Origin of the sequence: Pleomorphomonas sp. JP5 (assembly GCF_023721815.1) — a bacterium.
Lineage (GTDB): Bacteria > Pseudomonadota > Alphaproteobacteria > Rhizobiales > Pleomorphomonadaceae > Pleomorphomonas.
This window is the reverse complement of record NZ_JAMDLI010000007.1, coordinates 598,250-655,508: the sequence shown is the minus strand read 5'-3', so window position 1 is coordinate 655,508 and position 57,259 is coordinate 598,250. Positions and strand designations below refer to the sequence as shown.

General features: G+C 64.3%; 51 protein-coding genes (2 of these 51 cut by a window edge). 41 read left to right on the top strand and 10 right to left on the bottom strand.

The genetic code is table 11. From position 1 onward, the window contains the following. From infC to pheT, 5 genes are all read left to right on the top strand, one after another. On the top strand, positions 1–220 hold the 3' portion of the coding sequence (infC, locus tag M4J40_RS10040; RefSeq protein ID WP_251754267.1) for a translation initiation factor IF-3. It extends 317 nt beyond the left edge of the window; 220 of the gene's 537 nt are visible here — the last part of the coding sequence; its start codon lies off the left edge, out of view; the stop codon is at positions 218–220. A 351-nt stretch (positions 221–571) separates the two neighbouring features. After that, complete coding sequence (rpmI, locus tag M4J40_RS10035) at positions 572–772, top strand: 50S ribosomal protein L35 (protein WP_026789928.1); 201 nt, start codon at positions 572–574, stop codon at positions 770–772. Between the two features lie 43 nt (positions 773–815). Beyond that, positions 816–1,178 carry a 50S ribosomal protein L20 gene (gene rplT, locus M4J40_RS10030; RefSeq protein ID WP_100080005.1) on the top strand — a complete coding sequence of 121 codons (363 nt, stop codon included), beginning with the start codon at positions 816–818 and terminating at the stop codon, positions 1,176–1,178. A gap of 150 nt (positions 1,179–1,328) precedes the next feature. Next, on the top strand, positions 1,329–2,411 hold the full coding sequence (pheS, locus tag M4J40_RS10025) for a phenylalanine--tRNA ligase subunit alpha (RefSeq protein WP_251753942.1): 1,083 nt from the start codon (positions 1,329–1,331) through the stop codon (positions 2,409–2,411). A gap of 81 nt (positions 2,412–2,492) precedes the next feature. Next, on the top strand, positions 2,493–4,907 hold the full coding sequence (pheT, locus tag M4J40_RS10020) for a phenylalanine--tRNA ligase subunit beta (protein WP_251753941.1): 2,415 nt from the start codon (positions 2,493–2,495) through the stop codon (positions 4,905–4,907). 52 nt (positions 4,908–4,959) lie between these two features. Here the strand turns inward: pheT and mepA are convergent, their stop codons facing one another. Further along, on the bottom strand, positions 4,960–5,811 hold the full coding sequence (mepA, locus tag M4J40_RS10015; protein WP_251753940.1) for a penicillin-insensitive murein endopeptidase: 852 nt from the start codon (positions 5,809–5,811) through the stop codon (positions 4,960–4,962). A gap of 115 nt (positions 5,812–5,926) precedes the next feature. Next, on the bottom strand, positions 5,927–7,801 hold the full coding sequence (locus tag M4J40_RS10010; RefSeq protein ID WP_251753939.1) for a hypothetical protein: 1,875 nt from the start codon (positions 7,799–7,801) through the stop codon (positions 5,927–5,929). A gap of 131 nt (positions 7,802–7,932) precedes the next feature. On the opposite strand from M4J40_RS10010, the gene M4J40_RS10005 reads away from it, so the two are divergent. After that, entirely contained in the window at positions 7,933–8,997 is a 1,065-nt protein-coding gene (locus M4J40_RS10005) for a glycosyltransferase (RefSeq protein WP_251753938.1), read from the top strand. A 1-nt stretch (position 8,998) separates the two neighbouring features. Continuing rightward, positions 8,999–9,400 carry a GtrA family protein gene (locus M4J40_RS10000; RefSeq protein WP_251753936.1) on the top strand — a complete coding sequence of 134 codons (402 nt, stop codon included), beginning with the start codon at positions 8,999–9,001 and terminating at the stop codon, positions 9,398–9,400. On the opposite strand, the gene M4J40_RS09995 is transcribed toward M4J40_RS10000, so the two are convergent. Together M4J40_RS09995 and M4J40_RS09990 are read right to left on the bottom strand one after the other, a co-directional pair. Next, positions 9,388–10,263 (bottom strand): GNAT family N-acetyltransferase, encoded by an 876-nt coding sequence (locus M4J40_RS09995; protein WP_405030733.1) that lies wholly within the window; start codon positions 10,261–10,263, stop codon positions 9,388–9,390. The two genes, M4J40_RS10000 and M4J40_RS09995, sit on opposite strands and share 13 nt — an antisense overlap. Positions 10,264–10,383: 120 nt before the next feature. Continuing rightward, positions 10,384–11,490, bottom strand: coding sequence for a phosphatase PAP2 family protein (locus tag M4J40_RS09990; RefSeq protein ID WP_251753935.1), 1,107 nt, complete (start codon positions 11,488–11,490; stop codon positions 10,384–10,386). A 263-nt stretch (positions 11,491–11,753) separates the two neighbouring features. On the opposite strand from M4J40_RS09990, the gene dnaK reads away from it, so the two are divergent. From dnaK to M4J40_RS09975, 3 genes are all read left to right on the top strand, one after another. Then, the gene (dnaK, locus tag M4J40_RS09985) at positions 11,754–13,649 is read left to right on the top strand and encodes a molecular chaperone DnaK (RefSeq protein WP_251753934.1); all 1,896 of its coding nucleotides are present in this window, start codon (positions 11,754–11,756) and stop codon (positions 13,647–13,649) included. 109 nt (positions 13,650–13,758) lie between these two features. Further along, positions 13,759–14,889: a molecular chaperone DnaJ gene (dnaJ, locus tag M4J40_RS09980; RefSeq protein ID WP_251753933.1), complete on the top strand. Its 1,131-nt coding sequence runs from the start codon at positions 13,759–13,761 to the stop codon at positions 14,887–14,889. Between the two features lie 76 nt (positions 14,890–14,965). Then, positions 14,966–15,592: a class I SAM-dependent methyltransferase gene (locus tag M4J40_RS09975; RefSeq protein ID WP_251753931.1), complete on the top strand. Its 627-nt coding sequence runs from the start codon at positions 14,966–14,968 to the stop codon at positions 15,590–15,592. 12 nt (positions 15,593–15,604) lie between these two features. On the opposite strand, the gene M4J40_RS09970 is transcribed toward M4J40_RS09975, so the two are convergent. Next, positions 15,605–16,132, bottom strand: coding sequence for a MarR family transcriptional regulator (locus M4J40_RS09970; protein ID WP_251753930.1), 528 nt, complete (start codon positions 16,130–16,132; stop codon positions 15,605–15,607). Between the two features lie 244 nt (positions 16,133–16,376). Between M4J40_RS09970 and lepA the strand changes: the two genes are divergently transcribed. Further along, positions 16,377–18,182, top strand: a complete 1,806-nt coding sequence (gene lepA / locus M4J40_RS09965) for a translation elongation factor 4 (protein WP_251753929.1) — start codon at positions 16,377–16,379, stop codon at positions 18,180–18,182. Between the two features lie 272 nt (positions 18,183–18,454). Here the strand turns inward: lepA and grpE are convergent, their stop codons facing one another. Continuing rightward, a complete protein-coding gene (gene grpE, locus M4J40_RS09960; RefSeq protein WP_251753928.1) occupies positions 18,455–19,078 on the bottom strand; it encodes a nucleotide exchange factor GrpE in 624 nt (207 codons plus the stop codon). 220 nt (positions 19,079–19,298) lie between these two features. Here grpE and M4J40_RS09955 point away from each other — a divergent pair, with 220 nt between their 5' ends. After that, complete coding sequence (locus tag M4J40_RS09955; RefSeq protein WP_251753927.1) at positions 19,299–19,709, top strand: GFA family protein; 411 nt, start codon at positions 19,299–19,301, stop codon at positions 19,707–19,709. 11 nt (positions 19,710–19,720) lie between these two features. On the opposite strand, the gene hrcA is transcribed toward M4J40_RS09955, so the two are convergent. After that, a complete protein-coding gene (gene hrcA, locus M4J40_RS09950) occupies positions 19,721–20,785 on the bottom strand; it encodes a heat-inducible transcriptional repressor HrcA (RefSeq protein WP_251754265.1) in 1,065 nt (354 codons plus the stop codon). A gap of 150 nt (positions 20,786–20,935) precedes the next feature. On the opposite strand from hrcA, the gene tsaB reads away from it, so the two are divergent. The 4 genes from tsaB to M4J40_RS09930 are packed head-to-tail and all read left to right on the top strand — an operon-like array spanning position 20,936 to position 23,393. Next, positions 20,936–21,622, top strand: coding sequence for a tRNA (adenosine(37)-N6)-threonylcarbamoyltransferase complex dimerization subunit type 1 TsaB (gene tsaB / locus M4J40_RS09945; protein WP_251753926.1), 687 nt, complete (start codon positions 20,936–20,938; stop codon positions 21,620–21,622). Next, a complete protein-coding gene (gene rimI / locus M4J40_RS09940) occupies positions 21,619–22,113 on the top strand; it encodes a ribosomal protein S18-alanine N-acetyltransferase (protein WP_251753925.1) in 495 nt (164 codons plus the stop codon). Before tsaB ends, rimI begins: the two co-directional genes overlap by 4 nt. A 48-nt stretch (positions 22,114–22,161) precedes the next feature. Further along, positions 22,162–22,608 carry a Fur family transcriptional regulator gene (locus tag M4J40_RS09935; RefSeq protein ID WP_251753924.1) on the top strand — a complete coding sequence of 149 codons (447 nt, stop codon included), beginning with the start codon at positions 22,162–22,164 and terminating at the stop codon, positions 22,606–22,608. Beyond that, the gene (locus M4J40_RS09930; RefSeq protein ID WP_251753923.1) at positions 22,605–23,393 is read left to right on the top strand and encodes a 1-acyl-sn-glycerol-3-phosphate acyltransferase; all 789 of its coding nucleotides are present in this window, start codon (positions 22,605–22,607) and stop codon (positions 23,391–23,393) included. Before M4J40_RS09935 ends, M4J40_RS09930 begins: the two co-directional genes overlap by 4 nt. Positions 23,394–23,411: 18 nt before the next feature. Here M4J40_RS09930 and M4J40_RS09925 read toward each other — a convergent pair whose 3' ends face one another. Continuing rightward, positions 23,412–24,458, bottom strand: coding sequence for a MaoC family dehydratase (locus M4J40_RS09925; protein ID WP_251753922.1), 1,047 nt, complete (start codon positions 24,456–24,458; stop codon positions 23,412–23,414). 262 nt (positions 24,459–24,720) lie between these two features. Between M4J40_RS09925 and polA the strand changes: the two genes are divergently transcribed. From polA to M4J40_RS09910, 3 genes are read left to right on the top strand one after another with little or no spacing between them, the layout of a single operon-like run. Then, on the top strand, positions 24,721–27,717 hold the full coding sequence (polA, locus tag M4J40_RS09920) for a DNA polymerase I (protein ID WP_251753921.1): 2,997 nt from the start codon (positions 24,721–24,723) through the stop codon (positions 27,715–27,717). Next, a complete protein-coding gene (cobO, locus tag M4J40_RS09915; protein ID WP_251753920.1) occupies positions 27,717–28,322 on the top strand; it encodes a cob(I)yrinic acid a,c-diamide adenosyltransferase in 606 nt (201 codons plus the stop codon). Before polA ends, cobO begins: the two co-directional genes overlap by 1 nt. Beyond that, positions 28,322–29,791 carry a cobyric acid synthase gene (locus M4J40_RS09910; protein WP_251753919.1) on the top strand — a complete coding sequence of 490 codons (1,470 nt, stop codon included), beginning with the start codon at positions 28,322–28,324 and terminating at the stop codon, positions 29,789–29,791. The genes cobO and M4J40_RS09910 overlap by 1 nt, the downstream gene beginning before the upstream one ends. On the opposite strand, the gene cbiB is transcribed toward M4J40_RS09910, so the two are convergent. After that, positions 29,772–30,764 carry an adenosylcobinamide-phosphate synthase CbiB gene (gene cbiB / locus M4J40_RS09905; RefSeq protein WP_251753918.1) on the bottom strand — a complete coding sequence of 331 codons (993 nt, stop codon included), beginning with the start codon at positions 30,762–30,764 and terminating at the stop codon, positions 29,772–29,774. The genes M4J40_RS09910 and cbiB overlap by 20 nt on opposite strands. A 550-nt stretch (positions 30,765–31,314) precedes the next feature. Between cbiB and M4J40_RS09900 the strand changes: the two genes are divergently transcribed. The 8 genes from M4J40_RS09900 (at position 31,315) to M4J40_RS09865 (ending at position 40,237) form a co-directional block, all read left to right on the top strand. Further along, on the top strand, positions 31,315–31,638 hold the full coding sequence (locus M4J40_RS09900) for an STAS domain-containing protein (RefSeq protein ID WP_251753917.1): 324 nt from the start codon (positions 31,315–31,317) through the stop codon (positions 31,636–31,638). Beyond that, on the top strand, positions 31,613–31,981 hold the full coding sequence (locus M4J40_RS09895; protein WP_251753916.1) for a response regulator: 369 nt from the start codon (positions 31,613–31,615) through the stop codon (positions 31,979–31,981). The genes M4J40_RS09900 and M4J40_RS09895 overlap by 26 nt, the downstream gene beginning before the upstream one ends. A 17-nt stretch (positions 31,982–31,998) precedes the next feature. Further along, positions 31,999–34,092, top strand: a complete 2,094-nt coding sequence (locus tag M4J40_RS09890; protein WP_251753915.1) for a chemotaxis protein CheA — start codon at positions 31,999–32,001, stop codon at positions 34,090–34,092. A gap of 18 nt (positions 34,093–34,110) precedes the next feature. Further along, complete coding sequence (locus M4J40_RS09885) at positions 34,111–34,611, top strand: chemotaxis protein CheW (protein WP_251753914.1); 501 nt, start codon at positions 34,111–34,113, stop codon at positions 34,609–34,611. 24 nt (positions 34,612–34,635) lie between these two features. After that, a complete protein-coding gene (locus tag M4J40_RS09880; RefSeq protein ID WP_251753913.1) occupies positions 34,636–37,599 on the top strand; it encodes a methyl-accepting chemotaxis protein in 2,964 nt (987 codons plus the stop codon). A 55-nt stretch (positions 37,600–37,654) separates the two neighbouring features. Next, positions 37,655–38,506, top strand: a complete 852-nt coding sequence (locus tag M4J40_RS09875; protein WP_251753912.1) for a protein-glutamate O-methyltransferase CheR — start codon at positions 37,655–37,657, stop codon at positions 38,504–38,506. 102 nt (positions 38,507–38,608) lie between these two features. Then, positions 38,609–39,154 carry a chemoreceptor glutamine deamidase CheD gene (locus M4J40_RS09870; protein WP_251753911.1) on the top strand — a complete coding sequence of 182 codons (546 nt, stop codon included), beginning with the start codon at positions 38,609–38,611 and terminating at the stop codon, positions 39,152–39,154. A gap of 9 nt (positions 39,155–39,163) precedes the next feature. Further along, the gene (locus tag M4J40_RS09865; protein ID WP_251753910.1) at positions 39,164–40,237 is read left to right on the top strand and encodes a chemotaxis response regulator protein-glutamate methylesterase; all 1,074 of its coding nucleotides are present in this window, start codon (positions 39,164–39,166) and stop codon (positions 40,235–40,237) included. Between the two features lie 18 nt (positions 40,238–40,255). Here M4J40_RS09865 and M4J40_RS09860 read toward each other — a convergent pair whose 3' ends face one another. Next, the gene (locus M4J40_RS09860; protein WP_251753909.1) at positions 40,256–40,789 is read right to left on the bottom strand and encodes a gamma carbonic anhydrase family protein; all 534 of its coding nucleotides are present in this window, start codon (positions 40,787–40,789) and stop codon (positions 40,256–40,258) included. Between the two features lie 185 nt (positions 40,790–40,974). On the opposite strand from M4J40_RS09860, the gene miaB reads away from it, so the two are divergent. From miaB to M4J40_RS09790, 14 genes are all read left to right on the top strand, one after another. Then, positions 40,975–42,453, top strand: a complete 1,479-nt coding sequence (gene miaB, locus M4J40_RS09855) for a tRNA (N6-isopentenyl adenosine(37)-C2)-methylthiotransferase MiaB (RefSeq protein ID WP_257235157.1) — start codon at positions 40,975–40,977, stop codon at positions 42,451–42,453. A gap of 61 nt (positions 42,454–42,514) precedes the next feature. Further along, complete coding sequence (locus tag M4J40_RS09850) at positions 42,515–43,528, top strand: PhoH family protein (RefSeq protein WP_251753908.1); 1,014 nt, start codon at positions 42,515–42,517, stop codon at positions 43,526–43,528. Then, positions 43,525–44,025 (top strand): rRNA maturation RNase YbeY, encoded by a 501-nt coding sequence (gene ybeY / locus M4J40_RS09845; RefSeq protein WP_251753907.1) that lies wholly within the window; start codon positions 43,525–43,527, stop codon positions 44,023–44,025. The genes M4J40_RS09850 and ybeY overlap by 4 nt, the downstream gene beginning before the upstream one ends. 105 nt (positions 44,026–44,130) lie before the next feature. Beyond that, positions 44,131–45,123 carry a hemolysin family protein gene (locus M4J40_RS09840; RefSeq protein ID WP_251753906.1) on the top strand — a complete coding sequence of 331 codons (993 nt, stop codon included), beginning with the start codon at positions 44,131–44,133 and terminating at the stop codon, positions 45,121–45,123. A gap of 174 nt (positions 45,124–45,297) precedes the next feature. Then, complete coding sequence (gene lnt / locus M4J40_RS09835) at positions 45,298–46,926, top strand: apolipoprotein N-acyltransferase (RefSeq protein ID WP_251753905.1); 1,629 nt, start codon at positions 45,298–45,300, stop codon at positions 46,924–46,926. A 146-nt stretch (positions 46,927–47,072) separates the two neighbouring features. Continuing rightward, positions 47,073–47,486: a helix-turn-helix domain-containing protein gene (locus M4J40_RS09830; RefSeq protein WP_251754263.1), complete on the top strand. Its 414-nt coding sequence runs from the start codon at positions 47,073–47,075 to the stop codon at positions 47,484–47,486. A gap of 293 nt (positions 47,487–47,779) precedes the next feature. Beyond that, on the top strand, positions 47,780–48,955 hold the full coding sequence (metK, locus tag M4J40_RS09825; protein ID WP_251753904.1) for a methionine adenosyltransferase: 1,176 nt from the start codon (positions 47,780–47,782) through the stop codon (positions 48,953–48,955). Positions 48,956–49,054: 99 nt separating this feature from the next. Further along, positions 49,055–49,786: a tRNA (guanosine(46)-N7)-methyltransferase TrmB gene (gene trmB, locus M4J40_RS09820; RefSeq protein ID WP_251754262.1), complete on the top strand. Its 732-nt coding sequence runs from the start codon at positions 49,055–49,057 to the stop codon at positions 49,784–49,786. 167 nt (positions 49,787–49,953) lie between these two features. Continuing rightward, the gene (locus tag M4J40_RS09815; RefSeq protein WP_251753903.1) at positions 49,954–51,081 is read left to right on the top strand and encodes an ISAs1 family transposase; all 1,128 of its coding nucleotides are present in this window, start codon (positions 49,954–49,956) and stop codon (positions 51,079–51,081) included. Positions 51,082–51,243: 162 nt separating this feature from the next. Then, positions 51,244–51,837 (top strand): ribosome maturation factor RimP, encoded by a 594-nt coding sequence (gene rimP / locus M4J40_RS09810; RefSeq protein ID WP_251753902.1) that lies wholly within the window; start codon positions 51,244–51,246, stop codon positions 51,835–51,837. A 90-nt stretch (positions 51,838–51,927) separates the two neighbouring features. Next, positions 51,928–53,526, top strand: a complete 1,599-nt coding sequence (gene nusA / locus M4J40_RS09805) for a transcription termination factor NusA (RefSeq protein ID WP_251753901.1) — start codon at positions 51,928–51,930, stop codon at positions 53,524–53,526. A 48-nt stretch (positions 53,527–53,574) separates the two neighbouring features. Then, the gene (locus tag M4J40_RS09800) at positions 53,575–54,273 is read left to right on the top strand and encodes an RNA-binding protein (protein ID WP_251753900.1); all 699 of its coding nucleotides are present in this window, start codon (positions 53,575–53,577) and stop codon (positions 54,271–54,273) included. Between the two features lie 73 nt (positions 54,274–54,346). Next, positions 54,347–57,016 carry a translation initiation factor IF-2 gene (gene infB / locus M4J40_RS09795; RefSeq protein WP_251753899.1) on the top strand — a complete coding sequence of 890 codons (2,670 nt, stop codon included), beginning with the start codon at positions 54,347–54,349 and terminating at the stop codon, positions 57,014–57,016. A 53-nt stretch (positions 57,017–57,069) separates the two neighbouring features. Further along, a protein-coding gene (locus tag M4J40_RS09790; RefSeq protein WP_251753898.1) for a hypothetical protein crosses the window boundary here: on the top strand, positions 57,070–57,259 show its 5' end (the start). The gene runs 338 nt beyond the window's last position; 190 of the gene's 528 nt are visible here — the first part of the coding sequence; the start codon lies at positions 57,070–57,072; its stop codon lies off the right edge, out of view.

The window sequence follows — 57,259 nt, the reverse complement described above, 5'->3', positions numbered from 1 at the left end:
GAACGACTATACCGTGAAGATGAAGAGCATGCTGCGCTTCTTCGAAGAGGGCGACAAGGTCAAGGTGACGTTGCGTTTCCGTGGCCGTGAAATGGCCCACCAGGACCTCGGCTTCAAGCTGCTTCAGCAGGTCAAGGAAGAGACCGTAAGCGTTGCCAAGGTCGAGAGCGAGCCGCGCCTCGAAGGCCGCCAGATGGTCATGCTGCTCGCCCCGCGCTAAGAGCGACATCCCTTTTGAAAAGCCCCGGCCGGTCATCCGTGCCGGGGCTTTTAGTTTTAAGTCACTCCAAGGGGCCGGCGGCGCGAGTTTCCCCGCGCCGCCTATACTGCGTAAAAGGCGAATCCGCCTTGCATCGGGCAGGCTTTTGGTCTAGAAGCCCAGCCACTTCAGGTCGCCCGGCGTGGAGACGGCTATGCTGTGTCCAAGGGCATGCCGTGGCGACCGTGGAAGCTCAACCCTGGACAGACCGTCTTGGCCGCTGCGGGATCTCCGCGATGGCCGTGGGTCTTCCGGAAAGACAAGGTCAGCGAGAGCCCGCAAGGGATCTCCAAACACTCGGAAACGAGCAAAATGCCCAAGATGAAGACGAAGTCGGGCGCCAAGAAGCGCTTCAAGGTGACGGCCAGTGGCCACATCAAGTCCGCTCAGGCCGGCAAGCGCCATGGCATGATCAAGCGGACCACCAAGTTCATCCGCAAGGCTCGCGGCACCACGGTGCTCTCGAAGCCGGATGAAATCATCATCAAGAAGAACTTCCTGCCCTACGCCTGATCCCGCGCGATCAAACGGCACTCACTATCGAGGAGACTGAATTATGGCGCGCGTCAAGCGGGGCGTAACGTCCCATGCCAAGCACAAGAAGGTTTTGGAAGCCGCTAAGGGCTACCGGGGCCGTCGCAAGAATACCATCAAGACCGCCAAGGCGGCTGTCGATCGCGCAATGCAGTATGCGACGCGTGACCGCCGGGCCAAGAAGCGCAACTTCCGCGCTCTGTGGATCCAGCGCATCAACGCCGCCGTTCGCGATGTCACGGGTGGCGAGCTGACCTACGCTCGCTTCATCGACCTCCTGGCCAAGGCCGGGATCGCCATCGACCGCAAGGTGCTGTCCGACCTCGCCATCAGCGAGCCGGCATCGTTTAAGGCCATCGTCGAGAAGGCCCAGGCTGCCGCCTAATTGGTGACAGCGCGGGGCCGATCGCCGATCGGCCGCCCCGACATTGCGAGAGCGGCGCGCCGATCGGTGCGCCGCTCTTTTCGTTTCCGGGATGCTTTCGCCGGTGAGACCGGCTAGAAGCCTGCCATCAGATCCGCCAGGACATCCGTCATGACCGATATCGAACAGCTCGAAGCCACCATTCTCGACGACATTCACGCCGCCAGCGACGAAACCGCCCTGGAGGGCGTGCGCGTCGCCACCCTCGGCAAGCAGGGATCGGTATCGGCGTTGCTCAAGACGCTCGGCGCCATGAGCCCGGACGAGCGGCGGACTCGCGGCGCGGCAATCAACGCCCTGAAAGACCGGGCGGCCCTTGCCATCGCCGACCGCAAGGCCGTGCTGAAAGCCGCCGCGCTCGACGCCCGCCTCACCCGCGAGACCGTGGACATCTCGCTGCCGGTTCGCACCGGACCGCTCGCCGAAGGGCGCATCCATCCGGTGAGCCAGGTGATCGACGAGATCACCGCCATCTTCACCGACATGGGATTTGCCGTCGCCGAGGGGCCGGACATCGAGACCGACCACTATAACTTCACCGCGCTCAACTTTCCGCCGGACCACCCGGCGCGAGAGATGCACGACACCTTCTTCCTGAAGCCGAAGGAAGACGGCTCGCGTCTGCTGCTCAGAACCCACACCTCGCCGGTGCAGGTTCGCACCATGGAGACGCAGAAACCGCCGATCCGCATCATCGCCCCCGGCCGCACCTATCGCTGCGACAGCGACGCGACCCACACGCCGATGTTCCACCAGGTGGAGGGGCTCGTCATCGACGAGACGACCCATTTCGGCCATCTCAAGTGGGTGCTGGAAGAGTTCCTGAAGGCCTTCTTCGAGGTCGAAGAGGTCAAGACCCGGTTTCGTCCGTCCTTCTTCCCGTTCACCGAGCCGTCGATGGAAGTCGATGTCGGGTGTCGGCGCTCGGGCTCGGAGATCCGCATCGGCGAAGGCGACGATTGGCTGGAGATTCTCGGCTGCGGCATGGTGCACCCGAACGTCATTCGCTCCGCCGGCCTCGATCCCGACGTCTACCAGGGCTTTGCCTTCGGCATGGGCATCGACCGCATCGCCATGCTGAAATACGGCATGCCCGACCTGCGCGCTTTCTTCGACGCCGATGCCCGCTGGCTGAAGCACTATGGCTTCCGCCCGCTCGACCTGCCGAGCCTCTACGGCGGGCTGACGGGATGATGCTCGCGGTCCTAGCCACCGCGTCATCCCGCCGCTCCACGCGCCAAGCCATTCAGAATTTCCGATAACGGATTTGCCAAAATGAAGTTCACCCTCAGCTGGCTGAAAGACCATCTCGAAACGGAAGCCTCGCTCGGCGAGGTTGTCGAAGCGCTCACCATGGTGGGCCTCGAGGTGGAAGAGGTTTCCGATCCTTCGGCTCCGCTCAAGCCTTTCGTCGTCGCCAAGATCGTCACGGCCGACAAGCACCCCAACGCCGACAAGCTGAAGCTTCTGTCGGTCGATGCCGGCAAGGGGCCGGTGCAGGTGGTTTGCGGCGCGCCGAACGCGCGCGCCGGCCTCAAGGGCGTGTTCGCCCTGCCCGGCGTCGTCATTCCGGCCACCGGCGACGTGCTCGAGGTCGGCACCATCCGCGGCGTCGAGAGCCGGGGCATGATGTGCTCGGAGCGCGAACTCGGCCTCTCCGACGAGCACAACGGCATCATCGAGTTGCCCGAAGATGCTCCGATTGGTGTCTCGTTCGCCGACTATCGTGGCGGCTCCGACCCGGTGATCGACATTTCCATCACGCCCAACCGGCCCGACTGCCTCGGCGTTCGCGGCATCGCCCGCGATCTTGCCGCGCGCGGCCTCGGCAAGCTGAAGCCAGATCCGCTGGCGCCAGTTCCGGGCACGTTCCCCTCGCCGGTGCCAATTGCTCTGACGTTCGATGGCGATGACACGCCCTGTCCGGTGTTCGCCGGCCGTGTGGTGCGCGGCCTCAAGAACGGTCCGTCGCCGAAGTGGCTTCAGGATCGCCTCAAGGCAATCGGGCTGCGGCCGATTTCCGCGCTGGTCGACATCACCAACTACATCACCTTCGATCGAGGCCGGCCGCTGCATGTCTATGATGCCGACAAGCTGACCGGCACCATCTGCGCCCGTCTCGGCAAGTCGGGCGAAAGCCTGCTGGCACTCGACGGGAAGACATACGCGGTCGACGAAAACATGTGCGTCATCGCCGACGATGCGGCGGTGCTCGGCCTCGGCGGCGTGATGGGTGGCGAAACCACCGGTTCGACAGAGGCCACCACGTCCGTCTTCATCGAAAGCGCCTTTTTCGACGCCGGGCGTACGGCCCGGACCGGTCGTCGGCTGGGCCTCAACTCCGACGCCCGCTTCCGCTTCGAGCGTGGAATCGATCCCGGCTTCGTCGTCGCCGGCCTCGAGCTCGCGACGCAGATGGTGCTCGACCTATGCGGCGGCGAAGCTTCGGAAGTGGTCGTGGCCGGCAGAGAGCCGCTTCTCAACAAGGTCGTCGACTTCCCGCTCGCCGAGGTGAAACGCCTGTCCGGTCTCGAACTCCCGGCCGAAACCATCACCGGTACGCTCGAAAAGCTCGGCTTCTCGACGACCGGGAACGGCGATAGTCGCTCGGTTGCCGTTCCGTCCTGGCGGCCGGACGTGCACGGCAAGGCCGACCTTGTCGAGGAGGTGGTGCGCATCGTCGGTCTCGACCAGGTGAAGGCAACGGCACTGTCGCGCATCTCTTCGGTGTCCCAGAAGGTACTCACGCCGCTGCAGATCCGCACCCGGCGCGCCAAGCGGACGCTGGCGGCGCGCGGCCTCGTCGAAGCCGTGACCTGGTCGTTCCTGGCCAAGCCCATCGCCGTGCTGTTCGGCGGTGGCGCACCCGAGCTCGAGCTCGCCAACCCGATTTCCGCCGACATGAGCGACATGCGGCCGAGCCTGATCCCCGGCCTCGTCGCGGCGGTCAAGCGGAACGCCGATCGAGGTCTCGCCGATCTCGCCCTGTTCGAGGTTGGTCAGGTGTTTGCCGGGGATCGCCCCCAGGACCAGAGCATTGCGGCGACCGCCATTCGCGAAGGTAGCGCCGGCTTTTCCGGTGCAGGCCGTCACTGGAATGGCTCGGCCGCCGCCGTGAGCGTCTTCGATGCCAAGGCCGATGCGCTGGCGCTGCTCGATGCCCTTGGCGTCGACGTCTCGCGCGTCCAGATCGTCCGCTCCGCGCCGAGCTGGTTCCATCCGGGACGCTCGGGCAGCATCCAGCTCGGACCGCAGACCGTGCTTGCCCACTTCGGCGAGCTGCATCCGGCCGTCATCGAAGCACTGGACGCTGAAGGACCGATCGTTGCCGCCGAGGTGATCCTCGACCGCATTCCGGTGGCCAAGGCCAAGGCTGGCCGCGGCAAACCAGCACTCGCCCTGTCGGCCTTCATGCCGGTCAGCCGCGACTTCGCCTTCGTCGTCGACGAGGGGGTCGAGGTGGCCAAGATCGTCAAGGCGGTGCAGGGCGCCGACAAGAAGCTGATCGGCGGTGTCGACGTGTTCGACATCTACACGGGCGAGCATGTCGCGGCCGGACAGAAGTCGGTTGCCATCGCCGTGACGCTGACGCCAAGCGATCGCACGCTGACCGACGAAGACATCGAGAAGGTGTCAAAGGCGATCGTCGTCTCCGTGCAGAAGGCTACAGGCGCCACGCTGCGCGGATAAGCGCACGACTGACGGACAACATGGCATGGGCCGCGCTAGACGCGGCCCTTTGTCATTTTGCGACCAAAACCTGCGAGCACTCCGGCGGAAGGTCCTTCAGGGTGATTTCGGGGCGCGGCGGCTTGGGCTTTGACGGCTTCGTCGGTTTTGGCGGCGGCGCATACCAGCTCTGAAGCTCCGCGCCGCATCCGTCCCCGGACGGTGGAGATGCCTGGGGCTTGCACGTCGGCGAGTTGGCCGGGCAGGCCATCCGAACGTGGAAATGGAAGTCATGCCCCCACCAGGGGCGGACCTTGGACAGCCATGCGCGGTCACTGCCCGCGCCTTCGCAAAGCGCCTTCTTGATGGCCCGGTTGACGAAGATGCGCTCCACCTCCGGCTGCTTGGCTGCTAGGCGAATGATGTTGAACTGGCGCTGCGAGAACTTCTTGGGATCGACGGTCAGCTTGTCGGGAGCCAGCATCGACACCGCGCTCACCCGCTCCCTCTCGTCGTAGGTGAGTTCGCGCTTTGGCATCGGCGTCAGCCAGATGTCGGCGTCGAGCCCGATCTGGTGGCTGGCATGGCCCGACGACATCGGACCGCCGCGCGGTTGCGACAGGTCGCCGACGAGAAGACCGTTCCAGCCGACCGCAGGCGCCTTGGACGCGAGGTGTTCGAGGAAACCGACCAGAACGGGATTGCCCCAGTTACGATTGCGCGACAGGCGCATGACCTGCCAGGTCGGGCCATTGACGGGCAAGAGCGCCGCACCAGCAAGACAACCGCGCGAATAAGACCCGATGGAGCGGGCGGCAAGCGGCGCCGGATCCTCGACGGCACCGAACAACTGTTTGGCTGGCGTCTCGGCAGCGGCCGGCAGGACGGTGGCTAGAAAGGCGAGTGTGGCGAGACGAGAAAACATGGGCTAATCCGGCTTCGTTGACGGACCATGCTGCGCCCCAGTCGATTAACCGGAGATTAACCAAGCCGCAAAACGGAGCTGCATAGGAAGGCCCAGTCCAAGTCAGAAGCCCCCGTCAATCGCGGATCGATGGGCGAAGCCTCAACATCGGCAGCGAACCGGTAACGTCGAGCCCGGACGGCCTTGCCGAAAAGATCATCCCGGCCGGCCCAGAGGCGACCTCGGCAAGCCAAGGGGGCCTTACGCCATCGATCAGGCGTGCTGCAAGTCCGTTCGGCGCGCGCTCGGCCATCTGGTTCAGCTCGGGGTCGCCGGTACAGGCCGCAAGATAGGTGGCGCCGGTGGCCCGGAAAGCGGCCTCGGGATCGGCGCCCGTAAAGACGGCATCGACAGCCAGGATGCCGTGGGCGCCACGATGATAGGGCGCCGCCAGCACGGCATGCGGGGTCGCCTTGAGCAGGAAGGCCCCGAAGTTCGATGTGGCCACGACGAGACCCGGCGCGCGCGAGCCGAGCACGTCGCCAAAGAAGGCGCGGCAATCGGTCATGGTCGCAACATTGACCGCTTCTGTGTCCGGCTGGCCGGACAGGCGATCGACCGCCGTGACGAGAAGCATCCACAAAACCGGGACGGCCGCGAGCCAACTCCAGCGCTGGGCTACCGCGCGCGCATCGTCACGCCCGGCCGTTGCCTTGATGGCCAGGGCCACGACGACGCCAACGGCAGCCGAAGCGACCACCTGAGCGCCAACGAGCGCGCGCAGCTGCATCGCGCCGAGCAGGATCGAGCCGCCGAGAATGGACAGCACGATGACGAAAGCCGGCCGGTCGGCGGACGGCATGCGGCGAAGCGCCCTCGCCCCTAGGGCGAGAGCGGCGAACGGGGCGAAGTATGCCGGCATCACCAGCCCGGGCCGGTTCTCGATCGTCGACAGAAAGCCTTGCGCCTCGTCAATATGGTCCAGCCAGATCGGCCGAATGGCCGGATCGATATCGCCGTAGGGACCGGCAAGACAGGTCGGGAACAGAACGGCGGCCACAGCCACCAGGAGCGAAGCGACAGCGACCAACGCTCCGCCACGCATCAGGAGACCCGGAACACCATCGCCGTGGCCGCGAAGCAAGGCCGCCAACACGATCACGGCGCCACCACCGATGACCACCGGTATCAGGTAGGCAAAGGACAACGCATCACAGGCAGGCACCAGCCAACGCGACGGGGGTATTGTCGCGGCGGCTGTCAGAAGAGTGCCGACGACCAACGCACCGGCAAACAGCATCAGACCGTACCGCCAACGGTCGGCATTGATGGTCCAGGCAATGGCGAGGCCGAGAATGGCCAGAAGGATGGCGGGCAACGTCTCCATCCCGACGGCGAGGCTGACGGCCGCCGCGACACCGGCAGCGATCGGCCAGCGGCGCGCCTGATCGGCACGGACCAGTCCCATCAAAACACAGGCGAGCAGCACCGCCTGAACGTTGTGATGGTCGAGGGTACCGGGTACGAACACGCTCTTCACCTGGGGCGACAGGAAAATCATCAGGAGCGTGGCGAGGCGGGCGGTCTCGCCGCCGAAACGACCGGCGACCGAGGCGAGCGCGAAGGCGAAGGGAATCACCAGCAGGACCGGCCAAACCGTGGTGGCAAACAACTCGGCCCCGGCTCCACCGGCAACGGGCGTCGCCGCGAGAACGATGGCGGCAATCGGCAAGTCGACGAGGCGCGACCAGTGCATCAGCACTCCACCGGGCGGATCGAGCCGATACTGCGTCAGGTCGAACCAGCTCTGACCGCCAAGAAAATCACGCACTTCCACCAGTCGCATCATGGAGTCGGGATCGTCCCAAGCGGGGCCGAGGTCGGCGAGCCGATTGACCGCGACGAGTCCCACGACGAATAGCCCCAACGCGACAGCGAAGACCAACCGAGCGCGCAGGACAAAACCGAAGAGAACAGGTGCGGCGCCAAAGGCGCCTTGTTTGGAATTCATTGACCAAAGCCGACGACAGAACGCAGGAAAGCCCGGCACATGCGAAGCGTCGTTAGCTTTGCCTTAACACAATGGATAAAAGGTAAAGGCGGCGCACCGCCTGTCGCGGTCCGCATCCTCCGGATGGCACCATGACCGCTAGCGAGAGCCCAACCGACTCCACCGCCGCCTTCCCGGGCCTCGACATCGCGGTGGTGCTTCCCTGCTACAACGAGGGAATGACGATCGGCGCCGTCGTGTGCGGTTTTAGAGCCGCGCTGCCAGAGGCGCGCATCTTCGTCTTCGATAACAACTCCTCGGACCGAACCGCCATAGAGGCGAGAGTCGCTGGTGCCGAGGTCATCCGCGAGGGTCGACAGGGCAAGGGACACGTGGTCCGGCGCATGTTCGCCGACATCGACGCTGACGTCTACGTCATGGCCGATGGCGATGGCACCTATGACCCTCTCGACGCCGTCGACCTCGTCCGAGCGCTGATCACCGAGCGGGCCGACATGGCCGTCGGAGTCCGCCGCAACGTCACAGTCGACGCCGGCCGCTCCGGACACGCCTTCGGCAACCGCATTTTCAACGGTCTGTATCGTCGCCTGTTCGGCCCCGACTTCAGCGACGTGTTCTCCGGCTACCGCGCTTTCACAAGACGTTTCGTCAAGAGCTTTCCAGCCGTGTCACATGGCTTCGAGATCGAAACGGAAATGGCGGTGCATGCCGGCCAGCTCCACATCCCCACCGTGGAGCTGTCTCTCGACTACGGGCACCGGGTCGAAGGAGCTCCGTCCAAGCTACGGACGTTCCGCGACGGCTTCCGCATTCTCGTGATGTTCGCCATGCTGGTGAAGGAGACGCGACCGAGCTTGTTCTTCGGAGCGCTTTCGAGTCTTTTCGCATTCGCCTCGGTCATTCTCGCCGTGCCGGTCTTCGCGACCTATGTCGAGACTGGCCTGGTTCCTCGCCTGCCGACAGCCGTTCTTTCGACAGGGCTGATGATCCTCGCAGCGCTTCTGGCAACCGCCGGCCTGGTGCTCGACAGCCTTGCTCGTGCGCGCGTCGAGCAAAAGCGCATCCTCTATCTGTCGATCCCCTCGCTCCGGCCGACGCGGGAGCCTGCCGAGGCGGAAACGACGGCAAACCTCGCAGAACTTCGCGACCTCCTGCGTCGGTTGGGCGATCGCCCCAGCCGACGCACGGCCAGTTGAGATGCCTCCGGTCATCAGGCGGTTCGGTGGGTTCGCCGTAGCAGGCCTCAGCGGCTTTGTCGTCGACGCCGGCTTGACCGAAGCACTGGCCGCCTTTGGCGTCAGCCCCTATCTCGGCCGCGTCTTCGCCGTGGCCATCGCCATCGTCGTCACCTACGCGATCAATCGCAACCTCACCTGGAAGGAACGGAGGGAGCATGTTCCCGGCCGCCGAGCTCGCTACCTGACGGTCTCACTTGTCTCGATCATCGCCAACTATCTGGTCTTTGCCGCCGCCATGACGCTCCTGACGGACCTACGGCCAGTACTGGCGGTTGCGGCCGGCACCGGCGTCGGCATGGTGATGAACTTTGCCGGCTATTCACGCTTCGTGTTCAAGGCAGGCAAGGATCAGGCGGCGTAGCGGCTGGCGTCGGCGCCATAGTATCGGACATAGCGCTCGGAAATGCGGTCGACCGGCAGAACGATCATTACGTCGGTGGTGCCGAAGGGACGATCGACGACGGCACCGCGACCGACCATCGCGCCGAGGCGAAGGTAGCCCTTGATGAGCGGCGGCATTCCGGCAAGCGCCGCACGCATATCCACCGCCTCGATCGGCAGCCGATTCATGGATACGGCCCGCTCGGGACGCGCCTCGACCAGCCAGTCGGTATCGGCCGAGGCGTGGTGGTGCAAGAAGGAGAGCGGCAAGGCCAGAGCGTCGGGATCGGTGCCTTCGAACGATGCGCAGCCGATCATGGCATCGACGCCGTTGTTCAGCACGTAAGCCCAGATCCCCTGCCACAGCAGCTCGACGGTGCGCTTGCTGCGATAGGGCTTCATGACGCAGGAACGACCGAGTTCGAGAAACTCCAGGCCGGCGTGGCGGGCGAGGAGCGGCTCGATGGAAAACTCTCCGGCCGTGTAGAAGCCGCGATGACGCTCAGCCACCTTCTGGCGAAGGAGCCTGTAGGTACCGACGATGCGCGGCCGAGCCCGGCGGAAGGGGCGGATTTCGACATCGTCGTGATCGAGAACCAGCAGATGATCGCAGTAACGGTCGAACGCATCGGCATCGCGACGGCGCAGAAGCGTGCGCGGATCGGCGGTTGCCTGCATCTCCCCGTAGAAGACGCGGTAGCGAAGCGCCTGAGCGGCGCGAACCTCGCCGGCAGACCGGGCGAGCCGCACTTCAAGCGCACCCATACGACCGAGCGTCACAGTCCCGCCGCCTAGATTGGGCCTCGCCTCCGTTGTCGGGAAAGTGCCAGTAAGTCCGAACATCGTGAGCCCTCCGCCAAGATGCATAGCCACCATCACATCCTTGCAGCGAGGATAGTGACATTTCACCGACGGTCTCGTGACATTTCGGTAATAGACACCAGCGAAACGAAACAGGGAGGGTCAGACTACCTTGCCAGGCGCACTGGCGTGCAAGGAAGAGCCCGCCATTTCGATGGTTGCTTCCGTCACATCTCGACCATCGAGGCCCAAAGCGGGAACCTGGCGAAGCGCTCGCCAGAGCACAGCCATGACGACGATGGAGAAGTAGCCATCAATCGCATAGTGCCAGCCGAACAAAATGGATCCGGCTTCAATGAGAAGAACGATCAATAAGCCGGCTATGGCCAAAAGACGGTCAACCTCCAGGGCAACAAGGGCGCAGAGCGTTACCATGGCCACGTGCAAGCTGGGAAAAGCCGAGATTCCCATGCCAAAGCCCGAGGTTCTAGTAACATAGAGGTCCCAGAGATACAGCTGCACGTCGCGTATTCCGCTACCATTTGGCAGCGTGTTGGCACTCACGGCGGCGAGCGTGGACGCGAAACGATCGGTATCGCCGGTCACCTGAGCGAAGAATGCCGGCCCAGCACTCATTGCCAGCCATGCCACCAGGTTGCCGAGCACCACCCAGGCAAAAATGTACGATACGAAAAAACGCCGCCTTATGTTCGGCTTGGATGCGGCCACTGCCATCCAAAAGACGAAACCATTGACCCAAAGCATCCAGCCTGGGCCGTAAAAGAAGGCGAATATCCGCCAAGTATGAGGATAGTTGATGAGCCCGTGGAGCAGAATCGCGGGATCAGTTCCGAAATGCAGCCAACGATCGATATCGGCAAGAGAAGCGTCAGAGGTAAAGCCGTCCAGACCAATGAATGACTTCATGGCGGTAAACGTTGCCATGAAGGGAGCCAAAGCCAGCAGCAACACGAATCCTGCCAGGATACGAGCGATACGTCGCTGATCGAGACAAGCCCGAAGCCAGGCTGCAGGATGACGAGGATTGGCGGCAATGGACCGAAGTGACAGTCCAATCAGGACAAGCGCCGGCAACGCTACAACATCGAGCACCAGCAAGCTGAAGAGATACTCGACATATAGGTCTGCAAAGATATGGCCAACCGGCACCAGCATGGCACTCGCGAGGACGAGATACAGGCCGATCAATGCGTAGACCAATCGATCGCTACGAATCTCCTCCATGGCGAGGCGCGAGATCTTCCGCATGCAAATTTCCCCCATCGGCAGCGGAACCCTAGGAGCTCCTGGCTTAATGGTGGGTTAGGTTTGGCGGGTTTTCTCGCAGCAACCGCTCTCCAGACCACATCCAGCTTCTTGCGCCGCCTTCGCCGGCAACCTATATACCGCCCGAATTCGGGGACTTCCCCGGTCAGCATTCAAGGTAAGAAACGGGGACCGGCCGGGAATCCGGCGTCTAGCCGAATGCCTCGGAAGAGGGTTCGGACGGTCTGCCTGAACGGAGTGACGAAATGGGCAAGGTTATCGGCATCGATCTCGGGACGACCAATTCCTGCGTCGCCATCATGGACGGCAAGAATGCCAAGGTGATCGAGAATTCTGAGGGCGCGCGCACCACGCCGTCGATCGTCGCCTTCGCCGACGGCGGAGAGCGTCTGGTCGGCCAGCCGGCCAAGCGACAGGCTGTCACCAACCCCGAAAACACCATCTTCGCGGTGAAGCGTCTGATCGGCCGCCGGTTCGAGGATCCGATGGTGGCCAAGGACAAGGATCTCGTCCCCTATGCCATCGTCAAGGGTGACAACGGCGACGCCTGGGTGAACTCCGAAGGCAAGAAGTATTCGCCCTCGCAGATCTCGGCCATGACGCTGGCCAAGATGAAGGAAACGGCCGAGGCCTATCTCGGAACCAGTGTGACGCAGGCCGTCATCACCGTTCCCGCCTATTTCAACGATGCCCAGCGTCAGGCCACCAAGGACGCCGGCAAGATCGCCGGCCTTGAAGTGCTGCGCATCATCAACGAGCCGACGGCCGCCGCCCTCGCCTATGGCCTCGACAAGTCCGACCACTCCAAGACCATCGCCGTGTACGACCTCGGCGGCGGTACGTTCGATATCTCGATCCTCGAGATCGGTGACGGCGTGTTCGAGGTGAAGTCCACCAATGGCGACACCTTCCTCGGTGGCGAAGACTTCGACATGCGGCTCGTCAACTATCTGGCCGACGAGTTCAAGAAGGAGCAGGGCATCGACCTGCGCGGTGACAAGCTGGCCCTGCAGCGCCTGAAGGAAGCTGCGGAAAAGGCCAAGATCGAGCTGTCCTCCTCGGCCCAGACGGAAATCAACCTGCCGTTCATCACCGCCGACGCCAAGGGTCCCAAGCACCTGACGCTGAAGCTCACCCGCGCCAAGTTCGAGGCTCTGGTCGACGATCTCGTCCAGAAGACCGTCGAGCCTTGCAAGGCGGCCCTCAAGGATGCCGGCCTCAGCGCCGGTCAGATCGACGAGGTGGTGCTCGTTGGCGGCATGACGCGCATGCCGAAGGTGCAGGAGACCGTCAAGCAGTTCTTTGGCCGCGAACCGCACAAGGGCGTCAACCCGGATGAAGTGGTCGCCATCGGCGCCGCCATCCAGGCCGGCGTCCTCGCCGGCGAGGTCAAGGACGTCCTCCTTCTCGACGTGACGCCGCTGTCGCTCGGCATCGAGACGCTCGGTGGCGTGTTCACCCGCCTCATCGACCGCAACACCACCATCCCCACCAAGAAGAGCCAGGTGTTCTCGACCGCCGAGGACAGCCAGAGCGCGGTGACCATCCGCGTCTTCCAGGGTGAGCGCGAGATGGCGGCCGACAACAAGATGCTCGGCCAGTTCGATCTCGTCGGCCTGCCGCCGGCGCCGCGCGGCGTGCCGCAGATCGAGGTGACCTTCGACATCGACGCCAACGGCATCGTGCAGGTGTCCGCCAAGGACAAGGGCACTGGCAAGGAGCAGCAGATCCGCATTCAGGCGTCGGGTGGGCTTTCGGATTCCGACATCGACAAGATGGTGAAGGACGCCGAGGCCAATGCCGCCGCCGACAAGGCCCGCCGCGAGGCGGTCGAGGCGCGGAACCACGCCGAGGCTCTGGTGCATTCGACCGAGAAGTCGCTTGCCGACTTCGGCGACAAGGTCTCGGCCTCGGACAAGTCGACCATCGAAAGCGCCATCGCCGACCTCAAGGCTGTGATCGATTCCGACGATGCCGAGGATATCAAGGCCAAGACCAATGCCCTCGCCCAGGCAGCCATGAAGCTTGGCGAGGCCATGTATGCCGCGCAGGGCGGCGCCGAGGAGAAGCCGAGCACCGAGGGTGATGACGTCCTCGACGCCGACTTCGAAGAGGTCAAGGACGACAAGAAGAACGGCTGACGCCGGGCTTCCTGCGCTTCCGGCTCTCCGGTCGAGTAACCGGGGAGCCGTTTCCTGTTGAGAGCGGGCGGGAGGCGCCGCCCTGGTATCTCCCACCTCGGGACAAACGATGGCCAAACGCGATTATTACGACGTGCTGGGCGTTCCCCGCGACGCCGACGAGAAGACGCTGAAGAGCGCCTTTCGAAAGCTCGCCATGCAATTGCACCCGGACAAAAACCCGGGTGACGCTACAGCAGAGGTCCGTTTCAAGGAGGCCAACGAGGCCTACGAGGTTCTGAAGGACCCCCAGAAGAAGGCCGCCTACGACCGATTCGGCCACGCCGCCTTCGAAAACGGCATGGGCGGGCGCGGTGCCGATCCCGGGTTCGGCGCCTCGATGGCCGACATTTTCGACGACATTTTCGGCGAGTTCATGAGCGGCGGCCGGCGTAGCCGACCGAACGGCCGCGAGCGTGGCGCCGATCTGCGCTACAACCTCGACGTCACGCTGGAAGAGGCCTTCGGCGGTAAAACCGTCGAAATTCACGTCCCCACGTCGATCACTTGCGTCAAGTGTTCCGGCACCGGCGCCAAGCCCGGCACCAGCCCCCAGACCTGCCGCACCTGCGGCGGCAGCGGCAAGGTGAGGGCGAGCCAGGGCTTCTTTACCATCGAGCGCACCTGCCCCACCTGCCAGGGGCGCGGCGAGACCATCGCCAACCCTTGCGACGCGTGTTCGGGTACAGGGCGCACCACGCAGGAACGGACGCTCTCGGTCAATATTCCGGCCGGCATCGAGGATGGTACGCGCATCCGTCTGTCAGGCGAAGGCGAAGCCGGCCTGAGGGGCGGCCCTGCCGGTGATCTCTACATCTTCATCTCGCTCCGACCGCACGCCTTCTTCCAGCGCGACGGTGCCGATCTCCATTGCCGCGTGCCGATCTCCATGACAACTGCGGCGCTGGGCGGCGAGTTCGAAGTTCCCACGATCGAAGGCGGCAAGACCAAGGTTCGCGTCCCCGAGGGAACCCAGACCGGCAAGCAGTTCCGTCTCAAGTCGAAGGGCATGCCGGTGCTGCGTTCGCGCGATGTCGGCGACATGTACATCAATGTCACCGTCGAGACGCCGCAACGCCTCACACGCCGTCAACGCGAGCTACTTGAGGAGTTCGAACGCGAGTCTTCGGGCGAGAACAATCCCGAGTCGGCCGGCTTCTTTGCCCGCGTGCGCGATTTCTTTGACAACCTTGGCAGTTGACGTCACTGTAGAAACCCCGACATGGGGCGTTGGAGTTGCGGCCCGCACGTCTGCAAGCCGAACTTGGGAGTAGAGCATGTTCGTGCACCGTTGGCGGGATGAAGCCATCGCCGAGGCAAAGCGCGTACGTTGCCAGTATTCGGACGACCTCAAGTTCTTGAAGAGTTGGGCTGCGAAGCCGCTCACAACCGGTGCGGTCAGCCCTTCGGGTCGATGGCTAGCCCGTGCCATGGCCGGCGCCGTCGACCCCTCCTGGGAGGGAACGGTGGTCGAACTGGGACCGGGCACCGGCGCGGTTACCTCCGCCCTCCTCCAACGCGGCGTCGCCCCCGAACGCCTGCTTGCCATAGAGTACAACCCGGACTTCGCCGAGCATATGCGGGGGCGCTTTCCGGGCATCGGCGTAACGGTGGGCGATGCCTACCAGTTCGGCGAGACGCTGCGGCGCGCCGGTGTAGAGAAGGTGGCAGCCGTCGTCTCGTCGCTTCCCCTGTTCACGCAACCCCCGCTTCGCCGCCGCCAACTGCTCAACGAGGCGATGACGGTCCTCGAACCGGGTAGACCGTTCATTCAGTTCTCCTACGCTCTCGTGCCGCCGGTTCCCGCCGAGGCGGGGCGCTGGACCCTCGGGGCCAGCGGCTGGATCGTGCGAAACTTGCCGCCGGCTCGTGTCTGGACCTATCGCAAGACGGGGCTGGCATAACACGGATGGCGATCAGATCTCGTCGATGGAAGCAGAGCCGTTTGACGACACGTTCTTGGTCTTGAGATCATCCGTCTCGAAGCAGCACGTGCAGTTGGACCGTGCACACATCCGGCATAAGCGGCGCTGATCACGTCCACGCGCGGCATGGGCGCGCAGCATCCGATCGACAAGCTGGCCAAGAAGGTCGCGCTCCTCCGGAGAAAGGCAAGTGAGGAACCCCTTGCTCTCGGCAAGGCGATGATCCTGCAACCCGTCCGCCCGACGTCGTCCGGCAGGCGTGATCTCCACCAACACCTCGCGCCCGACGCGACGGCAGCGATGCAGCAGGCCATCGGCTTCCATCCGATCGATGAGACGGACGGTCGCCGAGTGGGTAAGGCCGACGATGGCGGCCATCTCGCCAATACTGGCCGGTGGATTGTTGGCGGCTGTGATCAGGGCGGCAACGGCCGTTGGCGCTAGAGTGGCATCTCCGGAAAGCGTCGCGTCGGTGACGGCAAGCGACAAGGCGGCAAACTTGTTCGACAGATCCTTCACCACGTCTTTCCCCGCCTTCCCTGGTCCACATCCTTTGCAAAGGATGTTCTCGCCGCCTCAAAAAGCGACCATTTCTCATTGATAAACGAAGGTCGGGGCCGGCACCGCTCAGAAAAACACTTATCACGTTCAAGACATAAGTCGCGTTGGCGGGTTGCCGGGTTGAACGATGGCTCGGAAAACCTTGCTCCGGCCGGGTGTCAGGTGCTTGGCGGTGGGGCGGGGTAATGATATCTAGCCGGCCATGACGACAAAGCCGCTCACCCATATTCGCAACTTCGCCATCATCGCTCATATCGATCATGGCAAGTCGACGCTCGCCGATCGCCTGATCCAGACGACGGGTACCGTCGCGCAGCGCGACATGAAGGAACAGATTCTCGACTCGATGGATATCGAGCGCGAGCGCGGCATCACCATCAAGGCCCAGACCGTTCGCCTTGCCTACAAGGCGGAGGACGGCGAGACCTACACGCTCAACCTGATGGACACGCCAGGCCACGTGGACTTCGCCTACGAAGTCAGCCGGTCGCTCGCCGCCTGCGAGGGATCCTTGCTCGTGGTCGACGCCAGCCAGGGCGTCGAGGCGCAGACGCTGGCCAACGTCTATCAGGCGATCGACAACAACCACGAGATCGTGCCGATCCTCAACAAGGTCGACCTGCCCGCAGCCGAACCCGAGCGCGTCAAGAGCCAGATCGAGGACGTGATCGGGCTCGATGCCTCGGACTCGGTGGAGATCTCGGCCAAGACAGGGCTCAACATCGAGGGCGTGCTGGAAGCGATCGTCAAGCGCCTGCCGCCACCCAAGGGCGATCCGGACGCGCCGCTCAAGGCGATGCTGGTCGACAGCTGGTACGATGCCTATCTCGGCGTCATGGTGCTCGTTCGCATCATCGACGGCGAGCTCCGGAAGGGCATGAAGGTCAAGATGATGCGCACCGGCGCCGTCTACGAGGTGGAGCGCGTCGGCTACATGACGCCCAAGCTTCAGCTCTGCGACAAGCTCACGACCGGCGAGGTCGGCGTCATCACCGCATCGATCAAGGAAGTGGCCGACACCGCCGTCGGAGACACGATCACCGACGAACGCCGGCAGACCACCGAGCCGCTGCCTGGCTTCCGCCCGGCGCAGCCGGTGGTGTTCTGCGGTCTGTTCCCGGTTGACGCCGCCGACTTCGAGGATTTGCGCGCCGCCGTCGGCAAGCTGCGCCTCAACGACGCCAGCTTCTCCTTCGAGATGGAGACCTCGGCCGCCCTCGGCTTCGGCTTCCGCTGCGGCTTCCTAGGCCTCTTGCATCTCGAGATCATCCAGGAGCGACTCGAGCGCGAGTTCAACCTCGACCTGATCGCAACCGCGCCGTCGGTCATCTACAAGATGAGCCTCACCGACGGCACGGAGATCGAGCTTCACAATCCGGCCGACATGCCGGAGGTGACGCGTATCTCGGAAATTTCCGAGCCGTGGATCCGCGCCTCGATCATGACGCCGGACGAATATCTGGGCGCCATCCTGAAGCTCTGCCAGGACCGTCGCGGCATCCAGATCGACCTCTCCTACGTCGGCAGCCGGGCCATCGTACAGTACGACCTGCCGCTCAACGAAGTGGTGTTCGACTTCTACGACCGGCTGAAGTCGATCTCCAAGGGCTACGCGTCGTTCGACTATCACCTCAGCGACTATCGCGAGGGCGATCTGGTCAAGATGCAGATCCTCGTCAACGCCGAACCGGTGGATGCGCTCTCGGTGCTCGTTCACCGCAGCCAGGCGGAACGGCGCGGCCGCGCCATGTGCGAAAAGCTGAAGGATCTCATCCCGCAGCACATGTTCCAGATCCCGATCCAGGCGGCGATCGGCGGCAAGATCATCGCTCGCGAGACGATCCGGGCGCTCAGGAAGGACGTTCTGGCCAAGTGCTATGGCGGCGACGTGACGCGCAAGCGCAAGCTTCTGGACAAGCAGAAGGAAGGCAAGAAGCGGCTTCGCCAGTTCGGAAAGGTGGAGATTCCGCAGGAAGCTTTCATCGCCGCGCTGAAGATGGACGACTGATCGGTAGGGAAACAGGCGCACCCTCTTTCGGAGGCGCCTGCCGCCGGGCTGGCAATGCCCCCCGCGATCACGCGGGGCCGTTCCGACACTGCCGCCCGAGGGCGACTTTCCCCTCCTGGGGCCTGAGCTGACGGTAAACGCGATGACGAGCGATTGCCAGCCCTTTTACGTGGAAGCGCGTATGAGGATCGATCGAAGTCCAAACAGCCTTGAGAAAAGGAAAAGGGCGCCCCCTCGGACGCCCTTTTTTGCACTTCCGGAGGAGCTTCGGCTCACACCGTCTTGTCGACCTTGTGGCCGCTCTCGGCCGGCGTTTCCGGTTGGGAGTCGTCCTCTTCGGCAGGCGCCACCTTCGGGCCACCGCGGCCGACGCCGACGAGGGCTGGCCGCAGTACGCGCTCGCCAATCTTGAAGCCGACCTGCATCACCTGCACCACGGTGCCGCTCGGCACGCTGGGATCGGGCACCTCGAACATCGCCTGATGGAAGTTGGGATCGAACTTCTCGCCGGCCGGATCGACGCGGCTGACGCCATGCTTTTCGAGCGCTTTCATCAGCTCGCGCTCGGTCAGCTCGACGCCTTCGACCAGAGAGATCAGCGCTTCGCCCCCGTTGGCGCGCGCTTCGGCGTCGACCGCGGCGATGGCGCGCGTCAGGTTGTCGGCGGCGCCCACGATGTCGCGGGCGAAGTTGGTCACCGCATAGGTGCGAGCATCGGCGATCTCGCGCTCGGTACGGCGGCGGAGATTTTCCATGTCGGCGAGGGTCCGGAGGAGTTGATCCTTGAGATCGCCCGCCTCCTTCTCGAGGGCGGCGATACGCTGGAGCCCCTGGTCGACCACCGGGTCCAGTTCAGGAGCGGCCGGTTCGGGAGTCTGTGCTGTCTCGTCTGCCATCTTGTCCTCATGCTGTTTCAAAGCGACTGCTGCCGCCAAACGTGCCCCGGATTTGAGGGTTCCGGGCGGGAAAATCAACCCTTGGCTCTGCTTTCCCCGCGCACCGACCTGCAAGTATGCTGCTGTGGAGCCGCAATGTCAGTCCTCCTCGCCGGAGATCCCGCGATTGGCCTTGAAAACGAGAAGGATATCCGCCTTTCACCAACGGGAACGAGATCCAATGAAACAGGGAACGAACCGCCTGCGAGGCGAATGCCTTTGCCGCCAGGTAGGCTATGAGGTGGACGACGCATTCGAGTATGCGCTGAACTGCCATTGCTCGAACTGCCGCCGGGCCACAGGCGCCGCCTTCAAGCCCTTCGCAGGTATCCGGACCGAGCGACTGACCGTGGTGCGTGGCGCAAGCGACGTCATGCGTTTCGGCGAAGGTAGCCACGATGCTCATTGCAAGTGCTGTGGTTCGTTACTCTACTCGCAGGTCCGCGATGGGGGCTATCTGCATGTCACGCTTGGCACCTTGATCGATCCGCCCTCGATCCGTCCGACCGCGCATATCTTTGTCGGCTCAAAGGCGCCCTGGTTCGATATCTGCGACACGCTGCCGCAGTTCGACGAATTTCCGATCGACTGAGCGTTAACCGGTCAGCCCAGGATGCGGCCAACCACGCGGGCTGTGTAGTCGACCATGGGGACGACGCGCGCATAATTGAGCCGGGTCGGGCCGATGACGCCGACGACCCCGATCACCCGCGCCTCGGCGTCGCGATAGGGCGACACCACGAGCGATGAGCCCGACAGGCCGAACAGCTTGTTCTCCGAGCCGATGAAGATGCGCACGCCCTCGCCGGCATCGGCGAGGCCGAGCAGCTCGATCAGGTCCTCGGAGCTCTCAAGCTCGTCGAAAAGCGCCCGAATGCGTTCCAGATCCTCGGCGGCCCGGACATCGTCCAGCAGATTGGCGCGCCCGCGTACGATCAGAGTCTGGGGTCGGCTGCCGTCGGCACCGGACCAGGACGCCAGACCGGCATCGACGAGGCGGGCGGTCAAGGTATCCAGCTCGAGCTTGCGCGCGGCGCGCTGACGTTCGACCTCGGCACGCGTCTCGCTAAGTGTGCGGCCACGGATGCGGGCGTTGAGATAGTTTGCCGCCTCCTGCAGGGCGGACGCCGGCAGGTCGGGGGGCAGATCGATCAGTCGGTTTTCGACGGTGCCGTTGTCGCCCACCAGCACGACGATGCCGCGCGTCGGCTCGATGCGCACGAACTCGATGTGGCGAAGCCGTGGATCGGCCTTTTGCGTCAAGACCACGCCGGCGCCGCGCGTCAGGCCGGACAGCGTCTGCGACGCCTCCGTCAATACGTCCTCGATGCTCTTGCCGATACCCGACGCCTTGAGACGACCTTCGATCGCCGACCGATCGCCCTCGGTGAGGTCGCCGATCTCCAGCATGGCATCGACGAAGAAGCGCAAACCGAGTTCTGTCGGCAACCTGCCGGCGGACGTATGCGGTGCGTAGAGAAGGCCCGCCGCCTCCAGATCGGACATGACGTTGCGGACCGATGCGGGCGACAGCGGCGCAGCCAGAAGGCGCGATATGTTGCGGCTGCCCACGGGGTCGCCAGTGTCGAGATAAGCCTCGACGATGCGACGGAAAATGTCGCGCGATCGCGCGTCGAGTTCCCGCAAGCCCCCCTGTCCACCTGTCATCACCACGATACCGCAACTCCTTTCTCGTCAGGACTAATCTGGCCGTACCAGCCCGACGGCGCAAGCCCTGCGCGTCGTTTGGCGAGCGCGAAGGTGGACGATGCGGCATGGCTGCTCGACAGCGGCGGCAGGGCGGGATAAAGGGGGCCGATGCTGACGCTCGCGCTCGATACAGCCAACGACCGGGTTGCCGTCGCTCTTTCGGGCGACGGGAAGGAAACCGTGCGTGCCGAGGCGATCTCGCGCGGCCACGCCGAACGGCTGTTCCCACTGATCGACGAAGTCCTGACGGCGGCCGGCGTCGACATCGAATGCGTCGGGCGCATCGCCGTCAACGTCGGCCCTGGCAGCTTCACCGGCATTCGCATCGCTGTGGCGGCGGGTCGCGGCCTGGGTCTGGCGCTCGGTGTTCCGGTGGTGGGCATCGACGCGCTTCGCCTCATTGCCGCGTCGCTCGAAGAACTGGCTGACGGCCCCATACTCGCCGCCGTCGACGCCCGGCGCGGTGAGATCTACGCCGCTCTCTACGGTCCGAAGGGAGAGGTGTTGGAGCCTCCGTTTGCCGCCGACGCTGAGAGCGTGCTGGATCGCCTGGGTGCCAGCGCCACCGTGATCGCCGGCTCGGGCGCGGCGATCCTTACTCATCAGGCGGCGATTTCCGGCTTGCGCGTACCACCTGTCGACGCAATGACCGCGACGAGCCCGTTGGCACTTGCCCGGCTCGGGAGCGTCGCGGATCCGGACATCGCCCTGCCCCGCCCGCTCTATCTCAGGGCGCCCGACGCCAAGCCGCAGCCGCCCGTGCCCGGCCTTCTTGCACCCAATCCGACGCCATGAAGCCTTGCGACCTGTTGCGCCTGTTTGCTGCGCCTCGTCCGATCTGCGAGCCCGGTCGCATCTCCGACGCCGACGACCTCGCAGCCCTGCACGCCCATGCGTTCCGTCACGGCTGGCCGGCCACCGAGATGGAGGCCCTGATCGCCGACCCCACTGTGACCACGATCGTGGCTCGCGAGGGCCGGACGCCCTTTACCCGCCGACCGATCGGATTCGTCATGTCGCGGGCTGCCGCGGATGAGGCCGAAATCCTGACCGTTGCCGTTTCTCCCGCGCGGCGCGGCCGTGGTGTCGGACGCCTGATGATGGACGAAACGATCCGCCGCCTCTATTTCATGCGCGTCGCGTCGCTGTTCCTTGAGGTGGATGAGAGCAATGGCCCGGCGCTCGCTCTTTATAGGCGCCTCGGTTTCCGAGAGGTCGGCCGCCGTGCCAACTACTATGCCGGCGGCACCGCGAACGCCCTTGTCATGCGAGCCGATCTCAAATAACCCATATTTGGCCGGCGACGGCGGCCAGACAGTTCGAGGGTACCCGCGATGACCGAGGAAACCACTCCGCTCTCTTTGGAAGAAGCCTGTGCGGCGCGCGGCATGCGCATGACCGAGCAGCGGCGAATCATTGCGCGCGTGCTTGAGCAGGCCGTTGATCATCCCGATGTCGAAGAAGTCTATCGGCGCGCCTCGGCGATCGACAACAACATCTCGATCTCGACGGTCTATCGCACCGTCAAGCTGTTCGACGACGCCGGCATGATCGCCCGGCTCGACTTCCGCGACGGCCGCTCGCGCTACGAGCCTCTGCCTGACGAGCACCACGACCATCTGATCGATTTCCGTACCGGCGCCGTGGTCGAGTTCCACAGCGACGAGATCGAGGCGTTGCAGCGCGAGGTCGCCCGCAAGCTCGGCTACAAGCTGATCGACCACCGGCTTGAGCTCTATGGCGTGCCGATCGACGAAGCCGGCACGGAGGACAAGGCGTGAAACCAGGCCACGTAAGGGCGGCGTTGACGCTGCCGCTGTTTGCCGTGGCCGCTTTCATTCTCGTCATTCTCTACATCCCGGCCCGAAGGTGGCGCCTGCGCCTTGCCGGCCAGCTTCAGATGCTTTTCCATCGACTGGCGTTATGGACGCTTGGCATCAGGCTGCATGTGCGTGGACGGCCGGCCTCAGAGAGGCCGTTGCTTCTCGCTGCGAACCACGCATCCTGGATCGACATCTCCGCCTATAGCGCGGTGATGCCGCTGTCCTTCGTGGCCAAGCGCGAAGTGGGCGCCTGGCCCTTGATCGGTTTCTTCGCCCGACTGCAACATTCGGTGTTCGTCGATCGGGCCCGACGTGGATCCACCGCCGACCAGGCAGACAGCATCGGCCGCCGTCTGGCCGAGGGCGATGCCATCGTTCTGTTTCCCGAAGGCACCACATCCGACGGCAATCAGGTCCTTCCCTTCCGCTCGTCGTTGTTCGGCGCCGCCCGCGCCGCCCTGAACGACGCCGGCGTCGAAGCGGTGTTCGTACAGCCCGTCGCCATCGCCTACACGCACATGCTGGGCCTGCCGCTCGGTCGATCCGGGCGCTCGATCGTATCGTGGGTTGGCGATCAGGACCTTGTGCCGCATGCCAAGGACCTGCTCGCGGCCTCCGACTTCGATGTGAGCATCATTTTCGGCGAGCCGATCCGTTTCGACCGTGACACCGACCGCAAGAAGGTATCCCTCGAGGCGGAGAAGGCCGTTCGCCGCCTGCTTGCCGCGGAACTCAGGGGCTGACAGGAGCCCGGGCCAGCGTCAGCGCGGCATCAGCAGCCAAAGATCGAGATCGAGCACGACCGATGGCAGGTAGGCGCCGCTCTCGTCACGGTCGGGAAAGTCGGCTGCCGGTTGGTCGCGCGTACCGACCAGACGAACACGCAGCGCCCCGAGATCATCGCGGCCGTCGATCAGCTCCTTGCCAACAATGGTCGACCAGGCATGGATGGTCGAGCCGGTGAACACCGGGCCGACATAGCGGCCGGCGTTGATGGCTGCGACATGAACGGCATTACCGAGGCCGTTGAACATCAGCGCCCGGCCGATGGCCATGACGAGACCACCCGCCACCAGCCAACGGCCGCGCGAACGCTCGTCGGAAAACGGCAACGGATGCTGTCTCGCCGGATTGCCGAAGAAGCGGGCCGCCATCATGGTCGTCCCTTCGTCCACGAGAGCGCCGTCGACATGGTCGATGCGTTCGCCGAGCTCATAGTCGCTCCAGCGGAAACGGCTGCCGGACAGGCCGCTGTCCCAGGCGGAAAGGTCGAGTACCGGCAGGCGAGCGCCCAGCGCATCGGCGGGGACCGCCGCTGGCAAGGGCGGCACCAGCTGCTCGGAAAAGGGCTGCACACCCTCCTCGGTCTTGCGCACCGTCTGCCAACGAGCAAAGTCGATTACCTCGACACCGCCGTCCTTGTGGCCGGTGGTCCTCAGGTAGACGACGCCAGTCCGCCCGCCAGTATCGCGCAGACCGATCACCTCGGTCACGGCGGAGATCGTTTCGCCGGGATAGACCGGCGCAAGAAAACGACAGCCGGCATAGCCTAGATTGGCAACGGCGTTGAGACCGACATCCGGCACCGACTGGGCAAGCACGATGTTGAAGATCAGCAGGTCATCGATCGGAGCCATCGGATGACCGACCGCGTGGGCGAAGTCGTCCGACGATTGCAGGGCGAAGCGGTTGCCTGTGAGAGCCCGGTAGAAGGCGACGTCCCCGTCGGTCACTGTACGAGGGCTGGCATGACGGAAGACCTGACCGACCCTGAAGTCCTCAAAATACCGGCCGCCGCTACTCTTCATGGCTGCCCCCAACCCGCGAATCGCCAACCATGATGACCGGCCATGCCGAGGTGTCATCCCCGCCGATGGTCGGGTAGGGATTCGAGGTTGCGTCGCAACTGCCCATAAAATCCCATGACTGCGCCTGGACTTTCGTCGCCGGGCCGAAATCAGGTCCTTCGGACGCAGGCTCTGGTGGACATCGACCGGAAAGCGTCAGCAGTGGTGACGGCCAGCGAAGGCGTGTCTTCACTTCCTACGGGCGGGCGGGCATAGTCCGACCATGTCGAATGCAGAATCCCCTTCGAGCCCCACCTCGCGTCCGGTCCGCGCCGGCGACCATGTGTTCCTGATCGACGGATCGGGCTACATTTTCCGCGCCTATCATGCGCTGCCGCCACTGACCCGCAAATCGGACGGCGTACCGATCGGTGCGGTCTCCGGCTTCTGCAACATGTTGTGGCGGCTCCTGAAGGAAACCGAGCAAACAGCGGTCGGCGTCAGGCCTACGCATCTCGCGGTGATCTTCGACGCCTCCTCGGTGACCTTCCGCAACGAGATCTATCCGCTCTACAAGGCGCAACGCCCCGAGCCACCGGCCGACCTCAGACCGCAGTTCGGGCTGATCCGCGAAGCCGTCCGCGCCTTCAACGTGCCTTGCGTCGAACAGCTTGGCTACGAAGCCGACGACCTGATCGCTACCTATGCGGCGGAAGCGGCGGCGGCCGGCGCCGACGTCACCATCGTCTCATCGGACAAGGATCTGATGCAGTTGGTTGGCGAGCGCGTCATGCTGCTCGACACGATGAAGGACCGGCGGATCGGCGTTCCCGAAGTGATCGAAAAGTTCGGCGTTCCGCCTGACAAGGTGATCGAGGTGCAGTCGCTTGCCGGCGACTCGGTCGACAACGTGCCCGGCGTGCCCGGCATCGGCCTCAAGACGGCGGCGCAACTCATCCTCGAGTATGGCAACCTCGAAGCGCTTCTGGCCGCCGCGACCGGCATCAAGCAGCAGAAGCGGCGCGAGAACCTGATTGCCTTCGCCGAGCAGGCGCGCATTTCCCACCGCCTCGTGACGCTGAAATGCGACGTGCCCTTGGAGCAACCAATCGACACGCTCGGCGTTCGGCCGATCGTCGGCGAGCGGCTGATCGCCTATGCCAAGGCGATGGAGTTCTCGACCATCATTCGCCGCGTGTCCGAGGCGACCGGTGTCGAGCCATCCAAGGTGACGCCTGCCGTGGTGCCGGTAACGCACTGGCCGCCCGAAGGCGAGGCCTCATCCACGGAAGACCGTGCCAGAGCTGCGACCGACAAAGCCCCCGCACCAGACCAGCAAGGCGCGGAGAACGGAGAGAAGCTCCCCGTCACGCAGCAGTTTTCGCCGTCGGGCCGCGCCGCCGAAGCAGCGGCCCTGATGCAGGCCATCCCGGTCGACTATTCGCGCTATGAGACGGTCACCGACATCGCCCGTCTGGAAGCGTGGGTCGCGGAGGCCCATGAAGTCGGGCGCGTCGCTTTCGATACGGAAACGTCGGGCCTCGATCCCATGCAAGTCGAGATCGTCGGCGCATCGCTGGCGGTGACGCCGGGCCGAGCCTGCTATATTCCGCTCGCCCACATGTCCGGCACGGGCGACCTGCTCGGCGGCGGCCTGATCGCCGGTCAGATTGCCATTGGCGACTTCGTCCGCATCCTGAAACCGCTTCTCGAGGATCCGTCGGTTCTGAAGATCGGGCAGAATGCCAAGTATGACTGGGTGATCCTGAAGCGCCTCGGGATCACAGTCGCGCCTTGCGACGACACCATGCTGATGTCCTATGCGCTGGACGCCGGCCGCATGGGGCACGGCATGGACGAGTTGTCGGAGGTGCTGCTCGGACACAAGCCGATCGCCTTCAAGGACGTCTGCGGATCCGGCAAGTCGATGATCACCTTCGACCGTGTTCCGCTCGACCGCGCCACGCAATACGCGGCCGAGGATGCCGACATCACGCTTCGCCTCTGGCACGTTTTGAAACCCCGCCTCGCGGCGGAAGGCATGACCGCTCTCTACGAGACGGCCGAACGACCGCTCATCGACGTCATCGCCCGCATGGAAATGCGCGGCGTGTCCGTCGACCGGCAGATCCTGTCGCGGCTATCGGGCGATTTCGCACAGTCGATGGCCGCCATGGAGGCCGGCATCTTCGAGGTAGCCGGCGAAACCTTCAACATCGGCTCGCCCAAGCAGATCGGCGACATCCTGTTCGGCAAGCTGGGCCTTTCCGGCGCCAAGAAGACCAAGACCGGCGCCTGGGCGACGGGAGCCGACGTGCTTGAGGACCTCGCCTCCGAGGGACACGAACTGCCGCGCCGCATCCTCGACTGGCGGCAGCTCTCCAAGCTGAAGTCGACCTACACCGACGCGTTGCCCGGCTACATCCACCCGGAGACCAAGCGTGTCCACACCAGCTATTCGCTGGCTTCCACCACGACCGGACGCCTCGCCTCGTCGGAACCCAACCTCCAGAACATTCCGGTTCGCACGGAGGAAGGCCGCAAGATCCGCCGTGCCTTCGTTGCGCCGGCAGGCCGCAAGCTGGTGTCGGCCGACTACAGCCAGATCGAGCTCCGCGTTCTGGCCCATGTCGCAAATATACCCGCGCTGAAGAACGCCTTCGCCGAGGGGATCGACATTCACGCGATGACCGCCTCGGAAATGTTCGGCGTACCGGTCGAGGGGATGGACCCGATGATCCGCCGCCGGGCCAAGGCGATCAACTTCGGCATCATCTACGGCATCTCGGCCTTCGGCCTCGCCAACCAGCTATCCATCCCGCGCGAGGAGGCCAGCGACTACATCAAGCGCTACTTCCAACGCTTCCCGGGCATTCGCGACTACATGGAGGCGACCAAGCGTCAAGCGCGAGAGAACGGCTACGTCACCACCATCTTCGGCCGCAAAGCGCATTATCCGGAGATCAGCTCGCCCAATGCCTCGATGCGCGCTTTCATGGAACGCGCCGCCATCAACGCGCCGATCCAGGGATCGGCCGCCGATATCATCCGTCGCGCCATGGCGCGCATGGAGGCCGAGCTCATCAAGGCCGGTCTTTCGGCGCTGATGCTGCTGCAGGTCCACGACGAACTGATCTTCGAAGTCCTGGATGAGGAAGTCGAGGCGACCATCCCTGTAGTGCGTTCCGTCATGGAAGGCGCCGCCGAGCCCGTCGTGAAGCTCGACGTCCCGCTGGTCGTCGATGCCCGCGCCGCCCAGAACTGGGACGAGGCGCATTGATGACCGACCCGGATGCCGAACGCCATCGGCTGAAGATGGCGAAGCGCAAGGCAGTGCAGGACGCAGAGGTGGCCTCGAAGACCATCAGCGAAAAAGGATTGCTGATCGTCAACACCGGGCCGGGCAAAGGCAAGTCGACCGCCGCCTTCGGGCTGGTGGTCCGCACTCTTGGCCATGGCTGGAAGGTTGGCGTGGTGCAGTTCGGCAAGGGTGGCTGGGAAAGTGGCGAGCGGCGCGTGCTCGAGAGCTTTCCGGGCGTATCCTGGCACACGCTCGGTGAGGGCTTTACCTGGGAAACGCAGGACAGGGCGCGTGACGTCGCCGCCGCGCAAGCCGCATGGAGCAAGGCGACCGCCTTGATGGACGATCCGGACGTTCGCCTGCTCGTCCTCGACGAGTTGAACATCGCGCTCCGCTACGAGCATCTGCCGCTTCTCGACGTGGTGGAGGCGCTCAAGGCGAGACGGCCCGACCTTACCGTCGTCGTCACCGGTCGCAATGCCAAGGCCGAGTTGATCGAGGCGGCCGATTGCGTGACCGAGATGGTCGCGACCAAGCATCACTTCGCGGCCGGCGTGAAGGCGCAGCCGGGGATCGAGTACTGATGGTCAGTCGGCTGATGTTTCAGGGCACGGGCTCGGACGTCGGCAAGTCGCTGATCGTCGCCGGCCTTTGCCGCCTGTACGCGCGACGCGGCCTCAAGGTACGGCCCTTCAAGCCGCAAAACATGTCGAACAACGCTGCCGTGACAGCCGACGGCGGCGAGATCGGCCGGGCGCAAGCGCTGCAGGCTCGCGCCGCCGGCATCCCGCCATCCGTTCACATGAACCCGGTGCTTCTGAAACCGCAGTCGGAGATCGGTTCGCAGGTGGTGGTGCAGGGGCGTGTTGCCGGCAACGCGCGAGCGCGTGACTATCAGGCGATGAAGCCCGACCTGATGCCGGCCGTGCTCGACAGCTTCGCGCGCTTGTCGGCGGATGCCGACCTCCTGCTGGTCGAAGGGGCGGGATCGCCGGCGGAAGTCAACCTCAGAGCTGGTGACATTGCCAACATGGGCTTTGCGCGGGCCACCGACACCCCTGTCGTGCTGATCGGCGACATCGACAGGGGCGGGGTCATCGCCAGCCTTGTCGGCACCAAGGCGGTGATGGCGGACGAGGACGCGGCGCTTGTTGCCGGCTATCTCATCAATCGGTTTCGCGGTGACGTCTCGCTGTTCGATACCGGCCTGACGCTGATCACGCGGCATACGGGATGGCGCTCCTTCGGCGTGGTTCCCTATTTCGCACAAGCCAACCGATTGCCCGCCGAGGATGCCCTGGGGCTGAGAAGCCGCCACGAGGCTGGCCACGGCGGGAAACGCAAGCGCATTGTCGTGCCTGTGCTACCGCGCATCGCCAATTTCGACGACCTTGACCCGTTGCGGCAGGAGCCGGGGGTCGACGTGATCCTCGCCGAATCCGGCCGACCATTGCCAAGCGCCGACCTCGTGCTTCTGCCCGGCTCCAAGGCAACCATCCCCGACCTTCTCGCACTCAAGTCGGAAGGCTGGGACATCGACATTCGCGCCCATGCCCGGCAAGGCGGCAAGGTGCTTGGTCTCTGCGGCGGCTACCAGATGCTCGGGCGGAGGCTGCTCGATCCCGGGCAAATCGAGAGCGATCTCGGCGCCATCGACGGCCTCGGCCTGCTGGATGTCGAGACCACAATGACCGGCGACAAGCGCCTTCAGCCGGTGAGTGGAAGGTCGATGCCCGACGACACGCCGTTCTCCGGCTATGAAATGCATGTCGGTGCGACCGTCGGCCCGGATCGCTCCAGGCCATTCGCTCTCCTCTCGGACGGCAGCGACGAGGGGGCGAGCTCACCGGACGGCAATGTGGTCGGAACCTATTGTCACGGCCTGTTCGCCGACGATCGACAGCGGGAACGATTGCTCCGCTGGATTGGCGCCAGCCCGTCGGCGCTTGCCTACGAGGCGGAAATCGACCGATCGCTCGATGGGCTGGCAGATCATCTTGCCACCCACCTCGACGCCGACGCTCTTCTCGATCTCAGCCGAAGGCCAGGATGATGAGGCCGAGCCAGACAAGCCCCAGCAGGGCGAAGATCAGCAACAGAGCTCGGCGATAAAGCCTCAGCGCGCGGTCGATATCGTAGGCGTTGACCTCCGCGCGGCCATCGCCCATCCAGGCATCCTCAACTCGCGTGTCGCCGTAGACCTTGGGGCCGTTGAGGCGCAGGCCGAGGGCGCCCGCCATCGCCGCCTCGGGCCAACCGGCGTTGGGCGACTTGTGGCGATGGGCATCCCGATCGATCGCTCGAACGGCCGCTGCCGCCGAAGCGCCGTCGTCGGCAAGCGCCGCCGCCACGATTGCCCAGGCGGTGATGCGGGAGGCCGGCAGATTGACGAGGTCGTCGAGCCTTGCCGATGCCCAGCCGAAGGCGATATGGCGCGACGTCTTGTGACCGATCATCGAGTCGGCGGTGTTGATCGCCTTGTAGGCGGCCGCTCCCGGCAGACCCAGAACGGCCATCCAGAACAGAGGCGCCGTCACGCCGTCCGAAAAGCTTTCGGCAAGGCTTTCAATAGCGGCCCGGCAGACGCCAGCGGCGTCGAGATGCGCCGGATTGCGTCCGACGATCCGCCCGACGGCAAGGCGCCCCGCCTCTAGGCCCCCTTGACGCATGGCGTCAGCCACGGCGGCGACATGAACGTGCAAGCTGCGGGCGGCCAACAACGTCGAGCCGACTACGGCGGCAACACAAGGTCCGGCGATCGGGCCAGCGAGACCGGCGAGCGATCCGACTGCCGCGGCAACAAGGGCACTGACGGCCACGTTGACGATAGCGGCGAAAACGCCATTCAGCCGGCGGCGATCGTCGCCGAGGTCATCCCGATTGAGCGTTCGGTCGAGGAAGCCGATCAGCGACCCCATCCAGGTAACGGGATGTCCGATCCATCGGAAGACAAGATCCGGATAGCCGATCGCCGCTTCGAACACGAGGGCCAGCAATGCAACAAGAAGAAACTCAAGCGGGACCATTTCAGCTTCTCATCCGGAGCGGCGGCCGCGCTGCCCGAAGCACGCGCCGGATCTTTTTGTCATGCCTCCAGCCGTTCCGGAAGCCCCAGCACCCGGCAATGACGGTTGATTCGATCACTCCCTGACATTTGCGAACAAAAAAGCGCCCGCCGTTGGATAAGTTAAAATACTTATATCGCCGATTCTATCTGTGGTTGTTTCGAAAGGTTCAGTATCGGAGGGCGAGTCTTGGCCTCTTGTCACGGTAAAGAGACAAAACCGGGAATTGTGATTCATTTCAAGAATCTACTAAAGCAACCTTCCCAGACGCCTCGCCGGCTTTCCCCCAGCATTGATCAACGACAACACCTTCAGGGGGAAAACGTATGATTCAACAAATGACAAGGAAGACTCGTAGAAACTAGTATCCTTAATTTCCAACCGGGCAGAATTACAAAAGGCAAGCGGAATCCACTTCAGTTTTCGGTAACCAATCCATGCGTGTACTGCCATGCATCAGGTCCACGGACGGGTGTACCCAGTAACGCCTGCAGATTGTAGGGATTCCAAGTTGCCTTCGCTCGAACGACGCAAGACTTCTTACGACCTGCCCGCGGTGCTCGACGCCTCGGCGGTCCGCGAACTTCATGCGCAGATCGAGCCCCTCGTCTCCGAGACTGCCGACCTGACCCTGAATGCCGCGGCTGTCGAACGCCTCGGAACTCAGGCCGTCCAGCTTCTTGTTGCAACCGCCCGCGCGCTCGAAATGAACGGCGGCCGGCTCGCGATCGTGAATATCACGCCAACCTTTCGCGAAGCCTATGCCGACCTCGGCCTTATCGCTGAACTCGACGCCCGGAGCCCACTAAATGCCGAGAAAGATTCTGACGGTTGACGATTCCAGGACCATGCGCGACATGGTCTCCTACACTCTGCGGGGCGCAGGCTTCGAGGTCTTGGAAGCCGAAGACGGAGTGAAGGCCCTTGGCGTTCTCGCCAACACCCGCGTCGACCTGATCATCACCGACATCAACATGCCCAACATGGACGGCGTGACGCTGGTCAAGCGCGTACGCGCCGGTGGGAGTCATGCCTCGACGCCGATTCTGATCCTCACGACGGAGTCCGGCGATGACAGAAAAGCCAGCGGCAAGGCAGCTGGGGCGACGGGTTGGATCGTCAAGCCCTTCGCGCCGGAGAAGCTGCTTTCCGTCGTCAACAAGGTTTGCCCCGCCTGACCATTTGGACGGCCGATATGTCGACTCCAAGCTTTGGTTCTGACGAACTCGCACAGTTCCGCAGAACGTTCTTCGAAGAATGCACGGAACTGCTTGCCGACCTCGAGGAGCGCCTCGGGGCGCTCGTTGCCTATTCCAGCGACATCGAGGGACTCAACGCCATCTTCCGCGCGGTCCATTCGGTGAAGGCCGGTGCAGGCGCCTTTGGCTACACTGTACTGGTCGGTTTCGCGCACCGTTTCGAGGCGCTGCTCGACCGGCTCCGCGATGGCAAGGCCGAGCTCGACGAACGCACCCTTACCGCCCTCGTCGCGGCCGCCGACGTTTTCTCCGCCCTCGTCGATCTCGCGCGCCAGGGTGAGACCCCGGCCGACGACTTCGGCGCCGACGTCGCCGAAGAGCTCAGCGCATTGCTCGATGGCGAGACGCGGCTCGCCGCCGCGCCGTCGGCAGCCACTTGCGTCCCCACGCAAGCCGCATCGGAGGACAGAACCTACCGTATCGTCTTCCGCCCCAACGCCGAGCTGTTCCGTCATGCCAACGAACCGCTCTATCTGATCCGCGAACTGAAGACGCTCGGTTCGCTCGCGATCGATTGCGACCTCGCCCGACTGCCACCATTCGAAGCGTTCAGCCCCGAAGACTCTTATCTTGGCTGGACGATGACACTGCGCTCCAGCAGTTCGCCGGCCGACATCGCCGAAGTGTTCGAGTTCGTCGACGATGAGTGCGAACTCGTCATCGAGGATATCGCCACCGCCCCCACCGAGCCGGAGGTTACCGCCCCTCCCCCGCTCCAAGAGGTCGCAAAAGCCGAGGCCACGGACGCGCCTTCCGAAGGCAAGCCATCCGAGATCAAGACTTCCGACACCAAGACCACGGGCAAGACCGGTTCGATCTCCTCGATCCGCGTCGACCTCTATCGCGTCGATCGCCTCGTCAACATGGTGGGCGAACTGGTCATCGCGCAGGCGATGCTGGCCCAGCAGTTCATCGAAAGCCGCAAGCAGGACGATCCAGGCGCCCTTCAGGGCTTCGAGCATCTGGCCGGCCTGACGCGGGAGCTGCAGGAGTGCGTGATGGCCATCCGCATGCAGCCCGTGAAGTCGGTGTTCTCTCGCATGCCGCGCCTTGTTCGCGACGTGGGACACAAAACGGGCAAGGACGTACGGCTCGAGATGTCCGGCGAGCAGACCGAAGTCGACAAGACGGTCATCGAGGAACTCGCCGATCCGCTCACCCACATGATTCGCAACGCCGTGGACCATGGCATCGAAGACGCAGCCACGCGCCTTGCCGCCGGCAAGCCAGCCGGAGGGGTCATCCGTCTGTCGGCCCAGCACGCCGGCTCCAACATCCTGATCCACGTCGAGGACGATGGCGCCGGACTCGATCGGGATCGACTGCTTGCCAAGGCGATAGACAAGGGCATCGTACCGGCAAGCGCCAAGCTTTCCGCCGAAGAAATCGACGAGCTGATCTTCTCTCCTGGCTTCTCGACGGCTGCCGCCGTCACCGACGTATCGGGCCGGGGCGTCGGCATGGATGTCGTCCGTCGCAATGTCCAGGCTCTTGGCGGTCGCGTCCAGGTGATGTCGACGCCCGGCAAGGGGACCCGCTTCACGCTTGTTATCCCGCTGACCCTCGCCGTCCTCGATGGCATGGTCGTGGCCGTCGGCTGGGAGAAGTACATCCTGCCGCTCACCTCTATCGTCGAATCCTTCCGTCCCGGACGCGGGCAGATCCGTGTCGTCCCCGGTGGTGGCGAGGTCGTCTCCATTCGCGGCGAGTTCGTCCGCCTGATCCACCTCGCTCGCGTGTTCGGTGTCAGCGAGGCCGTCGCCGATCCGTGTCAGGGCCTTGTCGTACTGATCGAACTCGCCAACGGCAGTAAGCTCGGCGTGGTCGTCGACGAGCTCATCGGCCAGCAGCAGGTGGTGATCAAGTCGTTGCAAGACAACTACGACCCGGTTCCGGGCATTTCCGGCGCCACCATTCTCGGCAACGGACGCGTCGCGCTCATCGTCGATATCGAAGAACTCACCCGCCTATACGATCGGTCCGTCCGTATCGCCGAAGCGACACGGCTGCCGGTCGCAGCAAACGCCTGACCTCACGGAGACTTCTCCATGGCAGAACCGCAAGACATTCCCAACTCCGGTCCGGACGCCGCCGCGGCGCAAGCGCGACAATTCATATCCTTCCGCGTCGGTGACGACGAGTTCGCCATCGACATCATGGCCGTTCGCGAAATCAAGGGGTGGACCGAGACAACCGTCCTGCCGAACCAGCAAGACTACATGCTTGGTGTCCTCAACCTTCGCGGCACGATCGTGCCGATCTTCGATCTTCGCTGCCGCTTCGGACTTGGCCTTACCACGGCCACCCGCAGCCATGTTGTGATCATCGTGGCGATCGGCGGCCGTCTCCTCGGCATGCTGGTCGATGCGGTGTCGGACATCCTGACCGTCAATGCTGCCGACATCCGGCCAGTGCCAGACGTCGATCAACCGATCGACAACGCCTTCCTCGCCGGCATCATCCCGGTCGGCGACAGCATGGTCGTGCTCCTCAGCCTCGAAAACCTCTTCGCCAATCATGGCCCGGCCAACGCCGCCATCGCCGCCTGAACGGCCTCTCCAGGAACTGACATCATGTCACTCACCTCGCTGAAACTTCGCACCAAGATCGGGCTGATCGTCGCGCTGATGAGCGTGCCGATCCTCATCCTCGGCTGGCTCTACGTCAGCAAGAGCGAGGAGGGCGTGGCTACCGCCAGAAAGGAAGCCAACGGCGTCACCTACGCGATCGCCGTCTGGGAATCGATCCGCGGCCTCGCCGTCTCGGCGCTGGACGACGCGGCCACTCCGGCCACGGTGCTCCCCAGCATCCCTGATCTGCAGGGCCTTGGCAGCGCAAATGACGCCGCGTTCGGCATAGCGGAGGCCGCCAAGGCCTTCACGAACGTTCTGGCCAGTTACGACTGGCCGCGTAGCCACGCTCCGTTCGACGCACGGTTGACCCAGTCGGTCAACACGGGCCTCGATCTCATGGCGGCCATCGCCAATGGGTCGGGCATCGCCGTCGACACCGAGGTCGATCACAACTATCTCGGTCAGGCCCTGATGAGCCGCATTCCGCGCGTTCTGTGGTACCGCGTGGCGATCACCGGCAAGATCCGCGAGATGTCGCGATCCTCGTCCGTATCGGTCGCGGATCTCGGCCTGCTGAAGTCGCAGATCGCACTTTTCAAGGAGGCTTCCGACGGGGCCACCGCCGCGCTGAAGGTCGCCCAGTCCTATAACACCGATGGTCGCGTCGAGGGTCTTGGCGGGCAGATCAGCGCTTTCGACGATATCGCTCCGCGCTTCGTAAGCGAAGCGGAAGCGGTCGCGACCGCCTTTGAGACGGCTGTAACACCGCAAAGCGTGAACATCTCCGGCTTTATGGACGCCACCAGCGCCCAGGCGAAGGCGAGCCAGGCTCTTTGGCACGGTGGTGCGAGCACACTCACGGCCATGCTTGACGACCATGCCGCCGGACTGCGCGGCAGCCTGTTCACCACGCTTGCCGTGGTTCTTGCCGCCGTTGTGGTTGCGCTGGCCGCCAGCATCTTCTTCTCCTTGCAGATCACGCGCGGCGTGGGGCGCATGATCACCTACATGCGTCGCATCACCGATGGCGACTATGAGTTCGAAGTGGACGGGACCGATCGCAAGGACGAGATCGGCACGATCGCTGGCGCCGTTTCGATATTCCGCGAGAACGGCAAACAGGTTGCCGAACTCACCGCCAACTACAAGGGACAGGCCGACGCCATCCGCCTGTCGCAGTCGGTGCTGGAACTGTCGCTCGACGGCACCGTCATCGACGCCAACGAGATCTTCTGCCGGATCTTCGGCTATACGATTGACGAGATCCGCGGCAAGCCGGCGGCGATGTTCGCCGACGCCGCGGCTCGTGAGAGTGCCGAATACAAACTGATGTGGGAGGGATTGCAGCGCGGCGAGCACGTCACCGGCCAGTACAAGCGCCTCGCCAAGGGTGGTCGGGAAGTCTGGCTCGAAGTGTCGTTCAATCCAATCCTCGGCCTCGACGGAAAGCCGTTCAAGATCGTCCAGATCGCGACCGACGTCACCGCCCAGCGCTTGCAGTCGGCGGACTTCGAAGGACAGATCGCCGCCATTTCCAAGGCGCAAGGCATCATCGAGTTCTCGCTTGACGGCAAGGTGCTCGATGCCAACGAGAACTTCCTCAACACGCTCGGCTACACGCTGGCCGAGATCAAGGGACAGCATCACTCCATCTTCGTCGATCCTGCCTATCGCGCGTCGGTCGATTACCGGATGTTCTGGGAAAAACTCGGCCGTGGTGAACACGACACCAACCAGTACAAGCGCATCGGCAAGGGGGGGCGTGAGATTTGGATCCAGGCTTCCTACAACCCCATACTCGACTTGAACGGCAAGCCGTTCAAGGTGGTCAAGTATGCCACCGACGTCACCGAGCAGGTGCGTTCCGCCGAAGCGCTTCAGGCCGCAGTCCGCGAGTCCAAGGAAGTGATCGAGGCGGCGCGTGGCAATGACCTGACCCGTCGCGTACCGCTCGACGGAAAGACCGGCGAAATCGCCAGCCTCTGCGAGGGGATCAACACGCTGCTCGACACCATGTCGACCGTCGTCGCCGACATGATGGAGGCTGCCACCACGATCTCCAACGCCGTCGCCGAGATTTCCTCGGGCACCACCGACCTCTCTCAGCGGACCGAGCAGCAGGCTTCGAACCTCGAGGAAACGGCTGCTTCCATGGAAGAGATGGCGGCCACCGTCAAGCAGAACGCCGACAATGCCCAGCAGGCCAACCAGCTGGCTGCCTCGGCGCGCGGCACGGCGACCGACGGCGGCGACGTCGTTGGCAAGGCGGTCGACGCCATGAGCCGCATCGAGACCTCGTCGCAGAAGATCTCCGACATCATCTCGGTCATCGACGAGATCGCCTTCCAGACCAATCTCCTGGCCCTCAACGCAGCCGTCGAGGCTGCACGAGCGGGAGATGCCGGCAAGGGCTTCGCGGTGGTTGCCTCGGAAGTCCGTTCACTGGCTCAGCGCTCGTCCGGCGCGGCCAAGGACATCAAGGCACTGATCGTCGAAAGCGGCGCCCAGGTGAAGGACGGCGTCAAGCTGGTCAACGACGCCGGTACGGCACTGAACGAAATCGTCGGATCGATCAAGAAGGTGGCGGACATCGTCTCCGACATCGCGGCGGCGAGCCGCGAACAGTCGGCCGGTGTGGAAGAAATCAACAAGGCCGTCACCCAGATGGATGAGATGACCCAGCAGAACTCTGCGTTGGTCGAGGAAAATGCCTCGGCAACGCGAATGCTGCAGGAACAGGCCGAAGCCATGCACGGTCGCATGTCGGCCTTCCATCTCGCCGAGTTCACCCGCTCGGCCAGGACAGCCGTCGAGGAGCGGCGCGAGGCGAGACCGGCGGCCAGGACCGCGCCACGTCCCGCCCAGCCCAAGAAGGTGGCGGCGGCAGGTGGACGCACCGCACAGCGTCTGCAGTCCGAGCTGCACGCGGCCTTCGAGAGCGATGCCGATTGGAAGGAGTTCTGAGAACGCCGAAAAACGGGACGTGGCATAGCCGCGTCCCAATCCAACCGGAGTAAACATGGCAGCACTCAGTACGTCCCCGGAACATCGCGAGTTTCCCTTCACGCTGAAGGAGTACCGCCGGCTTTCTGCCTTCATTCATGGCCGAACGGGCATTACCCTGCCTGATCACAAGATCAACATGGTCTACTCGCGATTGACGCGGCGCTTGAGGGAACTCGGATTTTCGGCCTTCGCCGAGTACTGCGATTATTACTCAAGTCCCGAGGGCGAAGACGAGATCGAGTATCTGATCAACGCCCTCACCACCAATCTCACCCGGTTCTTCCGCGAGAAGCACCACTTCGACCATCTTGCGGAGAACTTGCTTTCGGACCTGTCCACCGACGGAATCAACGGCCGGACACGCCTTCGAATCTGGTCGGCCGGCTGTTCGACAGGCGAAGAACCCTACTCGATCGCCATGACCTATCGCGAAACGGCTTCGTCGCGGGTGCGGTGCGACACCCGGATCCTGGCGACCGACATCGACAGCTCGGTGGTGGCGCGTGGTTCGTCCGGTCGCTACGGAGGACAGTCGGTCGCCGAACTCGGCAAAGGACGGCGCTATCGCCACTTCAACGCTCTCAGCGGCGGCGAGTGGCAGGTGCGCCCCGAACTCAGACAGCTCATCGCGTTCAAGCAACTCAACCTTCTCGATACGTGGCCGATGAAAGGGCCGTTTGACGCCATCTTCTGCCGCAACGTCATGATCTATTTCGACAACCCGACCAAGGCCCGGCTGGTGCAGCGCTTTGCCGACCTTCTGGCGCCAGGTGGTTGGCTCTACATCGGCCATTCCGAGACCATTCTCGACCAGAAGACGGTTTTCCGCCTGCGCGGTCCAACCATATACCAGAAGGGTACCTGAGCGATGTCCTTCGCCGGTCAACCGAAACCCAATACACGCCCGCAGGAGGACGTCGCCCCAAACCGGCAGCCCGCTCCGCTCGCATACGACTGGCGGCGGGGCATGAAGGCCGTGCGCGTGTTGCCGGGAGAGGCCTATGTGACCGCGCGCACCGACGAAATGATCGTCACCGTCCTTGGCTCCTGCGTCGCCGCCTGCATTCGCAACCCGGCAACAGGATTCGGCGGCCTCAACCACTTCATGCTGCCCGAAAGCGACTCCGGCTTCTGGAACGGCGCCAGCGCCGCGCTACGTTACGGCAACTACGCCATGGAGGTGCTGATCAACGAGGTGCTCAAGTCTGGCTGCGAACGCCGGAACCTCGAGATCAAACTGTTCGGCGGCGCCGATCTCACCGATGGCTTGACACTGATCGGTTCGTCGAACGTGTCCTTCGTGCTCGACTATCTCAATGCCGAAGGACTCGAGATCGCCTCCGCCGATCTGGGGGGCTGCTACGGCCGCCGCATCCACTACAATCCTTCGACCGGAGTCGTGCACAGGCTTCTGCTAGGTACGGCCACACACCCCGACTTCGTCGACGAGGAGCATTCTTTCAAAGATCGTCTCGCCAGAACAAAGGTCGAGGGCGAGGTCCATCTCTTCTGAGGTATCATCATGCCTGGAAAACCCATCCGTGTGCTGATCGTCGACGATAGCGCCCTGATGCGGGACATGCTGGCCAGCGTCCTCGGGCGCGAGCCGGGGATCGAGGTCGTCGGCACCGCCGCCGATCCGTTCGCAGCGCGTGAGGCGATCAAGCGCCTCAATCCGGATGTGTTGACGCTCGACATCGAGATGCCCGGCATGAATGGCATCTCCTTTCTCGAAAAGCTGATGGCGCTGCGCCCGATGCCGGTGGTGATGGTGTCGACGCTGACCCAGGCCGGCGCCTTCAGCACCCTGCGCGCCCTCGAGATCGGCGCCGTCGACGTCGTCGGCAAGCCCAGCAAGGCCTCCGAGCTCGACAGGATCGCCGCCGAGCTCATCGACAAGATCCGGGTCGCGGCGGCGGCCAACGTCGGTGCTCACCGTGCCTCGCCGGAGAAAACGCCGCCTCGCTTCGCCGCGCAGCCACCGCCGGTCGGTTGCTCACGCACCGGCACGGTGATCGGCATCGGCGCTTCGACCGGTGGCGTCGAGGCCATTCGCGCCGTGCTGACCGCTCTGCCGGCCCAGATGCCACCGATCCTGATCGTCCAGCATATGCCCGGCCAGTTCACCGCTTCGTTCGCCAGTCGGCTCGACGGCCTCTGCGCCCTGCGCGTGAAGGAAGCCGAAGACGGCGAGACTTTGCGGCCCGGCACGGTCTATTTGGGGCCGGGCGGACGCCAGTTCGAGCTGGGGCACGCCGGTCCCAACCTCACCTGCCGCCTAGGCGGCGAAGAGAGGGTGTCCGGGCACGCACCCTCGGTCGACGTGCTTTTCCGTTCGATGGCCCGAATCTGCCCGATCAACAGTCTCGGCATCATCATGACCGGCATGGGGCGCGACGGCGCCTCAGGCCTTCTCGATATCCGGCTCGGCGGCGGTCGCACCATCGGCCAGAACGAGGCAACATCGGTGGTCTACGGCATGCCGCGCGCCGCATTCGAGATCGGAGCCGTGGAGCGGCAACTGCCGCTTCATGGCATCGCCCCCTATCTCGCCGCGACCTTCTCGCCGGAAGCGACAGAGACGGCGCATACCTGACCGAAGCGTCGGGACGGCTCAGTCGGCGATCTTGCGGCAGCCCGCCTTGAAACGCTTGAAGTTGGCGGCGTAGTTTTCCGCCGACCGCCGCAGCTTCTCGATGGCCGCATCATCGAGTGTCCGCACGGCCCGCGCCGGCGCGCCGACGATCAGAGAACCTTCGGGAAATTCCTTGCCTTCGGTGACGAGCGCATTGGCGCCGACCAGACTGTTGGCGCCGATCTTCGCGCCATTGAGGATGGTGGCCCCCATGCCGACCAGCACGTTGTCGCCCAACGTGCAGGAATGGACGATCGCCTGATGGCCGATGGTACAGCCCTCGCCGATGGTCAGCGGAAAGCCGGGATCGGTGTGCAAGGTCGCTCCCTCCTGGATGTTGGTTCGCGCGCCGACGACGATCGGCTCGTTGTCGCCGCGGATCACCGCCCCGAACCAGACGCCGACCTCGGAGCCAAGTTTTACCCGGCCGATGACATGGGCGTCGGGGGCGACCCAGTAGTCGCCGTCTTCGGGCAATTCGGGGGCGATTCCGTCGAGTTCGTAGATCGGCATGAGCGAGTTCCCGGGTGTGATGACTATCCGTTCTAGCTTCCTTGTAAGGCTCGATCACCGACGATCAAGTCGGCGTATGAGGTGAGCCGGCAGCTAATCGTTCCAGCTGCAAGAAAGCCCCACCGGCCAAGCGACGCGCGAATTTGTTGGAAAACCGCCTTTCGCCGCTCCCCAAAATGCACTAGATGCCGTTATCTTTGACGGGACGGTTCCGATCGGCCGTCCCCCACGAGGGAAAGCGAGCAACGGTGACGGATAAAAAGTCTGTCTTCATCAAGACCTACGGCTGCCAGATGAACGTCTACGACAGCGACCGCATGTCGGATACGCTGGCGCCGCTCGGATATGTCACCGCCGACAGCCCCGAGAATGCCGACCTCGTCATCCTGAACACCTGCCACATCCGTGAGAAGGCCTCGGAAAAGGTCTATTCCGAGCTTGGACGTCTGCGCGTCCTGAAGGCCGAGCGGGCCGTCGAGGGCAGGGAAACCCTCGTTGCGGTCGCCGGCTGCGTCGCTCAGGCGGAAGGCGAGGAAATCATCGCCCGCGCCCCCGTGGTCGACATGGTGTTCGGCCCGCAGACCTATCATCGCCTGCCGGAGCTGATCGAGCGGGTCCGCGCCGGCGAACGGCCGGCTGCCACCGAAGGCAAGGCGCCGACCCGTCCGAAGGTGGTCGAGACCGAGTTCCCTCCTGAGGACAAGTTCGACCATCTCGCAGCGCCGTCCGAGGCGGCGGTTCGCTCGCGCGGGGTGACGGCCTTCCTCACCGTGCAGGAAGGCTGCGACAAGTTCTGCACCTTCTGCGTCGTGCCTTATACGCGCGGCTCGGAAGCCTCGCGCCCGGTGGAGAGAATTGTCGAAGAGGCGAAAACCCTGGTTGCCGCCGGGGTGCGCGAAATCACTCTCCTCGGCCAGAACGTCAATGCCTATCACGGGATCGATGGCGAGGGCCGTACGGTTGGCCTGGCAGGTCTGCTTGCGCGCCTTTCGGAACTGCCGCGCCTTGCCCGCATCCGCTACACCACCAGCCACCCGCGCGACCTCGATGACGAACTGATCGCCGCCCATGGCGGCAACTCCAAGCTGATGCCCTATCTGCACCTTCCCGTGCAGTCTGGCTCTGATCGCATTCTCGCGGCCATGAACCGCCGCCACACCGCCGCCGAATACGTCGCTCTCATCGAGCGAATCCGGTCGGCGCGGCCGGACATGGCGATCTCGGGCGATTTCATCGTCGGGTTCCCGGGCGAGACCGAGGAAGACTTCGCCGCGACGATGGAGATCGTCCGCACCATCGACTACGCCGCCTGCTTCTCATTCAAGTATTCGCCGCGCCCCGGCACGCCGGCGGCGGGCCTTGCCGATCAGGTCCCGGAAACGGTGAAGAGCGAGCGACTGCATCGGTTGCAGGCCTTGCTCGAAGAGCAACAGAAGGCCTTTGCCGAGCGCCTTGTCGGGCGGACGTTGCCAGTACTGTTCGAGAAGACCGGGCGGCTTCCCGGCCAGATCGTCGGACGATCGCCCTACCTGCAGCCGGTTGCTGTCATGGCACCGTCGTCGCTCATTGGCGAGATTGCCGATGTGACCATCGAGGCGACCGGCGGACACAGTCTGATCGGCCGGCTCGAAGGCGAGCCCGTGCCAGCCCGACGGTCGGCATGAGGCCGTCGGGGCACGCACCGACCATGCCGTCGCGACTGTCGCGACTTATCCGGGGAACGCCATGACCTATGCGTCCGACCTCACCCATCTGGTGCTGGTTTTTGAGGATAACCGGTTGATCGGCCCGCTCTACGGTCAGTTCGACCAGCATCTGGCCCTGATCGAGCAGAAACTCGGCGTCGACGCCACGGCGCGTGGCAATCAGGTGACGATCCGGGGATCGCACGAAGCGGCCAGCCGCGCCCGCGATGTTCTGGAGGCGCTCTACGGCCGCCTTCAGGCCGGCCAGACCATCACCTCGGCCGATGTCGAGGGCGCGGTCCGCATGGCGCTGGCGGTCGGCGACCAACTGCCGCTGCCGACGATGGACGCCAGCTCACGGCTCCAACTCGCCGCCATTTCCACCCGCCGCAAGACCGTTATCGCCCGCAATCCGGCGCAGGACGCCTATATCCGCGCCATGGATCGTTCGACCCTGGTGTTCGGTCTCGGCCCGGCCGGCACCGGCAAGACCTACCTGGCGGTGGCTCACGCGGCGGCGCTGCTCGAACGCGGCGAGGTGGCGCGTCTCGTCCTGTCGCGCCCGGCGGTGGAGGCCGGCGAACGACTTGGCTTCCTGCCCGGCGATATGCGCGAGAAGATCGATCCTTACCTCCGCCCGCTCTACGATGCTCTCTATGACATGATGCCACCGGAGCGGGTCGAGCGCGCCCTCACCTCGGGCGCCATCGAGATTGCGCCGCTTGCTTTCATGCGCGGACGGACTCTGGCCAATGCCGCCGTCATCCTCGACGAGGCGCAGAACACGACATCGATGCAGATGAAGATGTTCCTCACGCGCCTCGGCGACGGCTCGAAGATGATCGTCACCGGGGACCCCAGCCAGATCGACCTGCCGGCAGGACAGGTTTCCGGTCTGGTCGAGGCCAGCCGCATTCTCACCGACACGCCCGGTGTCATCCAGGTGCGCTTCAGCCACGAGGATGTGGTCCGCCATGAACTGGTGGCGCGCATCGTCAAGGCTTATGATGACGACAGCCGGGAGCGGCTCGCCGCCCGTGGGGAGAAGGCATGAGCGTGATCGCCGTCGACATTCTTGCCGAGAGCCCGCAGTGGGGCGAGGCCGAGGATTGGCGCTCCGATGTCGAAACCGCCGTTGCCATGGCGGCGGCGGCGGCCGACGCCGAGATTGCCGACGACGCCGAGCTGTCCTTGCTGCTCACCGAGGACGCAGCGATCCGTGTGCTCAATCGCGACCATCGAGGTCTGGACAAGCCGACCAACGTGCTGTCCTTCCCGCAGGACGATCCGGAGGCGGAGGCCTATGGACCGCTTCTCGGCGACATTGTCGTGGCGCACGAGACGGTTGCACGCGAGGCGGCTGAAGAAGGCATTTCCTTCCGGGAGCATTTTCTGCACATGATCGTGCATGGATTCCTGCATCTCGTCGGGTATGATCACATGAACGACGACGAAGCCGAGGAGATGGAGGGCCTTGAAACGGCCATCCTAGCCCGGCTCGGCATCGCCAACCCCTATGCCGACGCGCCGATGGGCGGCGCCGGCCGCTGAGGGACGGCATTATCGGGGCGTCCGCCAGCGGCCGGGAGGGCCGGCGGGCGGCGCGGAAGAAGGACAATGAGCGACAGCGACAGTCATAGTACAGGCAGTCAGAATATGGCCGCGACGGCCCAACCGGGTGTCTCGGCCGAGGGTGGAACGGGCGCCGGATCGAGTTGGCTGGCGCGGCTGCGCGAGGCCTTCGGCTTCAAGACGTCGGCAACGCTCCGACAAAATCTCGAGGAAGCCCTCAGCCAGGAAGACGCGCTCGACGCCGCCTTCTCGCCCGAGGAGCGGACGCTGATCCGAAACATCCTTCGCCTCAGGGAAACGCGCGTCGCCGACGTGCTGGTTCCACGGGCGGACATTGCCGCCGTCGATGCCGATACCACGCTGGCCGAGCTGCTCGGACTGTTCGAGGCGTCCGGCCATTCGCGCATGCCGGTCTATCGAGAGACGCTCGACGACGCCATCGGCATGGTCCACATCAAGGATCTCATCACCCACATCACCGGCAAGGCGCGGATCGATGCGACCGCCGAGGAGGACGAAGGTCGGCTGGATGTCGGCAAGGTCGACCTCGGCATCACGCTGGAAGCGGCGAAGCTTGTACGCGCCGTACTGTTCGTGCCGCCGTCGATGCCGGCCACCGATCTCCTGCAGAAGATGCAGGCGACGCACATTCAGATGGCGCTGGTCATCGACGAGTATGGCGGCACCGACGGCATCGTTTCCATCGAAGACATCGTTGAAACCATCGTCGGCGAGATCGACGACGAACACGACGACGAGGATGGTCCTCTGGTCAAGACGGTGCAGGACGGCGTCTATCTCGCGGACGCTCGCGCCGACCTCGACGATGTCAGGGCGACAATCGGACCGAGCTTCTCCTTTGCCGACTACGACGAGGACGTCGATACGCTCGGCGGCCTTCTGTTCGCCGCTCTCGGCCGGATTCCAGTCCGCGGCGAGGTGATCGTCTCCGACGATCTGCCGGGATGGGAAGTGGAAGTGCTCGATGCCGACCCGCGCCGCATCAAGACGGTGCGCCTCTTCGCACGCCCCAACGAGCCGGCGGAGACGGTCGAAACCTCAGAGGTCGGGGGCTGACGGACTTCCTCGCCTCCGCTCGTGGTATCGACCAACAAGCCAACCCTCGCGTTTTGAACGTTGCCGGAAGTCGCCAACGCGGCTTCCGGCAATCACCGAGCCATTCCCTCTCCGACGGCGACCGGCTATTGCTTCGAATGGAACGACCGATTCGCCGGCGAGGGAAGAGGCGCGATGTTTGAGACCTTTGCCCATCGGCTCCTGCTCCTCTGGGGGTGGCCGCGACGTTTCGCCACCCTCGCGGTCGGCGCGCTTTCGGCGCTGGCCCTGGCGCCCGTGCACGCCGCGCCGATCCTGTTCCTGACGCTGCCGGCGTTGGTGATCCTCATTGACGGAGCCGTCGTGGCGGCGCCACGCGGTGTTCGCAGGCTGGCCCCCGCCGCCTTCACCGGCTGGTGGTTCGGCTTCGGATATTTCCTCGCCGGTCTCCACTGGGTAGGGATTGCCTTTTTCGCCGAAGGGCGATCGGCATTGATTCCGCTGATGCCCGTCGCCGTCGTCGGACTTGCCGCGGGCCTGGCACTCTTCACGGCCCTTGGCACTTTCGTGGCCCGTCTCCTTTGGAGCGATGGCCCGACACGCATTTTTGCGCTCGCCTTCGGGCTTGGCGCCTCCGAATGGCTACGCGGGCACGTGTTGACCGGCTTTCCCTGGAACCTGTTCGGGCAGGCGGTAGCCTTCACCGATGTCACCGCGCAAGCGGCAAGCGTGGTTGGCGTCTATGGGCTGACGTTCGCCGGCATCGCCGTGTTCGCCGCCCCTGCTCTCCTTGCCGACGAACGAGGAAGACGACCCTGGCTGAGGCGGCTGACCGTCGCATCTGTGCTGGCGCTCGCGGTGGCCGATGTCGGTTGGGGCGCCTACAGGCTTTCCGGTGCGGCACCGACTGGCGAGGCGGTGATTGCCGACGCCCGCATTCGCATCGTGCAACCGAACATCGACCAGGCCGTCAAATGGTCCCCTGACAGAAGGCAGGAAGCGCTCGACAGGCTGACGACGCTCTCCGACCGGCGAACCGACCCCGAGACGTTGGGCGCCATGTCGTTTTCCGAAATCATCTGGCCGGAAACGGCGCTGCCCTTTTTCCTGACTGAGGAACCAGAGGCCCTCGCCCGCATTGCCGACCTGCTGTCGCCGGGAACGATCCTTCTCACCGGGGCGCCTCGCATCGAACCGGACGACGATGTGGCCGAGGGGGGGCGTCGCTACTACAACTCGCTGTTCGCCATTGACGACACCGGCGCCATCCGTGCCGCCTACGACAAGGTGCACCTCGTTCCTTTTGGCGAATACATGCCACTCGGGTCGCTGGTCCGCTGGCTGGGCGTCGACCAGCTGTTTCGCGGAATCGGCGGGTTTTCGCCCGGCCCTCGTCGCAACCTCATTTCGCTTGCCGGCCATCCATCCTTCTCGGTGCTGATCTGCTACGAAGCGATCTTTCCGGGCGAAGTACTACCGGAAGGCGGCCATCCCGATTACTTCGTCAACATCACCAACGACGGTTGGTTCGGCCATAGTGCAGGTCCCTACCAGCACCTCGACGCCGCCCGTTTGCGCACTATCGAAGAAGGCATACCGATGGTTCGAGCCGCGAATACCGGCGTATCTGCAATCATCGACGCCTACGGCAGGTTGGTCGCAAGTCTACCACTCGGCGAAGAAGGCGTGCTCGACGGTTTCATTCCGTCCGAGCGCCCCAAGTCTTACTTTCAACGAAGCGGCTCAGCTTTTCTCTTGATCTTTAGCGTCTTTTTCATCTTGTTATCACTTATCGGGAAGCGAAACGGCAGATCCGGCAGTTGACAACTTCTCGTTCAGAGACAACAATCTCAGCGCGCAACGATCCCTTTGTGGTTCGTTTGCCAAGAATGGGCCGCAAGACAAAAAATAAAGACCGCGCCTTGCGAGCCTCATCGATAACCGCGGAACAATCCGCAGACGAGACCAACATGGCCAGCAAAAAGTCCCCCAATCCAATTGATGTGCACGTCGGTAGCCGCGTAAGGCTTCGCCGCATGATGCTCGGAATGAGTCAAGAAAAACTGGGCGAAGCGCTCGGAATCACTTTCCAGCAGATCCAGAAATACGAGAAGGGCACCAACCGGGTCGGCGCCAGCCGCCTTCAACACATTGCGACCGTCCTCAAGGTGCCGGTGTCGTTCTTCTTCGAGGACGCTCCGGGAACGCCGGAAGAGGCTGCCGGTTTCGCTGAAACCCCGAGCCATTCCTATGTCGTCGACTTCCTGTCGTCGACCGAGGGCCTCTCGCTCAACAAGTCCTTCGTGCGCATCAAGGACGCCCGCGTTCGTCGGCGCATCGTTGATCTCGTGCAAACTCTGGCTGCCGAAGACGGCGACGCCTGAGCAGTTGACTTCAAGCCATGACGAACTGCCTCGACGCGGGTCGAGGCAGTTCGTTTTGCTTTCAGAACACCCGTTTCACGAAAAATGGGCGCACAGGCGTCTCTCTTTCAAAGCGCGGTTTCTCGCGGGCCGTGGCACGGAACGCACGCTGCCACCCAAACACGCGCGAGCAAACTGCCCGAGCTTGCGCTTTTTCTGAAGGCTTGCGAAAAGAAAGCGCCGCGACGGACCAAGCCCGCGGCAGACTAGTCTTCCGTCGACCGCGTCGACGTCTTCTTTGAGGGGTCAACCCTATGTCACGCCAGAACTACCTTTTCACCTCCGAGTCCGTCTCGGAGGGCCATCCCGACAAAGTCTGCGACCGCATCTCCGATACCATCGTCGACGCTTTCCTAGCCGCCGAACCGCAGGCACGCGTAGCGGCCGAGACCTTGGCAACCACCAACCGTGTCGTCATCGCCGGCGAAACGCGCGGGCCTCAGTCCGTCGACAACGCGCTGATCGAGAAACTGACGCGCGAGGCCATCCGCGACATCGGTTACGAACAGGCCGGCTTCCACTGGGAAACCGCCGAGATCGAAATCCTGTTGCACGAGCAGTCGTCTGACATCGCCCAGGGCGTCGACGCGGCGGCCGACAAGGACGAAGGCGCGGGCGACCAGGGCATCATGTTCGGCTACGCCTGCCGCGAGACGCCGGAGCTGATGCCGGCGCCGATCTACTATGCCCACAAGATCCTTCGCGACCTCGCGGCGGTTCGCAAGTCCGGCAAGGAGCCGCTGCTTGGCCCGGATGCCAAGAGCCAGGTGACCGTTGCCTACGAGAACGGCAAGGCGGTTCGGGCGCCCCAGATCGTTCTTTCCACCCAGCACGCGGACGGGCTCACATCGGTCGACGTGCGCCGTATCGTCGAGCCCTACATCATCGCCGCTCTGCCGGCCGGCTGGGTGGACGAGAAGACCATCTGGCACGTGAACCCGACCGGCAAGTTCGTGATCGGCGGCCCTGACGGCGACGCCGGCCTCACTGGCCGCAAGATCATCGTCGACACCTACGGCGGCGCGGCGCCACACGGCGGTGGCGCCTTCTCCGGCAAGGACCCGACCAAGGTCGATCGCTCGGCGGCCTATGCCGCCCGTTGGCTGGCCAAGAACATCGTCGCCGCCGGCCTCTCCGATCGCGCCACGATCCAGCTGAGCTATGCCATCGGCGTCAGCGACCCGCTGTCGATCTATGTCGATCTTCACGACACCGGCAACGTCGATCCGGCCCGTATCGAGAAGGTGCTCGGCGACCGCGACTTCGTTCGCCTGTCGCCGCGCGGCATTCGCGAGCGGCTCGGCCTCAACAAGCCGATCTATGCCCGTACCGCCGCCTACGGCCACTTCGGTCGGACGGCCGAGGCGGACGGCGGCTTCTCCTGGGAAGCGCTCGACCTCGTCGACGCCCTGAAGTCGGCCCTCGCCTGAGGCGCGGAAATAGGCTAGACACCGCCCCGGCAGCTCGGCTGCCGGGGTTTTTCATTGCCGGGCGGCCGATCGCCCGAGTTCTGCATGCAACGGGCATTGATGAGCGACGACGACCACAAACCGGAGCACCGACCCGGTGAGCCACGCGAGAGCGCCTTTTTTGGCCGCCGCAAGGGCAAGGCATTGCGGAAGGGGCAGGCCGAACGCCTCGAGGCGGATCTCCCGAGGCTCTCGCTCGACCTTGCGACGGTCGCCCCCCAACGCCTCTCGGAGCTTTTTCCCCATGCGCCAAGCGAGATACGCATGGAGATCGGCTTTGGCGGCGGCGAGCACCTGATCCACCGATCGCTCGAACGCCCCGACGTCGGGTTCATCGGTGTCGAGCCGTTCATCAATGGCATGACCAAGGCGCTTGGCCGGATCGCGGCCGAAGAGATCGCCAACATTCGCCTCAGTGGCGAAGACGGAGTCAAGGTTCTCGACTGGTTGCCCGAGGCCTCGCTCGACCGGGTGCTTCTGCTCTACCCCGACCCCTGGCCGAAGAAGCGTCACTGGAAGCGGCGGTTCGTCGGTCCTGATACCGTCGCTCGCTTCGCGCGCGTACTGAAGGATGGGGGCGAGTTCTGGTTCGCCTCGGACATCGACACCTACGTGGACTGGACGCTTCGCCACGTCCGCGCCAATCCCGATTTCGTTTGGACGGCTTCGGCGCCGGACGACTGGCGCCAGCCCTGGCAGGGCTGGCCCGGGACCCGCTACGAGGCCAAGGCGCGGCGCGAGGGAAGAGGGTCGGCCTATCTGACGTTCCGGCGACAGCCGCGAAGCCCCTGAAAGGCAAGCGATGCTCCTCATGGTAGTCGCCCATCCCGCAACGCGTTCCCGAACACATCCGGTCGAACCTCCGGTGCGTGTGCAGGGGAATCGCATTTGAGAATTTGAAGTAGTGTTTTCATGTTGGCTGGATTCGGATGTCGGCTTGGCTCTGAGAGGAGAAACCGATGTCCTGGTTTACGGCTAGCTTTGCCGAGGTTGCCGATCCGCGCACGGGTAATGCCAAGCGCCACGATCTTCTGGAGGTGCTGACGATCGCGCTGACGGCGGCGGTCTGTGGTGCCGAGCATTGCTCCGACTTCGCCGATTTTGCGGCCGACCGTGAGGATTTTTTCCGGGAGTTCCTGCGTCTGGAGAACGGCATTCCGAGCCACGACACTTTCAGTCGCGTGTTCCGGCTGCTCGACCCGGAAGCGTTCGCCACCTGCTTCGGGCAGTTTGTTGAGGCGTTGGGCACGGCTGGCGAAGGGGTGATCGCCATCGACGGTAAGACGTTGCGCGGCTCCTTCGACACGGCGGCGAAGCGGTCGCCGCTGGCGGTGGTGACGGCGTTCGCCTCGGCCACGCACACGGTGATCGGGCAACAGGGCTTTCGCGCTGGCGAGGGTGACAGCGAGATCCTCGCCGCGCGGGCCTTGCTGGAGTGTCTGGACCTTTCCGGCCAGTTGGTGACGGCTGATGCGATCCACTGCCAGAACGAGACGGCCCAGATGATCCTCGATCGCGGCGGCGACTATCTGCTGCGGCTGAAGGATAACCGCCCGGCTCTGGCGGCCACGGTGGTCGAGTACTTCGCCGGTCAGGCGGTTTGCTCAGAACTGCCCGCTGCCGAGACCACTGACGCCGACCACGGCCGCATCGAGGTGCGGCGCGCCCTTGTCAGCCACGATCTGTCGTGGTTGCGCGGACCCAAGCGGGCAGCGGGAGACCTGGTGCTGCTGCCTGGGCTTGCCTGCCTGGGTATGATCGAGGCCACCGTCACGCGAGAGGGCAAGACCAGCATCACGCGCCACTATCACCTGTCCTCGCGGCCGCTGAGCGCCGAGGCCTATCTGGCGGCGGCCCGGGCGCACTGGTCCATCGAGAACAGCCTGCACTGGGTGCTCGACATGAGCTTCGACGAGGACCGTGCCCGCAACCGCAAGGACAACGGACCGGAAAACCTCGCCATTTTAAGAAAACTCGCCCTCAACATGCTCAAGCGCGCAAGACCAGGCATCTCAATCCGACGCAAACGAAAGCGTTCCGGATGGTCCAACGACTTCGCAAGATCAATCCTCGGCCAAATGCGATAGCCCTGGGTGCGTGTGGGCGGCCCATTGATTTCCGCGCAAAAGCGGCCTATATGGGTTGCATCAGTTCTGATGCGCTTCATAAAGCGGGTTGGGAGTGGGTCCGAAAGGTCCCGCTCTTTTTTATTGCCCGCGATGGCGCGCCGTGAAGGATAACGCCGACCGATGACGCCCGAGGACCAGCCTCCCCTTCCGCCACTTGGCGGTCAGAGTGTCGAGACGACGCTCGACGAACCGCGTCTCGTGACCGAGACCGGTGTCGAGGCGCGGGTTGCCGCCATCGTGGGACCGGCGCTTGTCGATCTTGGCTATCGTCTTGTCCGCGTGCGCATGACGGGTCTCAACGGCGTGACGCTGCAGATCTTCGCCGAGAAGATTGACGGTACCATGAGCGTCGAGGATTGCGAGGCGGCAAGCAACGTGATCTCCCCCCTGCTCGACGTCGACGATCCGATCGGCAAGGCCTATAGCCTGGAAATGTCCTCACCCGGCATGGATCGCATCCTGGTGCGTCGGTCGGACTTCGTCCGTTGGGCGGGTTTCGAGACCAAGCTGGAGCTCGCCGTTCCCCTGATGGGACGCAAGCGCTTCCGTGGCTGGCTCACCGGCGTCAAGGACGACAAGGGCGGCATGCGCCTCTTGCAGGCGCTTGAGGATGGCACCAAGGAAATCGAATTCCCGCTCGACACCGTGTCGGAAGCGCGCCTCGTCTTGAACGAAGCGTTGATCCGCGAGGCGCTCAAGGCGGGCAAGAGCTGAGAACAAGGGCGGTCTTTCCGCCTTAAGAAAGCCCGGGGGCACCCCCGAAGGACGGATTAGGAACCCCATCGAGGGCAGGAGACGAAGATAATGGCCGTCAGTGCGAACCGTTTGGAACTCTTGCAGATTGCCGACGCGGTGGCTCGCGAGAAGTCGATCGACCGGCAGATCGTCATCGCGGCGATGGAAGATGCCATTCAGAAGGCCGCCCGCTCGCGCTACGGTTCCGAGACCGACGTCCGCGCCGAGATCAACCCGCGCACCGGCGAGATCAAGCTGCAGCGTCTTCTTCAGGTGGTGGAGAATGTCGAGAACTTCTCGACTGAGGTCGACCTTGTCGAAGCGCAGCGCCGCAACCCGGCCGCGCTTGTCGGCGATTTCATCTCCGAGCCGCTTCCGCCGATCGACTTCGGCCGCATCGCCGCCCAGTCCGCCAAGCAGGTCATCGTGCAGAAGGTCCGCGAGGCCGAGCGCGACCGCCAGTTCGACGAGTTCAAGGACCGGACGGGCGAGGTGGTCAATGGCGTCGTCAAGCGCGTCGAATATGGCAACGTCATCGTCGACCTCGGCCGTGGCGAGGCAATCTGCCGCCGCGACGAGCTGATCCCCCGCGAGAGCTTCCGTTACGGCGATCGCATTCGCGCCATCATCCACGATGTTCGCCGCGAGCAGCGCGGTCCGCAGGTGTTCCTGTCGCGCACCCATCCGCTGTTCATGGCCAAGCTGTTCGCTTCCGAAGTCCCCGAGATTTATGACGGCATCATCGAGGTGAAGTCGGTCGCCCGCGATCCCGGCTCGCGCGCCAAGATCGCCGTCATCTCCAAGGATTCCTCGATCGACCCGGTTGGCGCCTGCGTCGGCATGCGCGGCAGCCGCGTTCAGGCCGTGGTGCAGGAACTGCAGGGCGAGAAGATCGACATCATTCCCTGGTCGCCCGATCCGGCCACCTTCATCGTCAACGCGCTTCAGCCCGCCGAAGTGGCCAAGGTGGTGCTCGATGAGGATGCCGAGCGCATCGAGGTGGTGGTGCCGGACGACCAGCTGTCGCTGGCCATCGGCCGTCGCGGCCAGAACGTTCGCCTCGCCAGCCAGCTGACCGGTTGGGCCATCGACATCCTGACCGAGCAGGAAGAGAGCGAGCGGCGCCAGAAGGAGTTCAACGAACGCACCGAGCTGTTCATGACCGCCCTCAACGTCGATGAGGTGGTCGGCCAGTTGCTTGCCACCGAAGGCTTCTCCACGGTCGAAGAGCTTACCCTGGTCGAGCGCGACGAGATCGCCGCCATTGAAGGCTTCGATGAAGAGACGGCCGAGGAAATCCAGGCGCGCGCCCAGGACTATCTCGATGCCAAGGAACGGGAGCTCGACGAGGAGCGGATCAAGCTCGGCGTCGAGGATGCCCTGCGCGAGGTGCCGGGCGTCACCACGGCAATGATGGTCGCGCTTGGCAAGGATGGCGTGAAGACGGTGGAAGATCTCGCCGGCTGCGCCACTGACGACCTCGTCGGCTGGACCGAGCGCAAGAACGGCGAAACCATCCGCAACAAGGGCAGCCTCTCCGATCTCGACATCAGCCGCGCCGACGCCGAGGCGATCGTCATGGCGGCGCGCGTTGCCGCCGGCTGGATCGAAGCCCCGGTCGAGGAAGAGGAAGTCGCCGAAGACGAAGTCGTCGAAGAGGCGGAGTAAGCAATGGCGGAGGTCGCGACAAGCGGCCTTCCAAACGGAAAGAGGACGATGGCACCGAGGTCTGAGACGGCGGAGCGCAGTTGTATCGTGACGCGCGTCGCGCAGCCGCCCGAGGGCCTCGTTCGCTTCGTCTGCGGACCGGGCGGCGTGGTGGTGCCGGACATTCGCGGCAACTTGCCTGGGCGTGGCGTCTGGGTGACCTGTCGCCGCGACGTGGTTGCCGAGGCCGTACGCAAGCGGGCATTCTCGCGCGGCCTCAAGGAACAGGCAAAGGCGGGAGACGACCTGCCGGAGCTGGTCGAGGCATTGCTGCTCAAGGCGGCGCTGTCGGCCCTGTCGATGGCCCGCAAGGCAGGCCTTGTGATCACCGGTTTCGGACAGGTGTCCGAGGCGGTCAGCAAGGGGGGCGTGGTCGCCGTGCTGCATGCACGCGAGGCGGCCGACGACGGAAGACGAAAGATCAGGCAGGCGATAAGGCGACGCCTGCGTGCCGCCGAAAGCGGCGGAGATGAAGATGAAACGCCCGGAAATGCGGCATTATGGCAACAACCGCAACCTTCCGGACCAAAGGTTATCGCCGGATTCTTCGCCTCGAGCGAAATGGATTTGGCATTCGGCGGCGCAAATGTGATACATGCTGCTCTGCTTGCCGGTGGGGCGAGCACCAGCTTCCTGAAATGCGCTGCAGCGCTGGCCCGCTACAGGGGCGAAGCGCCGGACACGGACTGGACAGCGAGCCTTTCATGAGGTTCGCCAATACGATTGGCCATTGCGCCGCCTTTCAAGGGTGCCGCGACGGCCCGCGAGGATAGAGCACGGCATGAGCGATACGAAGAACACCGACGACAAGAGCACGTCCATGGCGCCCAAGAAGACGCTGACCCTTTCCCGGCGCACCGTTGAGCAGGGAACGGTCAAGCAGAGCTTCAGCCATGGCCGGACGAAAGCCGTCGTGGTGGAGACCAAGAAGTCGCGCAAGCACGGCGAAGGCGGCCCGGCCGAGGGTGGGCAGTCGACGCAGACGACGCAGCTTCAGAAGTCGATCGCCGAGGGCTTGAAGCCTCGCCGCGACGCCGCGCCCGCCGCGCCTCGCGAGCAGCGTCGCCCGGCGCCCGGCGGCATGGTGCTGCGTACGCTCAGCCAGGATGAGATCGAGGCCCGCCAGGCCGCGCTCGCCGAAGCCATCGCTCGCGAGGCCGAGGCTCGCAAACGCGCCGAGGAAGAGGCGAAGCGCCGTGCCGAGGAAGAGGCCCGCCGCAAGATCGAAGAGGAAGAACGCGCCAAGCGTGAGGCCGAAGAGGCTGCGGCCCGTGCCGTCGAGGAAGCTCGCCTCAAGGCCGAGGAAGAGGCCCGCGCCAAGGAAGCCCCGGCGGAAGTGGCACCTCCGAAGCCGGCCGAACCCGTCGCTGCCGCCAAGTCTCCCGTCGCCGACAAGAAGCCGGTTCCCGCCGGTGCGCCGCGTCCTGCCGCCGAGACGCCCCCGCGCGGCAAGCCCGCTGGCGATGACGACGAAGAAAATCCGCGTGGCAAGCTGCTTGCCGCCAAGAAGACGCGCGTGCCTGCGCCGACGCCGGTCAAGAAGGCTGGTGAGGACGATCGGCGCAAGGGCCGTCTGACCATTTCCGCCGCCCTGTCCGATGACGAGGGTGAGCGCTCCCGTTCGCTCGCGGCGCTGAAGCGCCGGCGCGAGAAGGAACGGCGCGGCCAGCAGTCCGGCCCGCGCGAGAAGGTGTTGCGCGAGGTGGTCCTGCCCGAGGCGATCACCATCCAGGAGCTGGCCAACCGCATGGCCGAGCGCGCCGTCGACGTCATCCGCCTGCTGATGAAGCAGGGACAGATGCTGAAAATCAACGACGTGATCGACGCCGACACCGCCGAGCTGATCGCCACCGAGATGGGCCATACGGTGAAGCGCGTCTCCGAAGCCGACGTCGAAGAAGGCCTGTTCGATGTGCCCGACGACGTCGCCGACACGCAGCCCCGTCCGCCGGTGGTTACCATCATGGGCCACGTCGACCACGGCAAGACCTCGTTGCTCGACGCGCTGCGCCACGCCAACGTGGTTGCCGGCGAAGCCGGTGGCATCACCCAGCACATCGGCGCCTATCAGGTCGAGCAGAACGGCCAGAAGATCACCTTCATCGACACCCCGGGCCACGCCGCCTTCTCGGCGATGCGTGCCCGTGGCGCCAAGGTGACCGACATCGTCATCCTGGTGGTGGCCGCGGACGACGGCGTCATGCCGCAGACGATCGAGGCGATCAGCCACGCCAAGGCGGCCGGCGTTCCGCTCATCGTCGCCATCAACAAGATCGACAAGCCCGAGGCCAACCCCGAGCGGGTGCGCACCGAACTGCTGCGGCACGAAGTGCAGGTTGAATCGATGGGCGGCGACACGCTTGAAGTGGAAGTTTCGGCCAAGGCCAAGACCAACCTCGACAAGCTGCTCGAAGTCATCCTGCTGCAGTCTGAAGTGCTTGAGCTCAAGGCCAATCCCGATCGCGCCGCCGAAGGCATCGTCATCGAGGCCAAGCTCGACAAGGGACGCGGCCCGGTTGCCACCGTGCTGGTCGATCGCGGTACGCTCAAGGTCGGCGACATCATCGTGGCCGGTTCGGAATGGGGTCGCGTCCGCGCGCTCCTCGACGACCACGGCGCCAACGTCAACAACGCCGGCCCGGCCATGCCGGTCGAGGTCCTCGGCTTCCAGGGCACACCCGATGCCGGCGACCGCGTGGCGGTGGTCGAAAACGAGGCCCGCGCCCGCGAGATCACCGAGTATCGCATCCGCCAGAAGCGCGAGAACGTCGCCAAGCGCGCCTCCGGCTCGCGCGGCTCGCTCGAGCAGATGATGAGCAAGCTTCAGACGGCCGGCAAGAAGGAGTTCCCACTGGTCGTCAAGACCGACGTGCAGGGCTCCCTCGAAGCCATCGTCGCCTCGCTCGAGAAGCTCGGAAACGAGGAAGTTGCGGCGCGCGTCATTCATGGCGGCGTCGGCGGTGTCACCGAATCCGACGTCACGCTGGCTTCCGCCTCCGACGCGGCGATCATCGGCTTCAACGTTCGCGCCAACAAGCAGGCGCGCGACGCCGCCGACCGCGACGGCATCGAGATCCGCTACTACAACATCATCTACAACCTCGTCGACGACGTGAAGGCTGCGATGAGCGGCATGCTCACGCCGGAACGGCGCGAAACCTTCCTCGGCAATGCCGAGATCCTGGAGGTGTTCAACATCTCCAAGGTCGGCAAGGTCGCCGGTTGCCGCGTCAGCGAGGGCATGGTGGAGCGTGGCGCCTCGGTGCGCCTCATCCGCGACAACGTGGTTATCCACGAGGGCAAGCTTGGGACGCTCAAGCGCTTCAAGGACGAAGTCAAGGAAGTGCACGCCGGTCAGGAATGCGGCATGAACTTCGAGGCCTACCAGGATATGCGGGCCGGCGACGTCATCGAGTGCTTCCGCGTCGAAGAGATCGCCCGCACGCTGTAATGAGCACCCCGGCGCCCTTAGAGACGCCGGGGACGCTTTCTCGACGGTAAGACATGACCGACGCCGCCGAACCATCCTTCCCCACGTCGACATCGCGCCGTTTCGTCTTCACGACGACGGAAGCCGACGCGATCGCGCTGGAAGCGCTCCTGAGACCGGCGGATCGTGGTTGGCGCTCGCTTCTCGGCTATGCCTTCGCATTGCCGCCGCTGGTCATCGTGTCCTGGCTGACCCGAGACGCCG

Excerpts from the sequence above, each read along its gene's own strand:
- polA (WP_251753921.1), top strand. The coding sequence starts at position 24,721 with ATGTCGAATGCAGAATCCCCTTCGAGCCCCACCTCGCGTCCGGTCCGC.
- M4J40_RS09935 (WP_251753924.1), top strand. The coding sequence starts at position 22,162 with ATGACCGAGGAAACCACTCCGCTCTCTTTGGAAGAAGCCTGTGCGGCG.
- tsaB (WP_251753926.1), top strand. The coding sequence starts at position 20,936 with ATGCTGACGCTCGCGCTCGATACAGCCAACGACCGGGTTGCCGTCGCT.
- M4J40_RS09875 (WP_251753912.1), top strand. The coding sequence starts at position 37,655 with ATGGCAGCACTCAGTACGTCCCCGGAACATCGCGAGTTTCCCTTCACG.
- M4J40_RS09885 (WP_251753914.1), top strand. The coding sequence starts at position 34,111 with ATGGCAGAACCGCAAGACATTCCCAACTCCGGTCCGGACGCCGCCGCG.
- M4J40_RS10000 (WP_251753936.1), top strand. The coding sequence starts at position 8,999 with ATGCCTCCGGTCATCAGGCGGTTCGGTGGGTTCGCCGTAGCAGGCCTC.
- dnaJ (WP_251753933.1), top strand. The coding sequence starts at position 13,759 with ATGGCCAAACGCGATTATTACGACGTGCTGGGCGTTCCCCGCGACGCC.
- M4J40_RS09850 (WP_251753908.1), top strand. The coding sequence starts at position 42,515 with ATGACCTATGCGTCCGACCTCACCCATCTGGTGCTGGTTTTTGAGGAT.
- ybeY (WP_251753907.1), top strand. The coding sequence starts at position 43,525 with ATGAGCGTGATCGCCGTCGACATTCTTGCCGAGAGCCCGCAGTGGGGC.
- M4J40_RS09815 (WP_251753903.1), top strand. The coding sequence starts at position 49,954 with ATGTCCTGGTTTACGGCTAGCTTTGCCGAGGTTGCCGATCCGCGCACG.
- M4J40_RS09870 (WP_251753911.1), top strand. The coding sequence starts at position 38,609 with ATGAAGGCCGTGCGCGTGTTGCCGGGAGAGGCCTATGTGACCGCGCGC.
- M4J40_RS09975 (WP_251753931.1), top strand. The coding sequence starts at position 14,966 with ATGTTCGTGCACCGTTGGCGGGATGAAGCCATCGCCGAGGCAAAGCGC.
- M4J40_RS10010 (WP_251753939.1), bottom strand. The coding sequence starts at position 7,801 with ATGAATTCCAAACAAGGCGCCTTTGGCGCCGCACCTGTTCTCTTCGGT.
- rimI (WP_251753925.1), top strand. The coding sequence starts at position 21,619 with ATGAAGCCTTGCGACCTGTTGCGCCTGTTTGCTGCGCCTCGTCCGATC.
- dnaK (WP_251753934.1), top strand. The coding sequence starts at position 11,754 with ATGGGCAAGGTTATCGGCATCGATCTCGGGACGACCAATTCCTGCGTC.
- lepA (WP_251753929.1), top strand. The coding sequence starts at position 16,377 with ATGACGACAAAGCCGCTCACCCATATTCGCAACTTCGCCATCATCGCT.
- M4J40_RS09800 (WP_251753900.1), top strand. The coding sequence starts at position 53,575 with ATGGCACCGAGGTCTGAGACGGCGGAGCGCAGTTGTATCGTGACGCGC.
- hrcA (WP_251754265.1), bottom strand. The coding sequence starts at position 20,785 with ATGACAGGTGGACAGGGGGGCTTGCGGGAACTCGACGCGCGATCGCGC.
- rplT (WP_100080005.1), top strand. The coding sequence starts at position 816 with ATGGCGCGCGTCAAGCGGGGCGTAACGTCCCATGCCAAGCACAAGAAG.
- lnt (WP_251753905.1), top strand. The coding sequence starts at position 45,298 with ATGTTTGAGACCTTTGCCCATCGGCTCCTGCTCCTCTGGGGGTGGCCG.
- nusA (WP_251753901.1), top strand. The coding sequence starts at position 51,928 with ATGGCCGTCAGTGCGAACCGTTTGGAACTCTTGCAGATTGCCGACGCG.
- cobO (WP_251753920.1), top strand. The coding sequence starts at position 27,717 with ATGACCGACCCGGATGCCGAACGCCATCGGCTGAAGATGGCGAAGCGC.
- infB (WP_251753899.1), top strand. The coding sequence starts at position 54,347 with ATGAGCGATACGAAGAACACCGACGACAAGAGCACGTCCATGGCGCCC.
- pheT (WP_251753941.1), top strand. The coding sequence starts at position 2,493 with ATGAAGTTCACCCTCAGCTGGCTGAAAGACCATCTCGAAACGGAAGCC.
- M4J40_RS09865 (WP_251753910.1), top strand. The coding sequence starts at position 39,164 with ATGCCTGGAAAACCCATCCGTGTGCTGATCGTCGACGATAGCGCCCTG.
- mepA (WP_251753940.1), bottom strand. The coding sequence starts at position 5,811 with ATGTTTTCTCGTCTCGCCACACTCGCCTTTCTAGCCACCGTCCTGCCG.
- M4J40_RS10005 (WP_251753938.1), top strand. The coding sequence starts at position 7,933 with ATGACCGCTAGCGAGAGCCCAACCGACTCCACCGCCGCCTTCCCGGGC.
- grpE (WP_251753928.1), bottom strand. The coding sequence starts at position 19,078 with ATGGCAGACGAGACAGCACAGACTCCCGAACCGGCCGCTCCTGAACTG.
- M4J40_RS09925 (WP_251753922.1), bottom strand. The coding sequence starts at position 24,458 with ATGAAGAGTAGCGGCGGCCGGTATTTTGAGGACTTCAGGGTCGGTCAG.
- M4J40_RS09995 (WP_405030733.1), bottom strand. The coding sequence starts at position 10,263 with ATGTTCGGACTTACTGGCACTTTCCCGACAACGGAGGCGAGGCCCAAT.
- metK (WP_251753904.1), top strand. The coding sequence starts at position 47,780 with ATGTCACGCCAGAACTACCTTTTCACCTCCGAGTCCGTCTCGGAGGGC.
- M4J40_RS09910 (WP_251753919.1), top strand. The coding sequence starts at position 28,322 with ATGGTCAGTCGGCTGATGTTTCAGGGCACGGGCTCGGACGTCGGCAAG.
- rimP (WP_251753902.1), top strand. The coding sequence starts at position 51,244 with ATGACGCCCGAGGACCAGCCTCCCCTTCCGCCACTTGGCGGTCAGAGT.
- miaB (WP_257235157.1), top strand. The coding sequence starts at position 40,975 with ATGCCGTTATCTTTGACGGGACGGTTCCGATCGGCCGTCCCCCACGAG.
- M4J40_RS09895 (WP_251753916.1), top strand. The coding sequence starts at position 31,613 with ATGCCGAGAAAGATTCTGACGGTTGACGATTCCAGGACCATGCGCGAC.
- M4J40_RS09860 (WP_251753909.1), bottom strand. The coding sequence starts at position 40,789 with ATGCCGATCTACGAACTCGACGGAATCGCCCCCGAATTGCCCGAAGAC.
- M4J40_RS09890 (WP_251753915.1), top strand. The coding sequence starts at position 31,999 with ATGTCGACTCCAAGCTTTGGTTCTGACGAACTCGCACAGTTCCGCAGA.
- M4J40_RS09955 (WP_251753927.1), top strand. The coding sequence starts at position 19,299 with ATGAAACAGGGAACGAACCGCCTGCGAGGCGAATGCCTTTGCCGCCAG.
- M4J40_RS09880 (WP_251753913.1), top strand. The coding sequence starts at position 34,636 with ATGTCACTCACCTCGCTGAAACTTCGCACCAAGATCGGGCTGATCGTC.
- trmB (WP_251754262.1), top strand. The coding sequence starts at position 49,055 with ATGAGCGACGACGACCACAAACCGGAGCACCGACCCGGTGAGCCACGC.
- pheS (WP_251753942.1), top strand. The coding sequence starts at position 1,329 with ATGACCGATATCGAACAGCTCGAAGCCACCATTCTCGACGACATTCAC.
- M4J40_RS09990 (WP_251753935.1), bottom strand. The coding sequence starts at position 11,490 with ATGCGGAAGATCTCGCGCCTCGCCATGGAGGAGATTCGTAGCGATCGA.
- cbiB (WP_251753918.1), bottom strand. The coding sequence starts at position 30,764 with ATGGTCCCGCTTGAGTTTCTTCTTGTTGCATTGCTGGCCCTCGTGTTC.
- M4J40_RS09830 (WP_251754263.1), top strand. The coding sequence starts at position 47,073 with ATGGCCAGCAAAAAGTCCCCCAATCCAATTGATGTGCACGTCGGTAGC.
- M4J40_RS09840 (WP_251753906.1), top strand. The coding sequence starts at position 44,131 with ATGGCCGCGACGGCCCAACCGGGTGTCTCGGCCGAGGGTGGAACGGGC.
- rpmI (WP_026789928.1), top strand. The coding sequence starts at position 572 with ATGCCCAAGATGAAGACGAAGTCGGGCGCCAAGAAGCGCTTCAAGGTG.